At 52.9% G+C, this 56,666-nt stretch carries 55 protein-coding genes, 2 tRNA genes and 4 pseudogenes (2 of these 61 cut by a window edge); 36 read left to right on the top strand and 25 right to left on the bottom strand.

Translation table 11 applies throughout. The features are described 5' to 3' along the window. A protein-coding gene (locus ACZ1HF_RS15745; RefSeq protein WP_472658402.1) for a UvrD-helicase domain-containing protein crosses the window boundary here: on the top strand, nt 1–202 show its final stretch. It extends 1,562 nt beyond the left edge of the window; the window shows 202 of its 1,764 coding nt (coding positions 1,563–1,764); the start codon falls outside the window, past its left edge; it ends in the stop codon at nt 200–202. Between the two features lie 412 nt (nt 203–614). Here the strand turns inward: ACZ1HF_RS15745 and ACZ1HF_RS15740 are convergent. The 4 genes from ACZ1HF_RS15740 to ACZ1HF_RS15725 all read right to left on the bottom strand — a co-directional run bounded on the left by ACZ1HF_RS15740 (nt 615) and on the right by ACZ1HF_RS15725 (nt 4,341). Then, nucleotides 615–691, bottom strand: a tRNA-Arg gene (locus ACZ1HF_RS15740). 49 nt (nt 692–740) lie between these two features. Beyond that, nucleotides 741–2,147 (bottom strand): sensor histidine kinase, encoded by a 1,407-nt coding sequence (locus ACZ1HF_RS15735; protein WP_472658401.1) that lies wholly within the window; start codon nt 2,145–2,147, stop codon nt 741–743. 25 nt (nt 2,148–2,172) lie between these two features. Further along, a complete protein-coding gene (locus ACZ1HF_RS15730; RefSeq protein WP_472658400.1) occupies nt 2,173–3,591 on the bottom strand; it encodes a dihydrolipoyl dehydrogenase family protein in 1,419 nt (472 codons plus the stop codon). Nucleotides 3,592–3,594: 3 nt separating this feature from the next. After that, nucleotides 3,595–4,341 (bottom strand): TVP38/TMEM64 family protein, encoded by a 747-nt coding sequence (locus tag ACZ1HF_RS15725; RefSeq protein ID WP_472658399.1) that lies wholly within the window; start codon nt 4,339–4,341, stop codon nt 3,595–3,597. Between the two features lie 296 nt (nt 4,342–4,637). Here ACZ1HF_RS15725 and rpmH point away from each other — a divergent pair, with 296 nt between their 5' ends. From rpmH to yidD, 3 genes are read left to right on the top strand one after another with little or no spacing between them, the layout of a single operon-like run. Further along, nucleotides 4,638–4,775: a 50S ribosomal protein L34 gene (gene rpmH / locus ACZ1HF_RS15720; RefSeq protein ID WP_472658398.1), complete on the top strand. Its 138-nt coding sequence runs from the start codon at nt 4,638–4,640 to the stop codon at nt 4,773–4,775. A gap of 23 nt (nt 4,776–4,798) precedes the next feature. Beyond that, nucleotides 4,799–5,203: a ribonuclease P protein component gene (rnpA, locus tag ACZ1HF_RS15715; protein WP_472658397.1), complete on the top strand. Its 405-nt coding sequence runs from the start codon at nt 4,799–4,801 to the stop codon at nt 5,201–5,203. Beyond that, a complete protein-coding gene (gene yidD / locus ACZ1HF_RS15710) occupies nt 5,200–5,421 on the top strand; it encodes a membrane protein insertion efficiency factor YidD (protein ID WP_472658396.1) in 222 nt (73 codons plus the stop codon). Before rnpA ends, yidD begins: the two co-directional genes overlap by 4 nt. Nucleotides 5,422–5,484: 63 nt before the next feature. On the opposite strand, the gene ACZ1HF_RS15705 is transcribed toward yidD, so the two are convergent. Together ACZ1HF_RS15705 and ACZ1HF_RS15700 are read right to left on the bottom strand one after the other, a co-directional pair. Next, nucleotides 5,485–5,634 (bottom strand): hypothetical protein, encoded by a 150-nt coding sequence (locus ACZ1HF_RS15705; RefSeq protein WP_472658395.1) that lies wholly within the window; start codon nt 5,632–5,634, stop codon nt 5,485–5,487. 236 nt (nt 5,635–5,870) lie between these two features. After that, complete coding sequence (locus ACZ1HF_RS15700) at nt 5,871–7,055, bottom strand: hypothetical protein (RefSeq protein WP_472658394.1); 1,185 nt, start codon at nt 7,053–7,055, stop codon at nt 5,871–5,873. A gap of 207 nt (nt 7,056–7,262) precedes the next feature. Here ACZ1HF_RS15700 and ACZ1HF_RS15695 point away from each other — a divergent pair, with 207 nt between their 5' ends. Next, complete coding sequence (locus tag ACZ1HF_RS15695) at nt 7,263–7,475, top strand: hypothetical protein (protein WP_472658393.1); 213 nt, start codon at nt 7,263–7,265, stop codon at nt 7,473–7,475. Nucleotides 7,476–8,103: 628 nt separating this feature from the next. On the opposite strand, the gene ACZ1HF_RS15690 is transcribed toward ACZ1HF_RS15695, so the two are convergent. Both ACZ1HF_RS15690 and ACZ1HF_RS15685 read right to left on the bottom strand, forming a co-directional pair. Next, nucleotides 8,104–9,132, bottom strand: coding sequence for an IS110 family RNA-guided transposase (locus ACZ1HF_RS15690; RefSeq protein WP_472657091.1), 1,029 nt, complete (start codon nt 9,130–9,132; stop codon nt 8,104–8,106). Nucleotides 9,133–9,234: 102 nt separating this feature from the next. Further along, nucleotides 9,235–9,501: pseudogene (locus ACZ1HF_RS15685) on the bottom strand (transposase); the annotation flags it as partial. Between the two features lie 88 nt (nt 9,502–9,589). Between ACZ1HF_RS15685 and ACZ1HF_RS15680 the strand changes: the two are divergent. Next, nucleotides 9,590–10,630 (top strand): IS110 family RNA-guided transposase, encoded by a 1,041-nt coding sequence (locus ACZ1HF_RS15680; RefSeq protein ID WP_472658392.1) that lies wholly within the window; start codon nt 9,590–9,592, stop codon nt 10,628–10,630. Nucleotides 10,631–10,665: 35 nt separating this feature from the next. Here ACZ1HF_RS15680 and ACZ1HF_RS15675 read toward each other — a convergent pair. Further along, nucleotides 10,666–10,960: pseudogene (locus tag ACZ1HF_RS15675) on the bottom strand (IS5/IS1182 family transposase); the annotation flags it as partial. 504 nt (nt 10,961–11,464) lie between these two features. On the opposite strand from ACZ1HF_RS15675, the gene ACZ1HF_RS15670 reads away from it, so the two are divergent. Further along, nucleotides 11,465–17,176 (top strand): hypothetical protein, encoded by a 5,712-nt coding sequence (locus ACZ1HF_RS15670; protein WP_472658391.1) that lies wholly within the window; start codon nt 11,465–11,467, stop codon nt 17,174–17,176. A gap of 124 nt (nt 17,177–17,300) precedes the next feature. On the opposite strand, the gene ACZ1HF_RS15665 is transcribed toward ACZ1HF_RS15670, so the two are convergent. Then, on the bottom strand, nt 17,301–17,501 hold the full coding sequence (locus ACZ1HF_RS15665) for an integrase core domain-containing protein (protein ID WP_472658390.1): 201 nt from the start codon (nt 17,499–17,501) through the stop codon (nt 17,301–17,303). 7 nt (nt 17,502–17,508) lie between these two features. On the opposite strand from ACZ1HF_RS15665, the pseudogene ACZ1HF_RS15660 reads away from it, so the two are divergent. Next, nucleotides 17,509–17,610 (top strand): annotated as a pseudogene (locus tag ACZ1HF_RS15660) (IS5/IS1182 family transposase); the annotation flags it as partial. 124 nt (nt 17,611–17,734) lie between these two features. On the opposite strand, the gene clpB reads toward ACZ1HF_RS15660, so the two are convergent. Then, the gene (gene clpB / locus ACZ1HF_RS15655; protein WP_472658389.1) at nt 17,735–20,350 is read right to left on the bottom strand and encodes an ATP-dependent chaperone ClpB; all 2,616 of its coding nucleotides are present in this window, start codon (nt 20,348–20,350) and stop codon (nt 17,735–17,737) included. A gap of 222 nt (nt 20,351–20,572) precedes the next feature. Between clpB and ACZ1HF_RS15650 the strand changes: the two genes are divergently transcribed. Both ACZ1HF_RS15650 and pyrF read left to right on the top strand, forming a co-directional pair. Beyond that, nucleotides 20,573–20,863, top strand: a complete 291-nt coding sequence (locus ACZ1HF_RS15650) for a hypothetical protein (RefSeq protein WP_472658388.1) — start codon at nt 20,573–20,575, stop codon at nt 20,861–20,863. An 82-nt stretch (nt 20,864–20,945) separates the two neighbouring features. Further along, complete coding sequence (gene pyrF / locus ACZ1HF_RS15645; RefSeq protein WP_472658387.1) at nt 20,946–21,635, top strand: orotidine-5'-phosphate decarboxylase; 690 nt, start codon at nt 20,946–20,948, stop codon at nt 21,633–21,635. 478 nt (nt 21,636–22,113) lie between these two features. On the opposite strand, the gene ACZ1HF_RS15640 is transcribed toward pyrF, so the two are convergent. Together ACZ1HF_RS15640 and ACZ1HF_RS15635 are read right to left on the bottom strand one after the other, a co-directional pair. Continuing rightward, complete coding sequence (locus ACZ1HF_RS15640; RefSeq protein ID WP_472658386.1) at nt 22,114–22,398, bottom strand: NfeD family protein; 285 nt, start codon at nt 22,396–22,398, stop codon at nt 22,114–22,116. 2 nt (nt 22,399–22,400) lie between these two features. After that, complete coding sequence (locus ACZ1HF_RS15635; protein ID WP_472658385.1) at nt 22,401–23,288, bottom strand: SPFH domain-containing protein; 888 nt, start codon at nt 23,286–23,288, stop codon at nt 22,401–22,403. Between the two features lie 139 nt (nt 23,289–23,427). Between ACZ1HF_RS15635 and ACZ1HF_RS15630 the strand changes: the two genes are divergently transcribed. Continuing rightward, entirely contained in the window at nt 23,428–24,681 is a 1,254-nt protein-coding gene (locus tag ACZ1HF_RS15630) for a DNA polymerase IV (RefSeq protein ID WP_472658384.1), read from the top strand. 1 nt (nt 24,682) lies between these two features. On the opposite strand, the gene ACZ1HF_RS15625 is transcribed toward ACZ1HF_RS15630, so the two are convergent. Continuing rightward, a complete protein-coding gene (locus ACZ1HF_RS15625) occupies nt 24,683–25,543 on the bottom strand; it encodes an N-formylglutamate amidohydrolase (protein ID WP_472658383.1) in 861 nt (286 codons plus the stop codon). Nucleotides 25,544–25,690: 147 nt separating this feature from the next. On the opposite strand from ACZ1HF_RS15625, the gene ACZ1HF_RS15620 reads away from it, so the two are divergent. Both ACZ1HF_RS15620 and ykgO read left to right on the top strand, forming a co-directional pair. Then, nucleotides 25,691–25,765, top strand: a tRNA-Val gene (locus ACZ1HF_RS15620). Between the two features lie 73 nt (nt 25,766–25,838). Next, nucleotides 25,839–25,964 carry a type B 50S ribosomal protein L36 gene (gene ykgO / locus ACZ1HF_RS15615; RefSeq protein WP_008182844.1) on the top strand — a complete coding sequence of 42 codons (126 nt, stop codon included), beginning with the start codon at nt 25,839–25,841 and terminating at the stop codon, nt 25,962–25,964. Between the two features lie 61 nt (nt 25,965–26,025). Here the strand turns inward: ykgO and ACZ1HF_RS15610 are convergent, their stop codons facing one another. Next, nucleotides 26,026–27,672, bottom strand: a complete 1,647-nt coding sequence (locus ACZ1HF_RS15610; protein ID WP_472658382.1) for a peptidoglycan-binding domain-containing protein — start codon at nt 27,670–27,672, stop codon at nt 26,026–26,028. A 33-nt stretch (nt 27,673–27,705) separates the two neighbouring features. Continuing rightward, complete coding sequence (locus ACZ1HF_RS15605; protein WP_472658381.1) at nt 27,706–28,899, bottom strand: phenylacetate--CoA ligase family protein; 1,194 nt, start codon at nt 28,897–28,899, stop codon at nt 27,706–27,708. A 340-nt stretch (nt 28,900–29,239) separates the two neighbouring features. Here ACZ1HF_RS15605 and ACZ1HF_RS15600 point away from each other — a divergent pair, with 340 nt between their 5' ends. Next, a complete protein-coding gene (locus ACZ1HF_RS15600) occupies nt 29,240–29,524 on the top strand; it encodes a hypothetical protein (protein ID WP_472658380.1) in 285 nt (94 codons plus the stop codon). A gap of 69 nt (nt 29,525–29,593) precedes the next feature. Here the strand turns inward: ACZ1HF_RS15600 and ACZ1HF_RS15595 are convergent, their stop codons facing one another. Continuing rightward, the gene (locus ACZ1HF_RS15595) at nt 29,594–31,537 is read right to left on the bottom strand and encodes a lytic transglycosylase domain-containing protein (protein ID WP_472658379.1); all 1,944 of its coding nucleotides are present in this window, start codon (nt 31,535–31,537) and stop codon (nt 29,594–29,596) included. Between the two features lie 143 nt (nt 31,538–31,680). Here ACZ1HF_RS15595 and dapA point away from each other — a divergent pair, with 143 nt between their 5' ends. From dapA to ACZ1HF_RS15530, 13 genes are all read left to right on the top strand, one after another. Then, complete coding sequence (gene dapA / locus ACZ1HF_RS15590) at nt 31,681–32,553, top strand: 4-hydroxy-tetrahydrodipicolinate synthase (protein WP_472658378.1); 873 nt, start codon at nt 31,681–31,683, stop codon at nt 32,551–32,553. Between the two features lie 38 nt (nt 32,554–32,591). After that, nucleotides 32,592–33,029 (top strand): GNAT family N-acetyltransferase, encoded by a 438-nt coding sequence (locus tag ACZ1HF_RS15585; RefSeq protein WP_472658377.1) that lies wholly within the window; start codon nt 32,592–32,594, stop codon nt 33,027–33,029. After that, nucleotides 33,007–33,483 carry an SsrA-binding protein SmpB gene (gene smpB / locus ACZ1HF_RS15580; protein ID WP_472658376.1) on the top strand — a complete coding sequence of 159 codons (477 nt, stop codon included), beginning with the start codon at nt 33,007–33,009 and terminating at the stop codon, nt 33,481–33,483. The genes ACZ1HF_RS15585 and smpB overlap by 23 nt, the downstream gene beginning before the upstream one ends. 115 nt (nt 33,484–33,598) lie before the next feature. Then, complete coding sequence (locus ACZ1HF_RS15575; protein WP_472658375.1) at nt 33,599–33,877, top strand: hypothetical protein; 279 nt, start codon at nt 33,599–33,601, stop codon at nt 33,875–33,877. A gap of 64 nt (nt 33,878–33,941) precedes the next feature. Continuing rightward, on the top strand, nt 33,942–34,790 hold the full coding sequence (gene sseA, locus ACZ1HF_RS15570; protein ID WP_472658374.1) for a 3-mercaptopyruvate sulfurtransferase: 849 nt from the start codon (nt 33,942–33,944) through the stop codon (nt 34,788–34,790). Between the two features lie 4 nt (nt 34,791–34,794). After that, entirely contained in the window at nt 34,795–35,979 is a 1,185-nt protein-coding gene (locus tag ACZ1HF_RS15565) for an amino acid aminotransferase (RefSeq protein ID WP_472659065.1), read from the top strand. A gap of 93 nt (nt 35,980–36,072) precedes the next feature. Further along, a complete protein-coding gene (locus ACZ1HF_RS15560) occupies nt 36,073–36,696 on the top strand; it encodes a queuosine precursor transporter (RefSeq protein ID WP_472658373.1) in 624 nt (207 codons plus the stop codon). A 392-nt stretch (nt 36,697–37,088) separates the two neighbouring features. Beyond that, nucleotides 37,089–38,111: a LacI family DNA-binding transcriptional regulator gene (locus ACZ1HF_RS15555; RefSeq protein ID WP_472658372.1), complete on the top strand. Its 1,023-nt coding sequence runs from the start codon at nt 37,089–37,091 to the stop codon at nt 38,109–38,111. Between the two features lie 138 nt (nt 38,112–38,249). Further along, nucleotides 38,250–39,497, top strand: a complete 1,248-nt coding sequence (gene xylA / locus ACZ1HF_RS15550; RefSeq protein WP_472659064.1) for a xylose isomerase — start codon at nt 38,250–38,252, stop codon at nt 39,495–39,497. 342 nt (nt 39,498–39,839) lie between these two features. After that, a complete protein-coding gene (locus ACZ1HF_RS15545; protein ID WP_472659063.1) occupies nt 39,840–41,543 on the top strand; it encodes a methyl-accepting chemotaxis protein in 1,704 nt (567 codons plus the stop codon). Then, complete coding sequence (locus ACZ1HF_RS15540; protein WP_472658371.1) at nt 41,518–42,063, top strand: methyl-accepting chemotaxis protein; 546 nt, start codon at nt 41,518–41,520, stop codon at nt 42,061–42,063. The genes ACZ1HF_RS15545 and ACZ1HF_RS15540 overlap by 26 nt, the downstream gene beginning before the upstream one ends. Before the next feature lie 55 nt (nt 42,064–42,118). After that, entirely contained in the window at nt 42,119–43,135 is a 1,017-nt protein-coding gene (locus ACZ1HF_RS15535; RefSeq protein WP_472658370.1) for a chemotaxis protein CheB, read from the top strand. Continuing rightward, nucleotides 43,135–43,665, top strand: a complete 531-nt coding sequence (locus ACZ1HF_RS15530; RefSeq protein ID WP_472658369.1) for a chemotaxis protein CheD — start codon at nt 43,135–43,137, stop codon at nt 43,663–43,665. Before ACZ1HF_RS15535 ends, ACZ1HF_RS15530 begins: the two co-directional genes overlap by 1 nt. A gap of 232 nt (nt 43,666–43,897) precedes the next feature. Here ACZ1HF_RS15530 and ACZ1HF_RS15525 read toward each other — a convergent pair whose 3' ends face one another. From ACZ1HF_RS15525 to ACZ1HF_RS15510, 4 genes are read right to left on the bottom strand one after another with little or no spacing between them, the layout of a single operon-like run. Then, nucleotides 43,898–44,554 carry a glycosyltransferase family 2 protein gene (locus ACZ1HF_RS15525; protein ID WP_472658368.1) on the bottom strand — a complete coding sequence of 219 codons (657 nt, stop codon included), beginning with the start codon at nt 44,552–44,554 and terminating at the stop codon, nt 43,898–43,900. Next, entirely contained in the window at nt 44,544–45,140 is a 597-nt protein-coding gene (locus ACZ1HF_RS15520; RefSeq protein WP_472658367.1) for an acyltransferase, read from the bottom strand. Before ACZ1HF_RS15520 ends, ACZ1HF_RS15525 begins: the two co-directional genes overlap by 11 nt. Continuing rightward, the gene (locus ACZ1HF_RS15515) at nt 45,137–45,940 is read right to left on the bottom strand and encodes a CpsD/CapB family tyrosine-protein kinase (RefSeq protein ID WP_472658366.1); all 804 of its coding nucleotides are present in this window, start codon (nt 45,938–45,940) and stop codon (nt 45,137–45,139) included. The genes ACZ1HF_RS15520 and ACZ1HF_RS15515 overlap by 4 nt, the downstream gene beginning before the upstream one ends. A gap of 14 nt (nt 45,941–45,954) precedes the next feature. Then, the gene (locus ACZ1HF_RS15510) at nt 45,955–47,181 is read right to left on the bottom strand and encodes a GumC family protein (RefSeq protein ID WP_472658365.1); all 1,227 of its coding nucleotides are present in this window, start codon (nt 47,179–47,181) and stop codon (nt 45,955–45,957) included. Between the two features lie 365 nt (nt 47,182–47,546). On the opposite strand from ACZ1HF_RS15510, the gene ACZ1HF_RS15505 reads away from it, so the two are divergent. From ACZ1HF_RS15505 to ACZ1HF_RS15485, 5 genes are read left to right on the top strand one after another with little or no spacing between them, the layout of a single operon-like run. Next, nucleotides 47,547–48,233, top strand: a complete 687-nt coding sequence (locus ACZ1HF_RS15505) for a sugar transferase (RefSeq protein ID WP_472658364.1) — start codon at nt 47,547–47,549, stop codon at nt 48,231–48,233. Between the two features lie 15 nt (nt 48,234–48,248). Next, a complete protein-coding gene (locus tag ACZ1HF_RS15500; protein ID WP_472658363.1) occupies nt 48,249–48,869 on the top strand; it encodes a polysaccharide biosynthesis/export family protein in 621 nt (206 codons plus the stop codon). Continuing rightward, nucleotides 48,866–50,143, top strand: a complete 1,278-nt coding sequence (locus ACZ1HF_RS15495; RefSeq protein ID WP_472658362.1) for a hypothetical protein — start codon at nt 48,866–48,868, stop codon at nt 50,141–50,143. Before ACZ1HF_RS15500 ends, ACZ1HF_RS15495 begins: the two co-directional genes overlap by 4 nt. A 1-nt stretch (nt 50,144) precedes the next feature. Then, complete coding sequence (locus ACZ1HF_RS15490; protein ID WP_472658361.1) at nt 50,145–50,582, top strand: UDP-N-acetylglucosamine--LPS N-acetylglucosamine transferase; 438 nt, start codon at nt 50,145–50,147, stop codon at nt 50,580–50,582. After that, the gene (locus tag ACZ1HF_RS15485) at nt 50,579–50,935 is read left to right on the top strand and encodes a glycosyltransferase (protein WP_472658360.1); all 357 of its coding nucleotides are present in this window, start codon (nt 50,579–50,581) and stop codon (nt 50,933–50,935) included. The genes ACZ1HF_RS15490 and ACZ1HF_RS15485 overlap by 4 nt, the downstream gene beginning before the upstream one ends. Before the next feature lie 125 nt (nt 50,936–51,060). On the opposite strand, the gene radC is transcribed toward ACZ1HF_RS15485, so the two are convergent. The 3 genes from radC to sfsA are packed head-to-tail and all read right to left on the bottom strand — an operon-like array spanning nt 51,061 to nt 53,471. Then, a complete protein-coding gene (gene radC, locus ACZ1HF_RS15480) occupies nt 51,061–51,828 on the bottom strand; it encodes a RadC family protein (RefSeq protein ID WP_472658359.1) in 768 nt (255 codons plus the stop codon). Nucleotides 51,829–51,876: 48 nt separating this feature from the next. Next, entirely contained in the window at nt 51,877–52,689 is an 813-nt protein-coding gene (gene map, locus ACZ1HF_RS15475; protein WP_472658358.1) for a type I methionyl aminopeptidase, read from the bottom strand. A 59-nt stretch (nt 52,690–52,748) separates the two neighbouring features. Continuing rightward, complete coding sequence (sfsA, locus tag ACZ1HF_RS15470; RefSeq protein ID WP_472658357.1) at nt 52,749–53,471, bottom strand: DNA/RNA nuclease SfsA; 723 nt, start codon at nt 53,469–53,471, stop codon at nt 52,749–52,751. Between the two features lie 45 nt (nt 53,472–53,516). Here sfsA and ACZ1HF_RS15465 point away from each other — a divergent pair, with 45 nt between their 5' ends. The 4 genes from ACZ1HF_RS15465 to ACZ1HF_RS15450 are packed head-to-tail and all read left to right on the top strand — an operon-like array spanning nt 53,517 to nt 56,490. Continuing rightward, the gene (locus ACZ1HF_RS15465; protein ID WP_472658356.1) at nt 53,517–54,248 is read left to right on the top strand and encodes a competence/damage-inducible protein A; all 732 of its coding nucleotides are present in this window, start codon (nt 53,517–53,519) and stop codon (nt 54,246–54,248) included. Next, the gene (locus ACZ1HF_RS15460; RefSeq protein WP_472658355.1) at nt 54,245–54,961 is read left to right on the top strand and encodes a GNAT family N-acetyltransferase; all 717 of its coding nucleotides are present in this window, start codon (nt 54,245–54,247) and stop codon (nt 54,959–54,961) included. Before ACZ1HF_RS15465 ends, ACZ1HF_RS15460 begins: the two co-directional genes overlap by 4 nt. Nucleotides 54,962–54,979: 18 nt before the next feature. Continuing rightward, nucleotides 54,980–55,549, top strand: a complete 570-nt coding sequence (locus ACZ1HF_RS15455) for a peroxidase-related enzyme (protein ID WP_472658354.1) — start codon at nt 54,980–54,982, stop codon at nt 55,547–55,549. Further along, nucleotides 55,546–56,490, top strand: a complete 945-nt coding sequence (locus ACZ1HF_RS15450; RefSeq protein WP_472658353.1) for an OmpA family protein — start codon at nt 55,546–55,548, stop codon at nt 56,488–56,490. The genes ACZ1HF_RS15455 and ACZ1HF_RS15450 overlap by 4 nt, the downstream gene beginning before the upstream one ends. Nucleotides 56,491–56,499: 9 nt before the next feature. On the opposite strand, the pseudogene ACZ1HF_RS15445 reads toward ACZ1HF_RS15450, so the two are convergent. Next, nucleotides 56,500–56,666 (bottom strand): annotated as a pseudogene (locus tag ACZ1HF_RS15445) (LysR family transcriptional regulator); it runs 738 nt beyond the window's last position.

Below are 56,666 nucleotides of genomic sequence, written 5' to 3'. Positions count from 1 at the left end.
GTATGAAGCGGTCGCAATCATACACGCAAATGAAGGCAACATTCCGCATTTTGCTGCAAACACGCAGTCTGAGTTCGATGAAGCGCGCCGACTATTCTATGTCGGCATCACGCGGGCCAAGAGGCACCTCATGGTTTTTTCCGACCAAACGCATTATCGAAACGTACCGTCGCGCTTCATTAGAGAAGCTGGTCTCGCATAGCTTGTGAGTATTTGCAAAAGACGGCCACTGGAACATGTTGGGTAGATGTCCGGTTAGAGGAAACTGGCATAGCAATTTATGGTTGCAGCGAAGGTCAGCTTTCCGCCCTCTGTACAAAAGAACTAGGGGACGTCGTCCCCACGCGCCTGCAACACAATTAGACCGGGCCGTGTCCTCGGCTGCGCCTGTGGGCCGCACCAACCCGGTCGAATTGTGTTGCACTTGCTACCCCCAACCCTCGCCGGGAGCAGGTTTTAGAGACGAGCGCCCTGAAGGGCTTCGCTCAAAACCAGTATGAAAGGGAATCCATGACTAACCTCACCACAAAACGGCAATGGAAAGGCTATACGTCGAAAAAGGAAAGAGTCTGTCGCAAAAGGCAGAACTATGTGTCGTCTTACAAAATTCGAAATGGCGCGCTGGGGAGGATTCGAACCCCCGACCCCTTGATTCGTAGTCAAGTACTCTATCCAGCTGAGCTACCAGCGCGCAGGGTAGGCGGGATGTAACCTCAGCCAAAGCTGTTTGCAAGGGCAAATCATTCGGCGGCGCGATCCAATGTCACTGTCTCCTTGGGCAAGCGCAGCACGAACTCTGTGCCAGTCCCATCCGTGCGGACCAGATCAAGCTGCCCGCCATGGCCGCGCACCAGTTCTGCGGCAATCACCAGCCCCAGCCCAGTCCCGCCTTTACGCACGCTACCTTCAAACGGGGTGAACAGGTTTTGTTGCGCTTTAGGTGGCAGGCCCGGCCCGGTATCAGCAACACAAATGTTCCAGTATTTCTCTGTCTCGCCAGCTGAAATAGTGACTTGCCCAGGCTCACCTGTCACCTCGATCGCCTGACGCGCATTACGCACCAGATTGACAAGCACACGGAAGACCTGCTCGCCATCAGCGCGTAACATCATACCGGCGGGAATATCCGTTGTTATGTCTACTTTACCGCTTGATGCCAACTTCTCGCTTTCCACCACATCTTCGACAATCCGTGCCAGAGGCAGGACATTCAGCGACGGTGGTGGCTCCTCGGCCCGGCCAAAGGCCAGCGTACTTTCGCACAGGTTCACAGCACGCGAGAGGGAGTTCACCAGTTTCGGGGCCGAGCGTTTCACAGCCGGGTCCTCGCTCTGCTCCATTCGGTCGGCCAGCAGTGTCGCGGTGGTTAGAATGTTGCGCAGATCATGACTGATCTTGGCAACCGCGCCACCCAGTTGTGCCAAACGTTCTTTTTGCCGCAAAGAACCCGTTAGTTGGGTTTGTAACTGTTCCAGCGCGTCCTCGGCACTGCGCAGCTCGGTAATGCGGGCTTGTGGTGTCATGATCTGGCGGGCATCTTCCGGGGCCTCCGAGTAAGCCTGCATGTTCGCAACCACCCGCTTGATCGGGCGGACCATGAAGCGACGCACGGCCATGAACAGAAGCGCTGCCGAAATAACCGAGATAACGGCTGATAGTATCAGAATACGTTTGCCATACTCGATCATAGACGCCTTGAGCGGTGCTTGTGGCATCGTCACATCAATTAATGATCCGGCTTCACGGGTTGGGGCGCCAACAACCCGGATCACCCCTTCGGAGGGTCCAATCAGTTGCATGAGTGCCCCTTCAATCAGATAAAGCGCTGAGGGTTCACGCAGATCAACCATCGTCGTGACTTCGCCCGGCACAGGGGATGACAGGACCAGCTGGCTCATCGCATCGCGACGTAGCACAACATTATAAACGCCTGCATTGTCTAACAGCTCTTCGGCCAGCTCCGCTGAGATGATCTGTTCTTCAGACGCCAGGACCGACAGGGAAGCAATCTGTGCCTTTTCAAGCCGGTTCTGCAAGTAATCCTGCCGGAACCGCGCGACAGACGGCACGAATATCAGGACTTCTGCCAGCATCACGAAGATGACCGACAGAATGAGGAACCGTCCTGATAAAGAGTTTACGAACATCGCAACCCTTCCCTGTTACATGGTATTACGGCAAATACTTTTGTATCAGCCCAACCACTTTTTTGATCTTATCGCTTTCAAACAGTCTTGGCGAGAAATAGGCACCCGCGGCCCGTTTGTTAACCTCCCCGAGTGTTGGATAAGGCGCGACCATTGCGGCGATCTGGCTCATTTTCATCTTGTTGGCAATCGCAAGCGCCCAAAGGCTGATAAGATCACCTGCACTGGCACCGACAATGGACGCGCCAATGGGACGACCTTTGTAAACCATGACCTTGATCAACCCGGTTGTCTTGCCCTCGGCAATTGCGCGGTCATTTTCATGGAACGGAAAGCGCACGGTTTCAAGGTAGATACCGTATTCCTTACGCGCCTGCGCCTCGGTCATGCCAACCTGCGCCAGTTCAGGATCCGTGTAGGTCGCCCACGGGATATGGTTTTGTTTGGATTTCGAGGGCAGCCCGAACAGGATTGAGCGGATCACAACACCCGCATGATACCCAGCGACATGAGTGAATTGCAGTTGCCCTGCGACATCGCCAATAGCGTAAACCTTCTTGTTGGTCGTGCGTAGGGATGCATCCACTTTGATCCCGCGACGGTCATACTCAATGCCGGCAGCTTCGAGGTTCAGCTTGTCCACATTTGCAGCCCGGCCCACAGCCATCAGCAGATGCGTCCCTTTGAAGACTCGTCCATCCTTGGCCTTTACTGTAATAGCCCCTGCCTTGCCGGTGATTTCCTCGGCCATAGCATCCTCGGCAATCTCCATGCCTTCCTCACGCATACGCTCCAGAACAATGGCAGCCAGCTCGGGATCATCCTTGCCCATAGCCTTCATGCCCTCGATCACTGTGACCTTGGAGCCAAGACGCAAATGCGCCTGCGCCATCTCGATCCCGATAGGGCCACCGCCAACAACCAGCAGATGTTTCGGCAGATCGCGCAAATCCCACAAGGTTTCGTTGGTGAAATAGGGCACCTTGTCCAGCCCCGGAACGGGCGGCACAAACGGAGAAGACCCGGTTGCAATCACAACCCGCCGTGCAGTTATCTGTGTATCACCGGCCTGCACCGTGTTCGCATCAACAAACTGACCGTGTTCCCGGATCACTTGAACGCCCAAGCCTTCAAATCGTTCTTGGCTGTCTACAGGGGCAATCGTCTCTATCACATTATGCACATGGTCCTTGGCTGCCGCATAGTCGACCTTTGGCTTCACATCAGCGACGCCAAACTTTGCGCCATGCCGCAGTGTATGAGCCTGCTTGCCTGCCGCGATCAGCGCCTTAGAGGGAACGCAGCCATAGTTTAAACAATCGCCTCCCATCTTATGGGCTTCCAGCAAAACCACTTTGGCCCCCATCTGCACGGCCCCTGCCGCCACAGATAGCCCGCCAGACCCTGCACCTATGACCAGAAGGTCAGTCTTGATCTTGTTCATGGTTCAAATTCCCTCTTTGCCGCGCAAGGCCTTCAAGACAACAGGCAAAAGTGACAATGCGCACAGGCCAAGCATCGGCAACAAAATATGCGGCTCGAAGATGATCCCCAGATTTGGGGTCTCGCCACGCGCGAATACTTCGCCCAGCCCAGCCCCGACCGACGTATAAACGATAGAACCGGGAATGATCCCGAAGAATGTTGAAATCACGAAGCGGCGCACTGGCACATCAACCAAGGCTGGCACAAGGTTTGCTACAAAGAACGGCACTGCCGGAATGAAACGGATCAGAAACAACATCGACCACTGGTTTTCATCAATCCCGTCTTTGATCTTTTTCACCAGACCTTCACCGGCTTCCATACGTGCGGCCAAACGGTCACCAAACCCAAGCCGCGCGGCCATGAAAATCGCCGTCGCTCCGGTTGTGGCCGCGATGATGTTGTACAAAACACCGGGAAAGGTGGCGAAGAGGAAACCGCCGGTCAGCGTGGCAATCGCAGCACCTGGCAAGCTGAACGCCACAATCATGATATAGATCGCGATGAAGCCCAGAACGGCCAGAATATAATTGGCGTCTCGAAATTCGATGAGAGCCTCACGGTTGTTACTCAGCGTCTCGAAATTCAGATAATCCCGTAAGAAAACAAAGCCCAAAATCGCAGCAATCCCGACGACGATAATGGGAAGCCGTTTTTGCAGCATAGATTTCTCATCGCTCTTGTTGGGTGTATTTGTCATGTCGCTCATCAGAATAATCCAATAGGAATAGAAGTTGCCCTTACATGCCCTTAAGTTCGCAGCAAGAATATGGCCCTCACAGTTGGTTGATGACGGGTGATCAAATGTTTCGTCTTTTGACCGCGAAAACCTGCATATCGTAACATTTCAAAGCCAAATACGCTGCGCACAGAATGCAAATGTTGCAAAATGCACCCGGTTTGACCGTTGACGGGATGCGTTCTGCTGTCTATTGAGCGGGTCTGACATTTATCCGGGCTCCGAATCCGTCGTGATTTGCCGCCCAATCCGCAGGAGCCACGCTCATGAGCAAACGCACATTTCAACCGTCGAACCTGGTTCGCAAGCACCGTCACGGGTTTCGTGCGCGTATGGCCACTAAGGCTGGTCGCAAGATCCTAAACGCACGCCGTGCCAAAGGCCGCAAATCGCTGAGCGCATAAGCGCCCCCGATTTCGCTATCGCTTTGACACCGCCGGAGGCACCCGTGACAGGACACAATGTCCCGGTCGCGGAAACGCCGCCGGCGGTTTTCGTTTGCCTGCAGATAATCAAGAAACGCCCTGACTTCCTCAAAGCTGCCCGCGCGAAACGATCGGGGCAGCCGGGCTTTCTGCTTCAGGCGCGGGACCGTATGGACAATGATCTGACTGTGCGCATTGGCTATACATGCTCCAAGAAGGTCGGTAATGCCGTGATCCGCAACCGCGCCAAACGCCGCCTGCGAGAAGTTGCACGAATTTCATTGCCTGATCATGCGCATGCTGGCTGGGACTACGTCTTGATCGGCCGTCCCGAGGCCACTGTAACCCGCGATTTCACACTGCTGATCGAAGACCTGAAGCGCGCTATGAAGAAAATCCACGGATGAGCCCCCTTGCCCATATCCTCACTCTGCCAGTCCGGGCCTACCGGCTGGTTTTCAGCCCATGGGTAGGTTTCAACTGCCGCTATGACCCGACCTGCTCGGCCTACGCGCTGGAAGCTTTGCAAAAGCATGGCGGCTTGAAAGGCAGCTGGCTGGCAGCAAGGCGTATCGCCCGCTGTCACCCTTGGGGCGGACACGGCGTGGACGATGTGCCGGACTGAGTGTCAGTATAGCGGGCAGTTCTGCGCGGCTGATCAAGTGCCACAGAGTTGAAATCGTGGGACTCAGCATGAGTATCCGGCAAGCGCAACATAACGCAGACCCGCGAAGTCGAGTAGGCCTATGCAGGGGATTTCGCCGTCGCACCAGTTGGCACCAGCTTGGTACTCTTTGATCATCACAATGATCTGCTCATCTGAAAATCTACGTCTCATAGTCCATCCTTTGCTCGGACTGATTACTAATACCCAAGTGACATGATTCAACGGGGACAGGTCGCAGAATTTGAAACGAATTAGCCCATAAACACAGACGTCGCCGTCAGCCGGTTAATTTTTCATGTCGCCTCTATATAAAAATAAATGCAGTAGGATTTGCGCCTACTGCATTTATTGACACGAAGAACCAATTCTAAACGAACCGAACAGTATTGGGTCAAGAAAATTTTAGCTTATTTCTTTTGCAATTGTTGTTCTACAAGGCCTTGCAGAACCAAAAGCTTTTCTTTGATATCTGTTAGCTGGCTTTCAAGTGATGCGTTATCGCCTTCAACCTGATCCAGACCAGATTTTTCAACCAAGCCAGAGTCCTCACCGCCGCCGCCTTGCACAAGGTCCTCAAGCTCTTCGAGTTCGTCTTTCACTTCTTTCAGCTGGGCCTTGATTTCATCAGGGCTGGCGCCTTTTTCGATCAGATCGATCAATTCTTCGATCTCGTCTTTTACCTCGTCAATTTGCGACTTGATGTCACCGCCGCCGCCTTGCACAAGGTCCTCAAGCTCTTCGAGTTCGTCTTTCACTTCTTTCAGCTGGGCCTTGATTTCATCAGGGCTGGCGCCTTTTTCGATCAGATCGATCAATTCTTCGATCTCGTCTTTTACCTCGTCAATTTGCGACTTGATGTCACCGCCGCCGCCTTGCACAAGGTCCTCAAGCTCTTCGAGTTCGTCTTTCACTTCTTTCAGCTGGGCCTTGATTTCATCAGGGCTGGCGCCTTTTTCGATCAGATCGATCAATTCTTCGATCTCGTCTTTTACCTCGTCAATTTGCGACTTGATGTCACCGCCGCCGCCTTGCACAAGGTCCTCAAGCTCTTCGAGTTCGTCTTTCACTTCTTTCAGCTGGGCCTTGATTTCATCAGGGCTGGCGCCTTTTTCGATCAGATCGATCAATTCTTCGATCTCATCTTTTACCTCGTCAATTTGCGACTTGATGTCACCGCCGCCGCCTTGCACAAGGTCCTCAAGCTCTTCGAGTTCGTCTTTCACTTCTTTCAGCTGGGCCTTGATTTCATCAGGGCTGGCGCCTTTTTCGATCAGATCGATCAATTCTTCGATCTCGTCTTTTACCTCGTCAATTTGCGACTTGATGTCACCGCCGCCACCTTGCACAAGGTCCTCAAGCTCTTCGAGTTCGTCTTTCACTTCTTTCAGCTGGGCCTTGATTTCATCAGGGCTGGCGCCTTTTTCGATCAGATCGATCAATTCTTCGATCTCGTCTTTTACCTCGTCAACCTGAAAATCAATAGAACCAGAGTTTTTCTCAAGTGCTGCCTTGAACAGGTCTGATCGACCATCTGCAAGATCGTCGAGCTTTTCTCTCAGGTCCGAGAGTGCGTTGATACTAGAAACACCCATAATTTGGTCTCCTTCAATTTCGCTTACCGTTGAACTATTGGTTGCTAAGAACCGATGACTTGTTGCACTTATGGGGCTAGGGGCTCTACTAGCTCAATTGAAGCGATAGTGACTTTTGAAAGGTAATCTTACTTAAATTTCTACGTATTGACCTGCTCCCCTTAGAGTACGCGTCTATTAGTTAGAATGCGCCAGGAGCCTCACAGGATGGTCTTTATTGATGAGACGGCGGTCAAGACAAGCCTTACGCGGCTTAGTGGCCGGACACCTATCGATGAGCGGCCCTATTGCATTGCGCCTTTCGGAAATTGGGGCACCCAGACCTTCATCGCCGGGCTGACGCAGGATAGCCTGATCGCATCTTGGGTGATCAAAGGCGCGATGAACAGGCCTGAGTTCGGCACCTGTATCGAAACGTAGCTGGCACCCGTGCTTGATCCCGGAACCGCCGTAATCCTCTACGACCTGTCCACCACAAAAGCGCACGTGCCTCCGAGGCTCTGCAAAGGCGCGGCGGCTAGTTCTTGTTCCTGCCCACCTACTGTCCGGATCGCAATCCTATCGAGATAGCATTCTCAAAGCCCACCTGCGGCGCATCGGTGCCAGAACATTCAACGCAAGGTTTGAAGCGTTAAGCGACATCTGTGATCTGTTCGACCCGAACGAATGTTGGAACTTCCTCAAAGCTTACGGTTATGCCTCAGACTAAATACAAAACGCTTTAGGGTCAGGACTTCGGTAACGGGACCACTTCTGTCAAGAGATTTCGCGCAAACAGAGTGATCCGCCAGAGCGGTGCTTTTGGGTCGTCGTGTCCGCCCTGCTTTCTCACATAGCCTTTGGCTGAGGTCCTTTGGGTACATGCTTCGGTTCGTGGTCAGCGCGACGGCTGCCAACATGATGCTGGTTCGATGTAATTCCGATGTGCCCATCTCATAGGCGTGCTTGACGATGTCAGCGACGGTCCTGACCACGGCATTATCGGAACCACGTCCCTGCGGGACCTCGAAAGCTTGCGATTAAACAGGCAACGGTTCTGGGCTGGAGATCAGATCATTTTCGGCGCTGTATCTGGTTGGAACACAGAGCCATCGATCCAGATCCGATGGAGAATGACAGCAATGCGGCGCGCGAGGGCGACCATCGCAATTTTCCGACCACGCCGCTGCGCAAGTTGGGCTCCCCATGTTCTCAGCCATGTCGACCGGCCACGGTTCATCATGACGGTCGCAGCCTGGCACAGTGCTCGCCGCAGATTGACATCCCCAGCCTTCGTGATGCCGCCGGACACATCCCGCTCACCAGACTGATTGCGCGAAGGCGTCAGGCCGACCCAGGGACCGATCCTCTTCGAAGACCGAAAGCGCGTCGGATCATCTACGGCTGCGCGGAAGGTCAGTGCCACGACCGCACCGACCCCAGGAATCGTCATCAGACGGCGGCAAACTGGATCGTCTTGAGCAAACTGGCGCACGTGCTTCTCAAGGGTCGCAAGCTCCTGTCGCAGGGTTTCCCTGGCACGTAGCATTGGTGCTGTAGCGGTTTCCAGCATCGGATTGCCATCTGCCAATTCCCGGATCCGGATCTCGAACCGACCGCGAGAGATCGCGCCGACCTTGAGGCCGAAGTTCCGGAGCAGCCCTCTCAGAGACATTTCCAAGGCGATCATATTCTGTTGAATGGCTTTCCGAGCGCCGAGTACAGCGCGAGTTTCCTGAGCAGAGACAGATTTGCAGTGAACCGGACGGAACCAACCGAGATGAAGAAGTCGAGCGATCCCTTCGGCATCGCGTCGATCCGTCTTGATCGGCATGGCCTTCAAAGCGCCCTTCACCTGGCGCGTTTCCATCAGTACAGCATCCAAGCCCTCCTCCATCAGACCACGATGCAGCCATTGCGACAAAGGCCCAGCTTCCAGGCCAACCACTGCAATGCGCCCGTCCAGTTCGTACAGCCAACGCGACAAAACTTCCGGTTCACTCGCGGCCTCAGCCTCTCTGATTATCTCACCATGCTCGCTGATCACGCAGATCGTGGTTTTGTCCAGCGATACATCCAATCCAACAAACAATCTCATCTTGTCATCCTCCATATGGTTTCAATACGGGAATGACGGCAGCGCGGCGCTGATCTGACAAGTGGCAACGGCGGTGCGTGACGCAGGGCCCGTTACAGCATCTCATAACCAATAGATGACGGTAGCTGCGAGAGCGATTGCAGAGAAGAAGACCTTGGGGCAGCGGTCATATCGGGTTGCGACCCGTCGCCAATCTTTCAGTCTGCCGAACATGATCTCAATGCGATTGCGGCGTTTGTAGCGGCGCTTGTCGCACTTAACTGATTTCTTCCGCTGCTTCTGGCCAGAAATGCAGGCGCGTATCCCTTTGTCTTTCAGCGCGTCTCTGAACCAATCGGCATCGTATCCACGATCCCCGAGCAGCCATTCGACATGATGTGATTGCGGCGGTCGCTCTCCGGTGGCGAACGAGGTCCGGTATGTTGGCCTCATGGAAAAAGCCGTAAGGAGAACGAACATGAAGTACTTTGCAGGTTTGGATGTTTCTTTGAAAGAGATTTCGATGTGTGTTGTCGATGACGAGGGACGTGTCGTCTTTCGGAAGAGCTTGCCCTTTTGTCCGCTGGCGGTGCGGGATACTTTGAAAGAGCAAAATTTGATGCCCGAGAGGATCGTGCATGAAAGCGGCCAGATATCGATCTGGCTTCAGCGGCAACTTGAGGATTTGGGGCTACCTGCCATCTGCATTGATGCGAGGCCAGCCCACAAGGTACTCTCAGCAAAGCTCAACAAATCTGATCGTTCGGATGCAGAAGGATTGGCTCAATTGGCCCGGATCGGCTGGTTTACGGCCGTTCATGTCCGCAGCGTAGATGCGGATCGCCTTCGAACAATTATAGGCGCTCGGGATCATTTTGTGCGTCTCAGAATGGAGATTGAGGCACATATGCGGGGAATCCTGAAGACATTTGGCATTCGCCTGACCGCAATCGGCAATGGACGGCAGCGACAGCGCTTCAGAGATCAGCTGTCAGTTGCACGACAATCCGACCCGGCGCTGGCTGTCATCATCGATCATGTTCTTCCGTCACATGAGGCGATATGCTCAGCGGCGGCTGCGCTTGAAGATGAGATCGCTGCTATTGCCAAACGCCATGATCTGTCTCGTCGTTTGATGACGATCCCTGGGATCGGGCCGGTTGTTGCGTTGAACTTTCTGGCACTCATCGAGAATACCGAGCGGTTTCCAAAGACTGCAAATGTCGGAGCGTTCCTGGGCTTGACGCCAAGACGATATCAGTCCGGCGAGGTCGACTATTCTGGACGTATATCCAAACGAGGCGATGCCGCCATGCGTCGCCTGCTGTACGAGGCGGCCAGCACATTGATCAGTCGTGTGAAGCGATATTCCCCGCTGAAGTCCTGGGCTGTCCGCCTCGCGGCAAGGCGAGGCTTCAAAAAGGCCGCAGTGGCGACCGCTCGTAAGCCCGCTGTACTGATGTTGACACTTTGGAAAACTGGCGAAGAATTCCATTGGACAAAGGAGGCCGCTACCTGACCTAAGTTTCCGCCGGAGACGGAAGGAAGCAAGGTCCCTGTGAGAACGAACAGGTTGAGTGGTCGGCCTTGACTGTCGCAGACAGCGTACAGCTTGGTGTTCATGCCGCCTTTGGTGCGCCCGATCAGGCGTCCACCCCCTTTTTTGACGCCCATGCTGGTCGCTGTTCGATAGGCTTTTAGATAAGTTGCATCGATCATCACGGTTTTCTCTTCGCCATGCTCGGCGGCCAAACCCACCATCATCTGCGCGCAGCTTGCCGTGAAACTTCGGGAAAGAGAGCTCAAGACACGCTATCTGCACGTCGGTCAGCCAGAAAAGATCAGACATGTCACCACTCAGTTTTCCGGCGCTGAATCACCACAAGCAACTGAAATCAATCGGTCCTGACCTTAGGGCGCTGTGTCCCTCGCCAGTCGGTTCATCCCCGCTTCAAGGAAGTCCTTGTGAGCAAGGGTAGTAGGGGCTCTCAGAGATCCCTTCGCGCCGCAGACCGGCCAAGACAGTCCTGATCTTCTCTTCAGCTGAGTAATTGCGGGCTTTACGCTTGATGCAGCTGACGGGCTTGTCAGGGGCGTCCTTCGATGGTCCGGGTTTCTTGCCCATCTTCACTCCTTGGTGGTTACGATGTGCCAGAAGCTCTCTCTTATCAAATCGACCTAAATTGTCCCATTGGCACTGACGTCAGACACTTCCCGTACTACGTATCAGATCTGCGTATCTGGGACTGTCTTGTGTTTCAGGGATCGGTTTGATGTTTGAGTAGCTGGCGCAATTTTTCTGCTATTTTTTTGTAGTTAAGCTGACGGTCAGGTCTCATATTGGAGTTTTCAAATGTCAAATACACAGCTGGTTGGTCGTAATGGTGTTGGCTTTGGCAATAAGGTAGAAGCTGATGGGGTGGGTGTCCGGCGAGGTGGTGTAAAGGGGTCCGACACGGGGTCTGATGGCGGCTCTGCAGGTGGTGTGCGGTCTGGCGGGGGTCGTGACGGTTCGGTGTCCCAGCCGCGCGTTCAATTGAAGGGGCAGGTTTCGACTGCTGAGGGTCGTGCGGAGCTTGCGACAGCAATTGACGGAATGACGGCACAAGAGCGCACGTTACGCGAACAGATTTTCATGGATTTTTTAATTGATGAGTTTTTGGGTGGCAGTGGCGACGAAGTTTCTCTGGATGGTTTTAAGACACCCAAGGTTGTTGTTGCGGTTCCTGGTGATCGCAAGACGCAGCTTCCGGATGGTGCGAACGGTGCGTTTGTGGCAGGGCGGAATGGTGGGCGGGGGACGATTATCCTGCGGGCTGGCCTGACACCATCTGAGCGTCAAAAGACATTGAACGAGGAGTATGGGGAGGCTGTCGGTGCTTATATGGCCTCCAAAGGTGTGGACGTCGCGCCGGGTGATGTCGGGGCTCGGATTGCGCGGGTTGTGACTGGCAAGCCTGTATCGCGTGAAGCCACGCCCGGTTTATACAGATCGCAATCTTCCGACACGGCCCAGGTTCGGTTGGATGGGCAAACGGTGCAGGCGCAGGCGCGGATTACGACGGATGCGCCTGTCCAGCAGGTCACGGCGTCGTTTGAATCGTCCAATGAGCTGATGGTGCTCTACACTCCCAAAGGGTCGAAGAAACCTATCGTCGTGGCGCGCAAGAAAAAGCAGACACCGAATGCCCAAGATAAAGTTCCTTTTGTTGTCACGGATCTGACGGCTAAACTGCCTGACAAGCTTGATGGTGAGTTCAGCGTTTTCAATGTTGATAAAAGCCACCCTAAAGGTGGCTACGTGGTGGCGACAACTGCGGCGAAGGTTGATGGCAATCCTGCAGGAAGTACGTCACGCAGCACGCGCAATGCAGATGGCTCCATTACAATTTCTTTTGATGAGTTTGGCGACGGCCGAGTAGATGGCTTGGAGCCCGATGGTTCTGTTGGCTTCAAAGGCGATGGTGATTTTAATGATGCCATTATAACCATCAAACCTCAGAAGAAGCCAAGTGCAACACCGGATGGCAAGCCAGCACCATCTAAGCCAGGCGATGGGTCAGAAGGTGATACGGTCACCACTGGTCCAGTCGAACCTGCGGGTCCTTCCTTTGGCTCGCCGGTTGACGCGACCGACGCCCCGCCTTCTGTGCCGAAGGGCACCATCAAGAAGTCGCGCACGAAGGTTGAGTTCAATACTGAAGATGAGTTGGTGGTTGAGGTTTTTGATCCCAAGACGAAGAAATGGACGGTGATTGCCAGGAAGGGCTTTGGATACCAAGAGACAGAGCAATATGTCGATATCAACCAGGTTGGCAAAACGCCGCCTGCGGTGCGGGTGCGCAATATCACCCAAGACGGCGCGATCATCTCGGGCAGTGATCCGCAACGTGCGCGGCTATTGGTCAATCCTGAGGAAGGGACACAAGCGATCGGGTTTGAGGACCGCCTGCGCTCCAAAGGTGATGGTGAGTTTGTAGGCGATGATTTCCGCGACGCGGTTGTGTCGTTCAACGTCAAGCCCGGTGCCAAGAGCGCGGTTGGCAAGCCTGTGGATACGACGACGGGCAAGCCAGCCGAGACGAAGCCGTCTGCGGGTGCCAGACCCACCGATCCGACGGAGTTCACACCGGAGCCGCAATATCAGGAGATCGGCGACAAGATCATTGCGGCCAATGACGGCAAGCCTGTGACGATGAAAGATCTGCCCAAGCTGATGGAGAAGAAGGGCGTCGTGACCAAGGACGGTCTTGAGTATGGGGGTGATGCGAAGGGCAAGACGGCTGCGATGTTCGCCCTGCAAGCGGCCAATCGTGGCAAGCCTCTGAGCGCCAAAGACATTGCCAAGTTCATTGATCGCGGTGTGATTGTGATCAAGGATGGTAAATGGAGCGTCGATCTGACGAAGTTGGAACCAACAGAGCTCAAGCGCATTACCTTTGCATTGAACAAGAACAGCAAGCTTTTGACCTTTGCGTCAGATACCGAAAAGGGGCGCAACAAGATCACGGGCCAGTTGGGCTTTGACGACAAGAAACTGCGCACACGGATTGATGACAGCTATGGCAATGGCGACGGAACTTTGCACCCCGTCGAGATCAACCGCGCGATTGATGACGGCTACCTGATTATGGGCCCCGATAACACGTTCGTCACGCGCAGCAGCGTCAAAGAGACAGACCCAAACAGCAAAACCGATGATGGAAGCACTGCGGCTGAAGAGACGGATGGCTTTAGCGTCTCGGCGGACGATTCCAGCGGCCTGAAGCAAAAAAGCGGCGGTATCCGCCCAAGTGTGCAACGGATTCTTGATGGAACGCCTGCTGGTGGGTTTAATTCTCTGCTTGGCGTTTTTCTGGAAGAAAACAAGCAGACCGAAAAGGATCTAAAAAACTGGGACGTCAAGCTTGATAGCAAGGACAACACCAAATTTGTCATCACATATAAAGGTAAGAGCGTCGTAAAAGGGCGCCTGTATCAACGCTCGACCGACGGGAGAGAGGTCGAACCGTATAAACCCAGTGGCAATGATGCCTTTCTTGATATGATGAGTGATGTTGTTGATATTTTTATCTTCAATACCAAAGATAGTAAGGGCCGGGTAGGAAAACGCAACAAAGCCATGGGCGCAGGCATTGCGGGTATTGTGCGTTCTCTCAATATCATTGGCGGTGAGAAGCTTTTGGACGAGGTCAAGGATAACGGCATTAAATCTCTTAGCGTCATAGATGGGACGACTGAGGAAGACGCCTACGGTTCACCTGACTTCAAATTCGAAAGCAAAAGCGATGTTGACTCGCTCGCGATCACGGCCCATGCGCGCGACATTGAAAAATATGTCGATGAGGATGGGACCGGCCTGCGGGCGGATATGGTACAGAATTTTTTCTATCGTATTTTGCAGGACGGAACAGGCAAAGCCGGCAACGTAAAAAATCCCACAGCGTGGAAAGAAGCTCTCGAAAAGGACGATGTTGGTGATCTCGATGCAAGTAGCAGCGGTGGCGAACATAGTGAGATCGCAAGCCTATGGTGGATGGTCGCCAATGGTAATGCCACTCCAGCAGAGGCCAGAGCGCTTGGCGCCAAGTTCTCTGCAACGTTTGACTACTTCAACAAAAACTACGCCAAAAAGCTAGGCGTCGATCCCGTCCCAACTGGATCGGTTGCCACCACCGGGACGGACATTGCGGGATCAGGCAGCGTGAACGCTGAAAAGTTTGTTCAGAACATGAGCAAAGCCGGCTTCGACTTCGATGATGACGGGACAAGCCTCGAAGCAGGTGAGGGGGCCAATGTGCTCATGGCACTGAATGGTGGCAAGCCCATGAGCGCCAAGGACATCGACCTGTTCATCAAAAAAGGCATCATCAAGATCGACGAAAAATCCGGCACATGGTCGATCAACAAAGATGCCATGACAGGTGACAGACCAAACCGCATCGTCGCAAACATCCTGCGCTCACCCTCCCTCAAAAAAGGGGAAAAAGACGACCTCCTCGACGCAATAGGGGTCGACATAGAAGACCGGAAGTTGCTGGCTAAAAAATTCCCCGACGGAAAAGGCAGCATAAACCCGAATGCGCTCGAAACCGCAGACAAATACGACATCTTTAAACCAGGCAAAAAAACACTCATAAGCCTGGACGAAAAAAAGCTCGAGAATGTCCCTGATCAAAACGTGTATGATTCATCAATAAGTAGATACAAGAAAATATACTCTAACTTGAAGTTTAAAGGTTATAAACTCAATGAAAAATCCAGTGCAGATAGTATAGCAGCAATTGCTTACATGGAATCACTTTCCCCAGGGAAAATTACTGAAGAAAATGTAATTTCAAAATTGAGAGAAAAAAAGGATATTGAAGTTAAAGATGGAAATATTTCCATAAAAGAAGGATCAATATCACAAAGTAGAGGAGAGAATCTATTTGAATTTATCGTTGAAAATCCCTTTATGGATGATGACGAGAAAGTATCTATACTCAACGCGCTAGGAGTTAATTCTAAAGAGCTATCTGACTTATCTTTAAAGTTAGGTAATGGGGATGGTATAATTAGCACTGTTGATATGGATGAGATACGAAGTAATGATGCGTTACGATTTTTAGTCGTACCTAACAAGAATGGAAAGTCTATTTCTATAAACAAAACATTTCTTGACCAACTCCCTGAAAAAGACTTCGTGATTCCAAAGAGCAAAAAGGAGCTCGTTGAACGAATTGATCAAATCAAAGCGCAGGGAAACTTAATGAACGCGATATTGAATGGCAATATCGACACATCGAAAATTGCAAAACAGATTGAAAAAGCTAAGAGGGATCAACGACCTGAGATGATTGCTGCCGCTCGTGTAGCCGGCTACGATGGAAAAGAAAGTCTGGAAGTTTGGTTAGCTAAAAATCCAGATTTCCGTTTTGATCTTGCACTTGATATCCCAGTTCTATCAATCGTAAAAAAAGGTAAAATTTCCAATCATTTTTCTTATAACTATATACGCATATCTGTAACATGGCCAAAAGCTGTTTTAGATAAAGATGGTAAGCCAACTGGGCAAGACGATGTGGAACTGCGTTTCAGGTTGTTTGAAACCAATATAGCAGCATTTAAGGCCAGAGGTTTTAAGGGCGGTTCTCATGGTCCTGGTGGAGGAGCATTACGACAGATAGTCGTTCCATTTCGTTCTTCTGCAGGAAAAGGCGGCTTCTCTGGTCAGTACAAGAGAAGCGGCGATGTGCTGTACGATGTGAGTTTTGGTCTTATAGAAGAGTTAGAATTTAGTGTACCACAGTCAATAGCAGCTGTCACGGGATGGACGATAGATAAAGCTCGACAATTTATTGGATTCATAAATGGCGACTCTCCGTCCCCATTTAGTCTGCCGGATCGGCGTGTTCCAGGCCAATCATGGCTGGATCTCAATCCTGAACCAGGTTCTCCTCCACCAGAAGGGTGGCGCGACCGATTAGCTAGTATACCACTGCCGGAAGGAAAATTACGCCAACTTCGACGGATACTCAACACAGTATATAATACAGCGGAACTTGGTGGTGGATTAGCATATAACAACACTTATAATCTTACAAAACTTTCTAAAGATGGCCTAGCTTATGCACCAATCTTGGCTGATTTTTTTGGTTTTGGTTTGGGAGCGATGGCAGGGTTTGGCGGAGCTAGATTACTTCAAAAGGTTATGATTGAACAGTTTGGATTCAGCTCAGCAGATGCGAAGATGTGGGTTGACACCCATTTAACTACTAAATTCTCTGGTAGCTTGGGGACTGTAGGAGGAATGGCTATTTCGAATAGAATACTGACAAAAATTGATAAGGAGTATGTACCATTCTCTGCAATACTAGCTGTTGCATATACATCTGGTGTGTCGGACGGTCCCAGCTTCGACATTCGTAGTGCAGATGATTGGGAGAGATACGCAATGGCCAAGTTGAAGTTGATTCGAGCTCGAACCCAGTTCAACTATGGTACTGTAATTTACGATATTAATAATTCAGAAAATAATCCGAATTCGTCTGGTGGTCGAGGCCGTCGGCCTAAGGCTCCGTAGGAATTAAATTACTGGTATGAATTGCGTTCCCGCCTAGATAAATGTGGGTTATGATCCGGCCCCCTGATCTGTGCCGTTCAGCTGTAGACTCCGTTACTGTTTCTTTCTGTCGATTTGGGTGCGGTCAAGGCTTGCTGAGCGGAGCCTTTGCGGAGATCAAATGAAGTAGGTCGTGTGGCACGGTTGAGGCTGGCGTAGACACCAGAGCCAGCCCGCTAAGTGATGTATGTGGTCGTTGTGTGTTATAATTGATCCTCCAGTTTTCAATGATCTTCCGAGCCTCGAGCCCCGCATCCCATCGCGTAAGGGGCTCAAGGTTTCCCATCTCACACGATGAGATCCGCTATTGTCAACGTCACAAAATCGAGATCATGTTTGCCCGCCTCAAGGATTGGCGGCGGGTCGCAACCCGCTATGACAGATGCTGGGACTGAACACCTAGGGGCTGTATTTGCGCTCAGCGCAAAATACACTGAAGCCAAATTGAATTAATTTATCTAATTCTTCCCGCCGAGATTGATACGGTTGCGCCCCACCTACTTGGCGGGGCGTCCCTAGTTAATGCACGACGGCATCGTCCGGTTTGGGTCTGTTCGAAGCTGACAGCCGGTCGCCGACGATCAGGCCATCTGGTCCCGCGCTGATGGGCACGACAGACCCATCAAGTACGTCACCCGCCAAGATCATCTCGGCTAACTGGTCTTGTAGGGCACGTTGCATGACTCGCTTCAGGGGGCGCGCGCCGAAGACAGGGTCGTAGCCCTCATCGGCCAGCCATTTACGTGCGCCATCGTCCAGATCAAGGGTGATCTTGCGATCAGCCAGACGCTTGTCCAGAAGCCCGTGCTGGATGTCGACAATCGCCCCCATGTCGCCCCGGCTGAGACGATCGAAGATGATCGTCTCATCTAATCGGTTCAGGAATTCCGGCCGGAAATGTGCCCGAACTGCATCCATCACATCGCGCTTCGCCTCAGTCGGGTCGCCACCATCGGGCAACTGGCTCAGCGCTTGTGCTCCAAGGTTTGAAGTCAGGATGATCAGCGTCTGCTTGAAATCGACAGTGCGGCCCTGACCATCGGTCAGCTGCCCGTCATCAAGAACCTGCAACAGCACGTTGAACACATCCGGGTGCGCCTTCTCGACCTCGTCAAACAGCACGACCTGATAGGGTCTGCGTCGAACGGCTTCGGTCAAAACGCCGCCTTCATCATAGCCGACATAACCCGGGGGGGCACCGATCAGACGGGCGACGGCGTGTTTCTCCATGAATTCGCTCATATCAATCCGCACCATCGCGCTGTCATCATCAAACAGATATTCGGCCAGAGCCTTGGTCAGCTCGGTCTTACCCACGCCCGTTGGCCCAAGAAACAGGAACGAGCCCAAGGGGCGGCGTTCGTCGTTCAGGCCAGCCCGCGCACGGCGCACGGCATTGGCAACAGCCGTGACGGCTTGTCGCTGCCCGATCACCCGGCGTCCGATCTCTTCTTCCATGCGTAGAAGCTTGTCGCGCTCACCTTCCAACATCTTGGAGGTCGGAATACCCGTCCAACGCTCTACCACCTGTGCGATCTGCTCTGGCCTGACGGCTTCTTCAACGACGACATCACCTTCACGCGCCTCGGCCTCGCCCAGCGCTTTTTCAAGCTCGGGGATCACACCGTAAGACAACTCACCGGCTTTGGCCAGATTGCCTTCGCGCTTGGCAATGTCCAACTCGGCCCGTGCTTTATCCAGCTTTTCTTTCAGATCACGTGCCCCTTCCAACTTGGCACGATCCGCCTGCCATTGCGCGGTCATCTCGTCCGAGCGTTCCTGCAGGTCTGACAGATCTTTCTGCAAAGTTTCCAGCCGATCCTTGGAGGCAGCGTCGTCCTCTTTCTCCAAAGCGGCGGCCTCGATCTGTAACTGCAAAATCTGGCGATCCAGCGCGTCCAGTTCTTCGGGTTTTGAATCCACTTCCATCCGCAAGCGCGAGGCTGCTTCATCCATCAGGTCAATCGCCTTATCGGGCAAGAACCTGTCTGTGATATAGCGATGTGACAGCTGCGCCGCAGCGACCAAAGCACTGTCGGAAATCCGCACGCCGTGGTGCAGTTCGTATTTTTCCTTGATGCCACGCAGGATAGAAACCGTGTCTTCAACCGTAGGTTCTTCCACCACCAAAGGCTGGAACCGCCGCGCCAAAGCTGCGTCTTTTTCGACATGTTTACGATATTCGTCCAAGGTCGTGGCCCCGACACAGTGCAATTCGCCTCGCGCCAATGCAGGCTTCAGCAGGTTTGAAGCGTCCATTGCGCCCTCACCTTTGCCAGCGCCAACAAGCGTGTGCATTTCATCGATGAAAAGAATGATCTCGCCCGCAGCAGATGTCACTTCGGACAGAACCGCTTTCAGGCGCTCCTCAAACTCACCGCGATATTTTGCACCCGCGATGAGCGCGCCCATATCCAGCGCCATCAGTCGTTTGTTGCGCAAGGATTCCGGCACATCGCCATTGACGATCCGTAAGGCAAGCCCTTCGGCAATCGCGGTTTTCCCGACGCCGGGCTCCCCAATCAGAACCGGGTTGTTCTTGGTCCTGCGGCTCAGCACCTGCATTGTGCGCCGAATTTCCTCGTCACGCCCGATGATAGGGTCAATTTTACCTTCTTCGGCTGCTTCCGTCAGATCGCGCGCATATTTCTTCAGTGCGTCATAGCCTTCCTCGGCTGATGCGCTGTCCGCTGTGCGGCCCTTGCGAATGTCATTGATTGCCGCGTTCAGGTTTTGGGCCGAAACGCCCCCGGCTTCCAGCGCGTCCCGGGCTTTCGATTTGACCATACACAGGGCAGTCAGAACACGCTCAACCGTAACAAAGCTATCGCCTGCCTTTTTGGCCAGCTTTTCGGCCTCATCCAGCACCTTGGCGGTCTGCGTATCCATATAAATAGACCCGGCATCGCCTGTCACCTTGGCAATCTTGCTGATCGTAAGATCAATGGCCTCGCGCACAGCCTTGGATTGCCCGCCCGCCCGGTCGATTAAATTGGATGCCAATCCCTGATCATCATCCATCAGGGCTTTCAATAGATGTTCTGGACCAAGCCGTTGGTGATCCTCACGCATAGCTATTGTTTGTGCGGCCTGAACAAATCCGCGCGCACGTTCGGTGAATTTCTCCAAATTCATATCATTTTCCTCTCATTAAGCGTCAAACCCGTAAAACGCCCGCCCGGCGGCACGTCTTTATGGCTGACCTTGCAATTTTATGTGGGGGGCGCCTTGAGCTATCTCAAGGGCATCATTCACGAAATTTCCCTCACGCGTCACGCTTTTGAGAGTTCACTGCAACGTGGGTTGGAACCGGTGCAGCAGTTCCTAAGTTATCCACAGGTAAACAGGAGCGTAGCCATGAGCAGTTATCGCACAGAAGTCAAAAACCCGACCTATAACCCTGCCAAGCAGTGTTTTGAGGCGCTTGTCATCTTTCACGAGGGCGAAGATCGGCTAAGCTTTCCCACCAGCGTCGCATTACCAATTTCCAGTGAGTTCGACACCGTTACAAACGCCCTTCTGCATAAGGCGAAAGAGAACCGCAAACGTGGCTTATCCGAGCTGATGTCACGAAGTTTACCCAAGACAGATCGCTTGTTGCAGCAGATTACTTTGGCAATCAGGCGGAGTTCACAACAGGCAGCCTGAACCCTTCGATACGCGGTTTGGGGTCTTGAGTAGCCCGCCACTCAGGACTACACCCCCAGCCAGCGCATTGAAAGGAAACACCATGTCTGATGACCGCCTGATCGTAGCACTGGATGTGCCAAACGCTCTGGATGGCTTGAACCTTGCTGCAAAGATCGGTGACGCCGTGTCTTTCTACAAGATAGGGCTTGGTATGCTGACCGGCGGCGGTCTTGCCCTTGCCAATGAGCTGAAGCAGGATCATGGCAAACGCATTTTCCTTGATATGAAGCTGTTCGATATTGGCGCGACGGTCGAGGCTGCGGTTCGGGGGCTTGCGCAGTTTGATCTGGACTTCCTGACAGTTCATGGCGACCCGCATGTTGTGCGTGCTGCGAAAGAGGGTGCTGTGGGCTCTGACCTGAAAATCCTTGCTGTAACGGTGCTGACCTCCCTTGACCGCGCTGACCTTGACGCCTGCTTGATCAAAGGCGGTGGCATACCCGATCTTGTGTCTGAGCGTGCAGATCGGGCCTTTGAGGCCGGGGCCGATGGCGTGATTGCCTCCCCACAAGAGGCTGCGCTGGTTCGCCGACTTCCGTCTGCCAACGACAAACTGATCGTGACCCCCGGCGTGCGCCCGGACGGAGCCGCGCTTGGCGATCAGAAACGTGTCGCTACCCCTGCAAAGGCCCTACAGGACGGTGCCGATCATATCGTGGTGGGACGGCCCATTTGGCAGGCCGAAAACCCACGTGCCTCTGCCGAGGCAATTTTAGCCGAGCTTCCCTAAGGTCAGATTGTAGCGCAGCATTTTTTCAACCTGATTGATGCGACGTATCACTACTGTGTGCATCCCTATATGAACAGATGGCATCAACAAAAATGTAGTAGTTTGTCGCTGAAATTTTCCTTTCGCATGTCCAACCTTGCGAAAGTGGTTTCAGTATCGGTGTCGCTCTGTGGTTTAGTCGTGGATACAGAGATAGCTGCTATATTCACACTTTTAGTTTCGCCTTCATTCAAAAGATCGACTAAGGAATTTACGAATAACTTCATTCTATAGGCATTTTTCGTTGAGCGAATAACCCAATGCTCATCAATCCAAAAATCTGTATTCTGAGCGATCTCGGACAATTCCCAATTATTTTGATGCAGGCAAAGCTTCAGTTGCGCGCGGTAGCTTATGCCTTTTGATTTTGTAACAATTGCAATCGTCCAAATAAAAGCCCCCGTGGGACGGGGGCTTTGTGAGGCTGGTGGTTAAGGTGTCAGCCTTCGTTGATATCCGTATCCCAGATTTTCACCTGACCTTTCCGGATGCCAAAGATTTTGCGCAGTGTTAGCCAGCTTACGAGGGCCAGCACAGCGAACACAACCAGACTCAAAGGCAAGGACCCGGCAAGGTAGGCAGACAATCCGGTGTCTATATAAAACACTATGCCCATGACGCCCGCTGCGATGGCGAACCCAAGCAGGATATAGCCAGGTAAGAGAACCTCAAGGATGCCAAGTATAAGCGCACCAGAGAACCAAACCCAATATTCCGACAACATGATTAAGACCTCCCTTTTAACAATCCGAATGCATCCGAGAACGCGTCAAGGGCTGCGGATGGCAGAAGAATTGTCTGCTTGCCCTCGCCTTGACCAACGGTTGTTAAGGCTTCGACCTGTTTCAAGGCCACTTGGTACTGAGCTGCCTCAACACCGTTTTCCTTGATGGCCTGCGCAACTACGCTGGTAGCATAAGCTTCAGCATCCGCTTGTACGCGACGCGCTTTAGCGGTTTGCTCGGCCTCATAGAGTTCCGCATCGGCATTCAATTCAACCGCGCGTTTGCTACCTTCGGCTTCCATCACCTGCGCCCGACGGGCTCGTTCTGCATTCAGCTGTTGTAGCATAGCAGCCCGCGTGGCTTCGTCCAAATTGACGTCCAGAATCTCGGCACGAGTTACCTCGATCCCCCAATCATCAACAACTTTCTCTAACGCCTGTTGGATACGCGATATCAGCGCAGCACGGTTTGTTTGAACTTCGTCAAGTTCCAGCGCACCGATTTCGGACCGGATCATACCTGCAACGGTTGTCGAAATCGCGGCATCCACATCGCGGATCCGGTAAACTGTCTTTTCAGGCTCTGTAATGCGATAGAACACGCTTGATTCCACCTGCACAAGTACGTTGTCAGATGTAATTGCGTCTTGTCGGTTTGTGGGTAACTGGCGCTCAAGAACAGAAATCTTATGCGCAACACGATCCAAAAACGGCACAATAAAGTTGATGCCTGGTCCAAGCACCGCGCGCAGGCGGCCAAACCGCTCCACAACAAATTTTTCCGACTGTGGGACAATTCTGACACCGGCCAGAATGACAACAATCAAAAATACGAACAACAAAATGTAGACAATATTGTTGCTCAAAAAATCAACGATAAGTTCTTCCATAGTATGTATACTCCCTCTGCCCCCAAACATCATATGGGGATTAATCATGGTTTTTTGAAGCTTTAGATGTATTTTTTCCAAAAATACAGTGTTTTAAACGCTGGATTGTAAGGTTTTAAAACCTGCTTTAGTTTACCGCATGCCTTCTATCTGCCGCGATTGCCTGACCCAGTTTGAGACCGGTGCGCGTTGCCCCATGTGCCGCAGCCCGAGGGTCGTTTCGCATCCCGAACTTTTCAGCTTGTCCATAGGTCATATGGACTGCGATGCGTTCTATGCCTCGGTTGAAAAGCGCGACAATCCGGAGCTGCGCGATAAACCTGTCATCATTGGGGGTGGACGGCGGGGGGTCGTCTCAACCGCCTGCTATATTGCCCGCATCAAAGGCGTGCGCTCGGCCATGCCGATGTTCAAAGCGTTGAAGCTGTGCCCTGAAGCGGTGGTCGTGCGTGGGCGCATGCAGACCTATGTGGATGTCTCGCGCCAAATCCGTGCAATGATGGAAGAGCTGACCCCTGCCATTGAGCCTCTGTCGCTGGATGAGGCCTTTATCGATCTGACCGGAACAGAAAAGCTGCATGGGGTGCCGCCTGCAATAGTTCTGGCAAAATTGTTGAACCGGATGGAGTCCGAGCTGGGCATTACAGGCTCTGTCGGATTGAGCCATAACAAGTTTCTGGCAAAAATTGCCTCTGATCTGGACAAACCACGCGGATTCTCCGTTATCGGCGAGGCAGATACCGATGATTTTCTGCGCGACAAGCCTGTCAGCTTGATTTGGGGCGTGGGCGCGGTCAGCCGCGAAAGCTTGGACAGGGCAGGTATTCGCACTTTCGTCGATCTGTTGCGATGGGATATCAAAGACCTGCACGCCCGGTTTGGGTCCATGGGGGACAGGTTATGGCATCTGGCGCGCGGACAGGATCACCGCAGCGTATCTGCCCGCAGACCTATAAAGAGCATTTCGAACGAGACAACCTTTCATGAGGATACGTCAGACCCGGATCTTTTGGACGGGCATCTGTGGCGGATGGCCGAAAAAGTTGCAGATCGTGCCAAAGCCAAACAGCTTGCAGGGCAGGTGATCACGTTGAAGCTAAAACGCGCCAACTTTCAACTGATCACACGCCGGATTTCCTTGCGGGATGCAACGCAATTGGCTGATCGCATCTACCGGACAGCCCGTGATCTGTTTGATCAGATCGGGGATCGCGGTCCCTATCGCCTTCTGGGTGTGGGCCTCAGTGATCTGATGCCGGAACAGGATGCGGACCGGGCGCCCGATCTTCTGGACCCCAATGCCATCAAAAGGTCCGAGGCGGAACGCGCCACGGATAAAATCCGTGAGCGCTTTGGGCGGGATGCCATTGTGAAAGGCCGATCATTACGGTGATTTACTCCGCTGCCAAAGGCATGTCCTTGCGGCCAATATCGGCGATTTCTGCAATCACACGCGCCATTAGATTCTGGAATGCGCGGAAATTTCCATTCGGGCGGATATATTGTTCATTCATATAAAGGGCGCGGTCAATCTCGATCTGGACGGCGTGCTGTCCGCGGGATGGTCGGCCATATTGCTGCACGATATAGGCTCCGGCAAAAGGCGCGTTGCGACTGGTCCGCAGACCTGCGCTGGTGAAAATCGCCTCGATCCGCTCAACGATGCTGCTATTGGCGGATGCACCAAACCTGTCGCCCAACACTATTTCGGGGGTTGGGAAACCAGATTGGCTGACCGACTGAACTGCTTCATGGGGCATTGAGTGGCAATCGATCAGGATCGCTTCGTCAAATCGCAGCCATGTTTTGTTCAGTAGGGTTTGAAGCTGGTCATGATAGGGGTGCCAGCATTCAACGATACGCTTATGAGCCTCGCTTTTGGACACTTTACCATTATAGATCGCGCGCCCATTCGAGACGACACGTGGCACAACCCCAAGGCCTGAATTCACACGTGGATTATGCACAGTCGCTTTGGCGCCTTCGACCACGGCTGGATCCAGCTCATCCGCGGCGCGGTTCAGGTCCAGATAGGCCCGCGGCATACGCGCGGTCAGTGTCGCCGCCCCGCACGCAACGGCAGGTTTGATCAACTGATCCATAAAAGCGTCTTCCGAGGACCGGATCGACAGCTCATCCAAAGCCGAGCGACGCAGGAAAGCTGCCGGATAATCCCGCCCGCTATGGGGGCTGGCAAAGACCACGCAAGAGGTCTGAACCTCTGGCATAGACAGAATATAGGGTTCTTTGACCATCGCGGCCTCCTTGCCATGCCTTATAAGCTGATTCACTCTTGCATCAAAAGCCCTTGAACCGTTTCCCGACTCCTTCTATAGAGCGCAGACCAACGTGCTCTGGCTGCGTTCATATCCATGTGAACAGGGCGGAAATCGGCGGTCGATGGGCGCTTAGCTCAGCGGTAGAGCACTTCGTTGACATCGAAGGGGTCACTGGTTCGATCCCAGTAGTGCCCACCATCGGAACTTCAGACGTGTCTGGAGCAGGAGTTTAACTAAGGCGCACGCGCGCTTTGAGACAGGAGAAAGACCCATGAAGGTCAGAAATTCGCTTCGCTCCCTGAAAGCGCGCCACCGCGATTGCCGTGTTGTGCGCCGTAAGGGCCGTGTCTATGTGATCAACAAGACACAGCGCCGGTTTAAAGCCCGTCAGGGTTAAGCCAGAATCATTCTGTGGAAAAGCCGCACGGGACACCCCGATGCGGCTTTTTGCGTTTGTGTTACCGCAGAATCGAATCCGCCAGTAACCGTACCACGGTGGGTTGGTTGAGATACCCCGTCTTGGTCAGTTTGCGTGCTTCCTGATAGCGGCGGATGGCGCGGCGGGTTCGGTCATCAAATTTGCCGTCCACTTCACCCGGTTTCAGACCCAGTTTGCTCAGCCGACTTTCAACCAGACGGCGCGTGTTTTGGTTCAACCCCAGATTGGCCTCAGCCCGTTGCGCCGCTTCAAGGGCTGCGCTGTTACGTTGTTCCTCGGTCAAGGCTGCAATCTGCGCCTTTGCTTGATCTGCGAACGCCCCATTCGGATTGGATTGCAGATAGCCCTGATACGCGGCCAAACTGCCCACGGATTGCGCAGCATCCCAATCCGCGCGGTCCTGAGTTTCTGCCGCAGAGCGCCGGGCCGCCTCAAACGGTTCCAACCGGGCCGTGGCGATTTCGGCGAAAACGCCATCCGGGTAGCGTTCCAGATAGGCGCGCAAGCCTGCTTCGTCGCCCTCTGCCCCGGTTGCCGCCCAGTAGGCACGGTCTTTCTCTTCCAGCTCGGCCTGCCGCAAGCGTGCTTCTTCTTCCAGCTCGGCAGCGCGGCGTTCTGCCTGTACTTCAAGCTTGGCGATCTGGTCGCGGGTCATGAAGCCTGTCGCATCCTCGCCATTCTCTTTCTGCCAGTCGCCAATTGCCGCGCGTGAGCCGCGCCCGAAAATCCCGTCGATCCCTTTTGGGTCAAAGCCCAGCAGAGACAGGCCACGCTGGATTTCCCGCCGTGCATCGCGGCTGAGCTTCAGGGCTTTCTCACCTGCTTCGGCCTGCAGGCCGGGTTCTGCCTCGATCCGAGTGATTTCAGCCTGCGCTTCATCTGCGAATAGCCCGTTGGCATAGCGATCAAGATAGCTTTGATAGGCATCGATTGTGCCAATCCCTTGCGTTGCCTGCCAGAACACACGTTCGGTTGCATCCGGGTCCACCGGTGGCGGGGCCACGACGGCCGTTTCACCATCACTCAGGAATGGCACCAAAGGCGCCATGAACCCTGACCCGCTTAGCGTCGGCCAGTCCTGCAAAGCCGTGGCAAGGCTGATGCCTTTCGTTGGCAGGACATCCTTGGCGAAATCTGCAACATCCCCCGCGGGGCCACTGATCAGCGTTACCCCTTGCGGGACATCGGGCAGCAACAGGCCCCGTTCAAGGCCAGAGCCAAGGTCGATATTCCGATCCTCCGTTCCGATCAGCACTACGGCCTGCCCCGGCGCACGCCCGGCGATTTCCACAAGCACATCCAGTGGAACGCCATTTGTCCCAACATTGGCCAGCCCCGGTTCATCCGCGTCCGAGGCCAGAAGCCAGCCAAGCCTGTCTGACCTGACTACATGCCCGGACACCGCAATCACAATGCGCCCCGACCCATCGGCGCTTTCTTCAAACAGTCGCAAGACCTCGTTCAAGGCACCAGCGCCGGCATTTTCAATAGACGCAACGGAAAATCCTGCCTCTTCCAGGGCAGGTCCGGCATCAAGCATTTCATCGGCATCGGTAATGTCGCGCCCGTTGGCGTAGTCTTCGTTGCCGATGATCAATGCAACATCAGCTGCCCAGACCGGGGTAATGCTTAGCCCGATGGCAAGCGCGAAACTGTGAAACCGCATGGTCGTCCTCCAACCCAATAACGGACCGGTCAATCAGTCGTAGGATCGCTGGTCCTCAATTACCATACCATCATTCGGCAAGCTGCCAACGGCCACCGGCACGATCCTGCCACGCAGTTTCAGTACATCCTGCACCGAAGCCTCATAGCCAGCGCTGTCTTGCTGAGGCGTTTCGATCTGAACCTCCATTGCGTCCATTTCACCATCGCGAGTCACAACGACGCGGGCCCGCCTCACCTCGGGATGGCGTGATACCAGTTCGGCCACTTGCTCGGGACGCACGAACATACCCTTAATCTTGGCGGTCTGATCAGCGCGGCCCATCCAGCCTTTTATCCGCATATTCGTCCGCCCGCAGGGGCTTTGCCCCGGCATTACGGCGGACATATCGCCAGTGCCAAAACGGATCAAAGGATAGTCCGCATTCAGGGACGTTACCACGATTTCCCCGACTTGGCCTTCTGCAACCGGAGTTCCGGTGCCCGGTGTTACAATTTCAACAATGACACCCTCATCTATAACCATTCCTTCCATCGCTGAGGTTTCATAGGCGATATGACCCAGATCAGCGGTGGCATAGCATTGCAGGCAGGTTATCCCGCGGTCGATGTATTCCTGACGGAGTGACGGGAAAAGCGCACCGCCAGAAACCGCTGCCTTGGTTATGGCCAGCTTCACACCCATCTCATCGGCTTTATCGAGGATCACTTTCAGGTAGTCCGGCGTGCCCGCATAGGCCGTCACACCTACGTCCTTCGCGGCCCGCACTTGCAATTCCGTCTGTCCTGTTCCGGCCGGCAGCACCTTCGCGCCCACCGCCCGTGCGCCGTTTTCAAACATATGGCCAGCCGGGGTCAGGTGGTAGCCAAAGCAGTTTTGCACAATATCCTCAGCGCCAATACCACAAGCCGTCAGAAAGCGTCCGAAGCGCCACCAATCATGGGATACACCGCCCGGTTCATATATCGGGCCGGGTGACTGAAATACGTGCGCATAATTGCCCATGATGACCCCACCAAAAGGCGGGTTGGCCTTCTGCCATTCGGCAAGCGTCGATTTCCGGAGCACCGGAAACTGCACCAGATCCGCGACCGAGCTTACCGCCCCTTGCGGAAAACATGACCCCATCCCGTCTTGCACGCGCTTTACCTGTGCCTGCAAGAGAGCAAGCTGTTCCGCCTCGCGCTGGTCAGCGCTGCGGGTCTCTTGGGTGTCGAAATGCGTCATGCCGGATGTCCTCTCACCATTTGCGTCTTGCGATTGAGCCTAGCCGCTGTCCGGCAAGGCCCGCAATGGATAATGACTTTGGCAATCGTGCGAAAAGCGAAGGGATTTTCAGATAAGCTTTTTGGCCGCATATTCCACCATTTTCACAGGATATGACCCGTATTTCACAGGACAGTGATGGCATTCGCGTTCATGAACCAAGTATGTGCATTTATGAACCAGTCATGCGTTATTTTCACGCGCCTGTGCTTTGTGGTGAGCGTAAATCTTTACCATATTCATTTCATCAAACGGGCAACAACAGCCCAACACCTAGACACACAAAACCGGAGTACACAAAATGAAAACCCTTATCGCAACAACCGTCCTCGCCCTGTCCCTCTCAGCCCCTGCTTTTGCAGATCAGGCTTTCTTCGCCCTGACAAACGACTCTGCCGCTGAGCGTATCGTACAAGAAACCAGCGTTGGCGACACAGCCGCTGCCAAAGCAAAACTGGCCTTGAGCAACGATTCAGCCGCTGAGCGCATCGTTCAGGATAGCGTAGCAACACGGGGCGACACATCCGCCGCCAAAGCGTTCTTCGCTATGAGCAACGATTCTGCTGCGGAACAGATCGTTCGCTAAACAAATACCACTCCCGCGAACCTCGAAGCCGGGTCATCCAGAAATGGGTGGCCCGGTTTTGGTTTTGGCTTAGCGCTTTAGATCCTTGCTCAACTGGATCGGCTCTGTCTTGCCACTGAGACGGGCACGATATGGCGCAAAGCTTTCGGTCACACGCATCACATAGTTACGGGTTTCGCGGAAAGGAATATGTTCGATCCAATCGATCACATCCACATTCGAGGACCGGGGATCGCCATAAAGCTTTGACCATCTTACCGCCCGGCTTGGTCCCGCATTATATGCCACAGACATCAAAACGGGATTACCCTGAAACTTGGCATTCAGTTCGGCCAGATAAGCCGACCCTAACCGGGCGTTATATTCCGGGTCGGACAACAGGCGTGCGCTGGAATAATCTTCACCCAGACCAGACGCCACTGATTGTGCAGTACGCGGCATCAGTTGCATCAGACCACGCGCACCCGCCGGGCTGATTACAACCGGATCGAATTCGCTTTCCCGTCTGGCAATGGACAGGGCAAACTCTTGCGCGACTGGAAGCGTTAGTCCGGCAGGCGTAGATACAGGAAAATAGCTTTTGAACAGCTCATGACCCTGCCGTGCGGCCTGTTTCGAGATCATCAGCGCAACATGGGGGTCGCGCAGATAAAGGGCCAGATCGCCCATCTGACCAAGGCTTTGTTCATTCTGGGTTTCTGCCAGATGCACGAGAAATCGTTCGGTCAGGTCACGGCTGCCAGCCTGGTGCAACTCAAGCGCTGCTTTGTAAACGGATGACTGTGTAAAAGGGGCTTGTTTCCAATTAGGGAAGCTCTCGGCCCCCGTCATGCGTGGATCTGCGCCGACTTCGGCCCGTTCCGCAGCAAGCTGGCCATAGAAGCTGGATTGATATTGTGACCCAAGGGCATACATCGTCGCGGCCTCAGCCGGGTTGCCCGCAGCTTCATAGGCGCGACCAAGCCAATATCCGGCGCGACCCAGGCTAATTGGAGTTGCTACGGCTTTCTCAAACCGTTTGAAATGGGTGATTGCTGTTTGCGGGTCATTAAGTTTGCGCAGAGCGATATAGCCTGACAACCATTCAAGATCGGCATAATCTGAACCACTCTCAAGATGATGGGATGAGGCAATACGATAGGCGATTTTTGCTTTGCCTTCGCGCATACGTTGACGGGCAAGGGAACGTCGGCGATTAGCCCATTCATCGGGTCGGCCCAGAAGTTCAGCGGATTTGGAGCGTTCGAGCAGCATATCAACCGCGGTACTGTCCAAACCTTTGCGCGCGCGCCAAAGGAAGCGATCAAAGGCAAGACCGGGATCGCCTGATAGTTTATCTGGAATTGCTTTAATCAGCGCATCGACACCGGACTTGTTTTCGCGCAGAGCCATGCGTGCATTGGCAAGCTTCTTGTAATCATCATTCAGCACGGGCAGCATACGTTTGACTGCAGTATTGGAGCCGCGCCAGAGCAACATATCTGCCCGTTGTGTATGCAAATCCTTAATGTCAGCCCCATGACGTTCCAAGAATGCGTCATGTTCGGCTTGGCTCATGTTGAAGGTCAGCCAACCGCGTCGTGCCTCTTCGCGGGCTTTGTCAGGTTGGCCTGATTTTCTGAATGCCTCGGCCAGACGAAGTGAGCCGACACCTGTTTGCGGCAGGGTCTTGCCGAAGAAGTTCAAGACGCTGTCAGGGGTGCCGCCGCGTGGGATCGTGACTTCGCATCGCTGGCGTAGCAATTTCAAACCGGGCCAGTCTGCGTTGCGTTTCACAAAGTCCCGGCATTCGCCAAAGCTGCCCTGGCTTCCGCGCAGGCGGAACCAGTCAACCACATCCCGTGATGGGCCAGACGGAACCCGCGCGCGCAAGGCGCTTACTGAGCTCCAATCGCCCTTTGTGGCGGCAGTGATCGCTTCGCCCAATGCTATGCTGCTTTGCGACCATGATTGCTGAACTCCGCAGACAGCGAAGAATAATGCTACGGATGTGCGTAGTATGTAGGGTTTCAACTGACCGACCTTTGATTTTTTCGTAGAATCTAATCGTGCCTGATCGTCTTGCAAGACACAAACTTGGCATTATTCGCTCTTGCACCTAACTTTGCCCGAGTTTATCCGGCCTAGCTATAAGTTTTTTGCAAAGGAGATGTGTCATGTTCAAGGGATCAATGCCCGCACTGATCACGCCAATGAAAAACGGCGCAGTGGATTTTGATGCACTCAAACAACTGGTCGAGTGGCATATCGCGGAGGGCTCGCACGGGTTGGTCCCGATGGGAACAACTGGTGAGAGCCCGACGCTAAGCCATGACGAGCATGATGCCGTCGTCGAAATGGTTGTGAAGCAGGCCGCTGGTCGTGTGCCGGTAATTGCAGGGGCTGGCTCAAACAACACGGTTGAGACGGTTCGGCTTGTCCAGCATGCCAAGAAGGTCGGTGCGGATGCGGCATTGGTGGTGACGCCTTACTATAACAAACCGACGCAGCGCGGATTGATTGCGCATTTCACTGCTGCTGCCGATTGTGGCTTGCCGATCTTCATTTACAACATACCGCCGCGTTCGGTCATCGATATGTCGCCCGAGACAATGGGTAAATTGGCCAAGCATCCGCATATCATTGGTGTCAAAGATGCGACTGCTGATATTGCCCGTGTGTCTCTTCAAAGAGAAACCTGCGGTTTGGATTTCATCCAGATGTCAGCAGAAGATCCTTCTGCCTTGGGTTTCCACGCCCATGGTGGCGTTGGCTGTATTTCCGTCACGGCCAATGTTGCGCCGAAATTATGTGCTGAGTTTCAGAATGCAATGGCAGAGGGTGACTACGCCAAGGCACTGACTTTCCAGGACCGCCTGATGCCATTGCACAATGCGATCTTCACGGAGCCGGGCCTTGTCGGCGCGAAATATGGCGCGTCACTTCTGGGCAAATGCAGCGAGGAGGTCCGCTCGCCGCTTACCCCGCTGGAAGACAGTACCAAAGCGGCGATCAAGGATGCGATGCGTCATGCAGGGCTGATCAACTGACACTCATCCGACCCTATTGCGATGCGGATCAGGCAGAGTTGCTTCAGCTCTGGGAAGCTGCAACGCGGCGTGCACATCCGTTCCTGTCCGAAGACTTCATAAGGCAGGAACGGCATAATATTCCAAAGCTGTACCTGCCCCGTATCAAGACATGGGTTGCCATGTTGGGGCAGCGTATGGGCGGGTTTATCGCGCTCATGGGGTCTGAAATTCCGGCTTTGTTTGTTGCACCTGAATTTCAGAGACGTGGTATTGGCGCATCACTGTTGGATCATGTGCGGCGGCAGCATATGCCTCTGACACTAGAAGTGTTCGAGGCCAACCTGAGTGCCCGCGCCTTCTACCATGCTTATGGTTTTCGGCAGGTCGGGACGCGCATACATGAACAGGCAGGTGAAAGATTGCTTTGTCTGGCACTGGACGAAGGTCACACCAAGCCCCTATATGCGCGTCATGGCCAAGAAACCGGAAAATAAGAACTACAAGATCGTCGCCGAGAACCGGCGCGCACGATATGACTACGCCATAGAAGATGATCTGGAATGCGGCATTATGCTGGAAGGGTCAGAGGTCAAGTCGCTGCGCACTGGAAAAGCACAGATTGCCGAAAGCTATGCTGCTGTTGATGACGGTGAACTGTGGTTGGTCAATAGCTATATTCCGCCCTATGAGCAGGCCAAGACGTTTCAGCATGATGAACGCCGCCGTCGTAAACTTCTGGTCAAAGCACGCGAGCTGTCGAAGCTTTGGAGCGCAACACAGCGCGAGGGAATGACGCTGGTCCCTATGGTTTTGTATTTTAACCATAAGGGGCGTGCAAAAATCAAAATCGGCATCGCCAAAGGTAAAAAGCAGGCAGATAAGCGTGCGACCGAGGCGAAACGTGACTGGCAGCGCCAGAAGGCCAGGTTGCTGCGCGACCACAGTTAATTGCCGATCATGGCTTTCCGATTTGCGGGCGGCTCACATCCTTTGTAAATAGCTAACCTAGTAACGGTATAGGTAGTTCTCAGGGTTATGATCGCTCTGAGGAAAGGGAGTAATAGTGGAACAGCTCTTGATCAGCGTATTTTCCGGCATATTCGGCGGCAATATGGCTGCTGGCCTGTTAAAAAGCATCAATATGGGCATTTTTGGGAATTCTGTTGCTGGTATGATCGGGGGCGTCGCAGGCGGCAGGTTTATGACAATGCTTGGTACAAGCAGTGCTGCGGATGGAAGTATGGATATCACCACCCTGATCGGACATGTGGTTTCCAGTGCCATTATAGGCGGTCTGGTTCTGGCTGTTGTCGGGATGGCGCGGAACCTGACGATCAAATAAGCATCTTGCCAGCTTACAATCTGATCGATACCAGTTTGCGAAACTCAACCACAGAGGTGGGGGCATGGGAGACGATCCGAAAACTTTAGTAAGCACGCAATGGCTTGCTGATCATCTGAAAAACCCTGACCTGCGTGTTTTGGATGCATCGTGGTATCTGCCTGATATGAACCGCAACGCCCGTGCGGAATACGATGCAAGCCATATCCCCGGTGCGCGGTTCTTTGACATTAACGAAATCAGCGATGCGCGATCTGCCCTGCCGCACATGGCGCCACCGGTCGAAAAATTCATGAGCCGCATGCGCGCCATGGGCGTTGGCGATGGTCATCAAGTGGTGGTTTATGACGGTTCCGGTCTGTTTTCCGCTGCGCGGGTCTGGTGGCTGTTTCGGCTGATGGGCAAGACTGATGTGGCGGTTCTGGACGGCGGCTATCCTAAATGGGTTGCGGAGGGGCGCTCGGTAGAAGACCTCCCGCCAGTTTTGAAAGAACGTCACATTACTGTGCAACGACAAGCCCAATTGGTGCGTGACGTGACACAAGTTGCTGCGGCCTCCAAACTGGGGGATCACACGATGCTTGATGCACGTGGGCCAGCCCGGTTCAAAGGGTCCGCACCGGAACCGCGCGAAGGCCTTCGCGCAGGGCATATTCCGGGATCAAAGAACATTTATTACCGGGATGTGTTGACTATGGATCATACGATGAAATCCGAACAACAGTTGCGGGATTTATTCCACGACGCAGGTATTGATCTAACCAAGCCGGTAATAACCACTTGCGGGTCTGGCGTTACTGCTGCCATCCTTAACCTTGCGTTGGAACGCATCGGGAACCGCAATCATGCGCTATATGACGGGTCATGGGCGGAATGGGGTCAGTTCGACCAGCTGGCTGTTGAAAAAGGATAGGAACGTGCTTGAAAATCTGACTGCGCAGCCTGCCGACAAAATATTGCAATTGATGCAGATGTTTCGCGAAGATCCGCGTTCTGACAAAATTGATCTGGGTGTTGGTGTCTACAAAAATGCCGAAGGACAGACCCCGGTGATGCGTGCAGTGAAAGCTGCGGAACGGCAGTTGTGGGAGGTCGAGACCACAAAAAGCTATACCGGGCTGGCAGGTGATCCGGGGTTTCACGCCGCGATGGCTGATCTGGTCCTTGGCAAGACGGCTGACGCGGGCCAGATTGCCGCTGCAGCTACTCCGGGTGGCACTGGTGCGATCCGTCAGGGGTTGGAACTGATCCGGATGGCTGCACCTGATGCAACTATCTGGTTAAGTGCGCCGACATGGCCAAATCATCCGTCGATCATCAAATACCTTGGCATGAATATGGTCGAGTACCGCTACTTTGATGCTGAGACCCGCGCGGTGGATTTCAACGGTATGCTGACCGATCTGTCGAATGTGAAGCCCGGTGATGTCGTCCTGCTGCATGGCTGTTGTCATAATCCAACTGGTGCCAATATGAACGCAGCACAATGGCAAGAGATTGCCGCGCTCTTGTTGGCAAAACAGGCAGTGCCTTTTGTTGATATTGCCTATCAGGGCTTCGGCGATGGGCTGGAGGCCGATGCCTACGGGGTACGCCGTCTTGCCAAGACGCTGCCCGAAATGCTGATTGCGGCCAGTTGCTCAAAGAATTTCGGTGTGTATCGCGAACGCACCGGTCTTCTCATGACAGTCACACAAGACGTCGGAAAAACGGCTTTAAATCAGGGAACATTGGCTTTTCTGAACAGGCAAAATTACTCCTTCCCGCCTGATCATGGCGCGCGACTGGTCACGATGGTGCTGACCGACGATGCTTTGCGCGCTGACTGGCTGTCAGAGCTGGAAGACGTGCGGCTTGGCATGCTGAAACTGCGCCAGCAACTTTCCGATGCATTGCGCAAACGCACGGGATCAGATCGGTTTGGCTTTCTTGCGGATCACCGCGGCATGTTTTCACGCCTGGGGGCAAGCGAGGCTCAGGTGCAGGCGATGCGCGAAAGCCATGGGATTTACATGGTCAGCGACAGCCGTATGAACATTGCCGGATTGAATGAAGCGTCTATCCCGATTCTGGCTGATGCGATCGTAAGCGCCGGGGTTTAGGCCCTTGTGCCTTGCGCTCAATTGATTTAAACGCCAGCTTCCCTAGATAATCCAGGGCCAAGTCTCCGCTACCTTGTCAAAACGGAAAAAATTATGACACGTATTCTTCCCGGCATCATCGCCATGGCTATCGTCGTGGTCGCATCCAATATTCTTGTGCAGCATATCATCGCGGATGGTTGGCTGACTTGGGGTGCATTTACCTACCCGTTCGCCTTCCTCGTCACAGACGTGATGAACCGCGTCTATGGAACAGCGGCGGCGCGCAAGGTCATTTTTGCAGGCTTCGTGGTTGGTGTGATCTGTTCACTCATCGGAACACAGATCATGGGTGAGTTCGGACCATTGGTCACATGGCGTATCGCACTGGGCTCTGGCATAGCCTTCCTGTCGGCGCAACTGATCGATGTTTTGATTTTCAGCATGCTGCGGCAGTCTACCTGGTGGAAAGCGCCACTTACCTCGACCCTGATCGGGTCAGCCATCGATACGGCGCTTTTCTTCACAATCGCTTTTTCTGTAGCCTATACTTGGATCGAGCCCGGCAATGATGTGAGTTGGGCTAATGATCCTCGCCCGCTCTTCGATATAGGGCCCGTTTTGCCCTATTGGGTCGGCCTGGCAATTGCAGATTATGGTGTGAAGCTTTGTATTGCGCTATTGGCTTTGATCCCGTTTCGTCTGCTTGTCACAAAACTTTCAAGCGATACTGCATAGAAAAAGCTTGAGTTATCCACAAGATGTGCCACCATCTTTCCTAACAGTAACCAGAGAAAGGAGGTGTCCATGTCTAGAGTGATATTGGAGCGAGGTGTCAGGCAAGGTGCGGAGGTGCGCTTTTAGGGGCAGTCCCCTACATTCACACTGAGGTGCCGGGTCAGCCCACCTGACCCACCTCCATAAGATCTCGGAAGGGTCGTCATTGCTGTGGCGACCCTTTCTTTATTTGCTCTGGATTATGCTAAAGTGGCATCCATGATGTTCGGAACCTATCATGCGGTTCCATTTTAACTGCGATTTCATCATAAAACCGTTTCTACTTTTCAGATTGCACTTCGAGCGACTTACATGCTTCAATTTCGAGCCGAAATAGTCGCAGAAATTATATTATGACCAGACCGACCGTAAAAGACATTGCCGAAGCAGCTGGCGTTAGCCTTGCGACAGTAGACCGCGTCCTGAATGCGCGGGCTGGTGTGCGGGAAGAAACGATCCAGAAGGTGCAAACAGCCATTAATGATCTGGGGTTTGTCCGTGACACTGCGGCCGCCAATCTTGCCAAGCGACACCGCTATAAACTGGTTTTTATTCTGCCGGATATTCAAACGGGCTTTATGACCTCAATGCGCACCGAAGTTGCTGACGCCAAACCCCATGCTTATCTGGAAAGAACGGATCTGGAGCTTGTGCAGATCCCCAGCTTCGATACCGATGCTCTTGTCGCGCAGTTATCCATGCTAGACGAAAATATAACTGGCGTCGCTCTTGTCGCAACGGATGCGCCGCAGGTTCGCGCAGCTATTAGCAAGCTGAAATCAAAAGGAATCAAGGTTGTGACGCTTGTATCGGACTTACCGGGCTCAGAGCGGGACTATTTTGTTGGCATTGACAATATTGCAGCTGGGCGCACTGCTGCGGCGCTTATGGGGCGCTTTCTGAAACAAAAGACCGGCAAGATCATGGTAATCCTTGGATCACAGATCGCCCGTGACCATATTGAGCGGCAAATGGGATTCAGTGAGATAATGAAAAGGGATTTTCCCGTTTTCGAAGTCATGACATCGCTGGAAGGGAAAGATGATTTTGAAATCGTTGAAGGCCTGGTTAGCGAAACACTGAATACACATCCTGATATCGTCGGAATCTACAGTGTCGGCGCTGGGAATCGTGGTTTGGTTTCTGCCTTACAAGCTGTTGGCAAACGTCCGATAGTTATTGCCCATGAGCTAACAGAGTCCACACGGCTTGGTTTGACCGATGGCGCAATTGATGCTGTGATTAATCAAAGTGCTGGCCATGAAATCCGCAGTGCTATTCGTGTATTGCGCACGCTGAGTGAACAGCAAGTCCTGAACCATGCGCAGGAAAATATTTTCATCGACATTTTTGTTAAGGAAAATATGCCGAAATGACTTGTTTCTTCTTCGCTTGCGATCATTCTTGAGGTACGTTTTGCATATCAATTAAAAAGAAAGACGAACTCACGTGAAGACAGACTATTTTGACGGCATCTCCCCCTTACGTACCAAGGCAAAGACAGCACCGACGCGCTGAGTTTCCGACATTACAATCCAAACGAAGTGATCATGGGTAAAACTATGGCCGAGCATCTGCGTTTTGCGGTGTGCTACTGGCACAACTTCGTCTGGGGTGGAAATGACCCGTTCGGTGGGGACACGTTTGAACGTCCCTGGTTTCCGGCTGACACGACTGAGCTGGCCAAGAAAAAGGCTGATGCTGCGTTTGAGATGTTCCGCCTGCTCGGCGTCCCGTATTACTGTTTTCACGACCATGATGTGCGTCCCGAAGGCGCATCACTGGCCGAAAGCCATTCCCGTATGGATGAGATGGCCGATTACCTGCAAAGCAAGATGTCGGAAACTGGTGTCAAATTGCTGTGGGGCACGGCAAATATGTTCTCCAACAGGCGTTACATGGCAGGGGCCTCTACCAATCCTGATCCAGAAGTCTTTGCTTATTGTGCCTCGGTCGTGAAGAAATGCATGGATGTAACTCACCTTTTGAAAGGTGAAAACTATGTGCTATGGGGTGGCCGCGAAGGATACGAAACCCTCCTGAACACAGATCTTTCCCGTGAACTGGATCAGATGGGCCGCTTCCTGAATATGGTGGTCGACTATAAGCACAAATTGGGTTTCAAAGGTGCGATCCTGATTGAGCCGAAACCACAAGAACCCACCAAGCACCAATATGATTACGATGTTGCGACGGTCTATGGCTTCCTAAAGCGCTACGGTTTGGAAGGTGAGGTAAAGGTGAATATTGAGCAAGGTCACGCCATCCTTGCCGGACATTCGTTCGAACATGAGATTGCATTGGCCAATGCGCTGGGCATCTTCGGGTCCGTGGATATGAACAGGAACGACTACCAGTCGGGCTGGGATACGGACCAATTCCCCAATAACGTGCCTGAAATGGCGCTGGCTTATTACCATATCCTGCAAGGCGGTGGGTTCACGACGGGCGGTACGAATTTTGACGCCAAATTGCGCCGACAATCCCTTGATCCGGAGGATCTGCTTATTGCGCATGTAGGTGCTATGGATTGCTGCGCACTAGGATTGAAAGCCGCAGCCCGTATGATTGAAGATGGCAAGCTATCGGGTTTTGTTGAAGACCGTTATGCCGGATGGAATACGCGCAATGCGACCAAGATGCTATCTGGTGACATGACGCTGGAGGAAATTGCGGCCAAGGCGGAAGCAAGCGCACTTGACCCACAACCTCGGTCTGGAAAGCAGGAATATCTGGAAAACCTTGTCAACCGCTACACCTGAAATCTGTTTTTACTTATTACGAATGGCCGGGGAATTCCCCGGCCTTTTTGCTTTGCAAACAGTGCATTACCGGAAATTTCGCCCGTATTAGGCGCTCATTTACATTTTACACGAATACTACGCCTCAGAGTCGCATCGGCAGAACCAGCCTGTGCGTAGTGAAACGAGGACCCAGCGCATGTTGTTCTGTGTAAAACATAGCACCGCATTGATGGCGCATCGCCGGTAAGGACCCTTCCATGAAATTTTCGAGCCTTTCTTTCAAACTGCCCGCCGCGATTGCGCTGCTTTCCTTCTCGATTGCCAGTACCATGGCAATCTATTCATACGTGACCGCACGCGATTCTCTCGATTTACGAAGCAAGCAACACGCTTGATCTGGCATTACATAGCCATTCGACCCAGCTTGAATCGTGGTTGCAATCAATCGAAACTGATATTGTGCTGGGGGCAAAAAACCCAACCGTTCACGAGGCTATCCGTGATTTCAACAATGGCTGGAAAGGGATAAAATCCGGCGCAACAGAGTTTCTGCAAGACGCTTATATAACGCGCAATCCGTTCCCGACCGGAGAAAAACATAAATACCTGACGGCAGATGATGGCTCGGTTTACAGCCATTCGCATCGCGCCTATCATCCGTTTTTTACAGCTTTCCTGACAGAAGGGGGCTATTACGATCTGTTCTTGTTCAACGCGAATGGCGATTTGGTCTATAGCGTGTTCAAAGAAAACGATTACGCCACAAATTTTGTGACTGGCCAATGGGCCGATAGCGGACTGGGGCAAGCCTATCGCGGTGCAATGACCTCTGATGGCAAAAAACCTGTTTTTGTAGATTTCAAACCATATGGTCCAAGCGCTGACGCACCCGCCGCATTTGTCGCGATAAAAGTTATGGATGATGAGAATAAGCCCAAAGGCGTAATGGCCTTGCAGATGCCAATTGACAAGTTGAACAGGATTCTAAGCGGGGCAACCGGCTTGGGTGAAACTGGCAGCATCATGCTTGTTGGTGAAGACGGGCTTTTACGAAACGATCCACGCAATCACCCGGAAGAAGCAATGCTGATGCGTGCCCCTGATTCCGAACAGGTAAGGTCTGCTTTGAAAGGAGACCCGGGAATTATTCTCGACACGGTGGACAACCATGCTGTTGGCGTGATTGCGGCCTTTGAATCAATTCATTTCTTCGATCATACTTGGGCGATGATTGCCGAACAAGATCATGATGAACTTTTGGCACCAGCGAAACATTTACTTCATGCAAGCATAGTGGAAATTGTAATTGCAGCCATTGCGTCTATCGGGTTTGGATATCTTCTGGCCAATTACATTACTAAGCCCTTAACCCGACTTGGTGCTGTGATGCAGCAGATTTCAGATCATGAGTTTGATTTTGAAGTCAAAGATGCCTCTCGAAAGGACGAGATTGGTACTATTGCGCGTGTTCTGAATGATTTCAGTGACAAGATCGAAGCTGGCGAAAAGCTCAAGATAGAGCAGGAGCGGATGCAGCAGGATCAGGTTCATATGATCAACAATCTGCGCCAAGGGCTCAGCAATCTTGCTGAAGGTGATCTGACATCAACCCTTAAGGACCCATTCGCGCCTGAATACGAAGAGCTTCGCGCAAATTTCAATACGGCTATAGAGCAGGTCAACGAAACGATCTCGAAACTGATCGGTGCAGCCAGCGGTGTTGGTAGTGGGGCTTATGAAATAAGTCAGGCGTCAGATGACCTGTCACGTCGTACTGAAAACCAGGCTGCTACGCTTGAAGAAACTGCAGCCGCGCTGGATGAGCTTACGGCAAGTGTCCAGTCTTCGGCAAAAGGCGCGTTGGAAGCAGACAATATTGTTCAGGGGGCCCGGGCCAATGCCGAAGCCAGCGGGAAGGTGGTTGTTCAAGCTGTGACGGCCATGACGGAAATCGAAAGCTCTTCCGATCAGATCTCGCAAATTATTGGGGTGATTGATGACATCGCCTTCCAAACCAATTTGCTTGCGCTGAACGCTGGTGCTGAGCGCTGCGCGCGCTGGTGAAGCTGGCCGGGGCTTCGCGGTAGTAGCCTCTGAGGTCCGGGCTTTGGCCCAGCGATCATCAGAGGCTGCGCGCGAGATCAAAACGCTGATTTCCACCAGTTCGCAGCAGGTACAGAAAGGTGTCGATCTTGTCGGTAAAGCAGGTCAGGCATTGCAGGAAATCGTGGAGAGCATTGGCAACATTTCCACCCTTGTTTCTGACATTTCGTCATCATCCAAAGAGCAGTCTACAGGCTTGTCAGAAATCAATACGGGTGTGATGCAGCTTGACCAGGTTACGCAGCAAAATGCTGCGATGGTGGAAGAAGCAACCGCTGCCAGCCATTCGTTGAAATCTGAAGCAGAGAGCCTGACACAACTTGTATCCGTATTCAAAATTGATCAGGCCAGCGGGTCAAGTAATGTCGTGCCAATGCCTACTGTTGAAGCTGCGCCATCTGATGATCCAAAAGTGGGTTTTCAATCTGCGCGTACAGTGAACGGCGCGGATCAACAAACGACCGGGTGGGAAGATTTCTGATCGTTTCACCTGACATTTCAATCCAAGCCCTTCATTCAATAAACGTGGCAGCTCCATGACAAAAGTCCGTATTGTGATTGCTGATGGCCGCCCTGTACGGCGAACGAAACTGATCGCCAAACTTCAACGGCATGGCGATATGGACATCGTGGCTACTGTCACTGACGCAAAATCAGCATTGGCAGCCATTGCGGATCACTTACCAGACGCTGTTATTCTGGGCAGCGAGTTTGTATCCCTGTTCAAAATTCCTGATCTAAACGCAAAACTACACGATCAAATATCCAAAGCTTCACCAGTCTGGATCTGCGTTTTCACACAAGATAATATGCTTGCCCTGTTGAAAGATGGGGTTCCCCCAAGAGATATAAATCTCGTTGAAGACGAAGATACAGAGAAACTTTTACAAATATTGCGGGCAAGCCCAGTAAACCACAGGCATCAACCAAGAAGAACTGTACAAAGACAAATACCACAAAGCCGGGTTTCGACCATTGTGGCGATTGGTGCCTCTACCGGCGGGGTAGAGGCTATTCAAACTATTCTGACGTCTATGCCAGAAAACTGCCCGCCAATTATGATTGTTCAACATATGCGCGGACAATTCCTGTCAGCTTTTGCAAAACGGCTGGATAGCTTATGTGCCCTCGAGGTGCTTGAAGCCTGGGATGGGGCACCACTTCAACAGGGTCGGGTTTACATTGCACCGGGCGCTGAAGCGCATCTTGAGCTTGCGCAAGGCGAAGGGCGATATTGCAAACTCAGGCCAGCGCCCGAAATCTCTGGTCACAGGCCATCTGTCGATGCGTTGTTTTCATCTGTCGCACAATGCGGAGTGTCTAAGATAGGTGTCTTGCTCACCGGCATGGGTAAAGATGGGGCCGCCGGGCTGCTGAAAATCCGACAAAACGGTGGCCACACAATTGTGCAGGACCAAGACACATCCGTTGTCTATGGTATGCCAAGGGCGGCGGTAGAACTTGGCGGTGCCTGTGAACAGATCGCCTTGCCTAATATCTGTTCTACCATTCTAAAAGCCGTAAATATGCCTGCCAGACAGAAGGTGTTTTAATGACTGTCCAAACAGCTGACCCCATTCATATCGGACAAGGGGAATTTCGGGTCTCGGATCGCTCAGAGGATATGTTTGTAACGATCCTTGGGTCTTGTGTCGCTGTGGCGCTTTATGATCCTGATCGTAAGGTCGGTGGGCTAAACCATTTTCTTCTTCCAGGAGGAGAAGGTTTTGACCCAACGAATATGCGATATGGCATCCACTCTATGGAGCTTTTGATCAACGGGTTGCTTAAACTGGGCGCGCGCCGCGATGCCCTGTGTGCTAAAGTTTTTGGCGGTGCCCGCATGATGGAAGGTTTTTCCGACATAGGGTCAAAGAACGCGCGATTTGCAACAGAATTTCTTGAGACAGAGTGTATTACTTGTGTCAGTCAAAGCCTTGGTGGCACGCAAGCCCGCAAGTTAAGGTTTTGGCCCACAACGGGAAATGTGAAACAGATGCTGGTTGCTAACGAAATAATTGCCACACCATCTGTCCAGCCCGTCCAGAAACCTGCCCCTAATGATAGTGTTGAATTTTTTTGAATGCTCTATCCGTCATATTAACCGGGTCCGGGCAAAGCGCTTGTTATCGCGAGTTTTAGCATATGGCTCATACGCCAAAGCCTTAACTTGCACAGCACATAGATCGCGCGACGTTTTTCCGTGCGGTTAAGCCGCCGTGATAACAGGACATATGGGACATGGGCAAAAATGCTAAACGGCATAAGGCAGGCGCGCAGATTCCAAATTAGATGGTCGGCTGGTGTCTTAACGCTTACATAGCTTTCATGGACAAGGCGGCGCCATTTTTTCTGAGCGCAGCCCAAGTTTTCCGAGTTGGATGATGGACGATGACATTCGGTGCGTAGATAAGCTCGGTACCACTGGTTACGGCGCGGTGACACCAGTCTTTATCTTCAGATACATCAGGTCTGAAACCACCAACCTTGTCAAAGACTTCACGGGTTGTGATCAGGTTCGCAGAAACAGAGAACCGATGCCGTTCGATATAGATTTTTTGACGAAACCCAAAGACAGTTTCAAACGCTTGCGCCCCAGTACGGGGTCGGGCGGTTTCGTCAAAAAGCTGAACAGATCCGCCAATGACGCAGTTCGGGCGAATTGTGTTGAACGCCGATGCAATCCAATTCTCAGACGGGATGCAGTCACAGTCCAAAAAGAACAAAAGCGGTGCGTTTGATTGCGTGACACCACAATTGCGCGCAGGACCAGCGCCAGGATGCGGCTCAACCATAAAGCACACATTTGGGAAGGCCTGACGAAAGGAAGAAGATGTGTGAGGCCCGCCGCTATCCACGACGATGACTTCGGTACGAGAAACCTCAGGTTGCTGCATTAAGGCGGTCAGACACCGTGATAACCTTTCTATATCCCGATAATGAGGAATTATTATCGCAGCCTCAGCCGTCATTGCGCATGCCAATCTGTTTTGCTGGCACGCCAGCCATAATTTCGCGCGGGGCGACATGGCCTTTCACAACGGCCCCTGCTGCAATTATCGCCCCATCCCCAATATGAGTGCCGGGCAGAATGATGGCGCGCGCACCAATCCAGACATCATTGCCGATGAAAATGTCGGCCTCATCCATACTCTGGTCCGAGACGGGGCCGCCATCGTTGAACCTGTACGTGGCTGCAGTCATCATCACGTCTGGGCCCAAAAGTACGTGCTGGCCGAGAACGATATTGCCCCGTCCCGGTCCAGCCCAAAGACTGCAGCGCGCGCCTATATGGGTGCCATCGCCTATCATGATCCGCTCAGCGTGGGCCAAAGAGGCATTAGGACTGATGGCAACATCAGCCCCAAGGGTCAGCTTTCGACGCGGAACAATGTGAGTGTAATTGTAATAATTGAGAAGCCGCAAAGCGTGCAGATAGATGCGCGGATCAAATGCCGAAACTATAAGTCGTATAGCACGTTGAAACCTTGTGAAGGACGGTTTGTAAACCAGTTCCGGCTTTGCGAGGCTGCCTCGGGGATCGGGAATGCTTGTCATGCAACCGCTCTGTGTGAGAAGCGGCATTTGTTCAGGACCGTGCCAAGGCAATTTGTGTGATCTGTTAGTGTCCGCTCGGCCCAGTCGATTTGATCGGTTTTGGTATGATCGCCTCGCGCGACAAGAAGTGCACAATCGACTATTTCAAGCGCCGCCAAGGTATCGTCTACCGCCAACGAGGGGAGATCAAAGATCATCAGGTCAGGTGTATAATCTGTCTCAATCTGTTTGAGCAAAGCAGCTGTGCTTTTCGATGCCAGTAACTCTGCAGGTGTTTCGCAAGGCGTTGCATTCAGGCTGAGTCCCAGCCCGTCACCCACGCGTAGGCAGTTCGTATCGAAAGATTTACTGTTATCTTGCAAGGCAGAATAGCGTGGTCCACGGTCGGTCAGACCAAACAAGTGGATAAGCTTCGGGGTCCGTAGATTGAAATCGAAGACAATTGTCCGCAAATCAGCTTGCCGCGCAAGGCTGAGGGCAAGATTGGCGACAACCGTTGATGTGCCGCATCCCTCAGATGGCGATGTGACAGCCAAACGACGCCAGGATTGTTTGCGCATATGCTGCAAAGTCCGCGTCCTAAGCATATCGAACGGAGCAGCAAGAGCGCTGTTTTCCAGCGTGACAACATTGTGCTGTTGCAATGTTAAAGCATCAAGGTGAATCTGCGATAGGTGATGCCAGTTTCCCATCGGATCAACCAGTTGAGGTTCACCTAAAGGCTGGCGATGTATCGGTGTTATGGCATCCTGTTGCTGTGTAGATCGAACAAGTGCGGCGGGATTCTTCAATTGTTCCAATACGGTAATTCCTTTCAGATAGGCGCTCTGGCGCGACCAAGATCAGGCAGAACAGCAAAGGGTGTGAGACCCAGCCCGTTGCTTAGATCAATGGGGCGGCGGATGGTGCGATCAGACTTTTCAAGCCAAAAAATCAGAGACGCGGCGATGATCAGCGCCCCCAAAAGTCCACCGGCGATCAGAATTATCCGCTTGGGACCGGTAGGGATATTAGGAAGTACCGCAGCCTCAACCAGTGTCAGGCGATCACCTTTGGACAGCATTTCGATACGCTCACTTGTCGCAGCTTGCGACAGGCGGGTCGCTGTTGTCTGATATTGTTTTGCGGCAAGATCGTGATCCCTTTCCAGTGCTGACAATGTAATCGCATTGGCCGGTATGCGTTTGATCAGCATGCTCAACTGCACCAACTCGTCCTCCAGGGTTTTTCGTTCAGACAGATCCGGGCTTATTACAACTGGCTGGTTTGCAATCGCTGTGTCGATCTGGGCCTGAAGAAGATGCACTTTGGGGTGCTTTAGCGTGTAGAGCGCAAGGGCATCCGAAAGGTCCTGCTGCAACTGCGCGAGCTTATGTTGGGCCGCACTGGCGGTTGCTGTTTCCTCTGTTGGCAATGCCAGAAGACGGTCCTGTATTTTGCTACGCCGCTCCATATAATGGGGCAGGTTTTCAGGCAACGCGTCTGCATGGTCGGTTTTGAACTTCGCAAGCGCCTGCGTCCGTTCGCCAAGCTCGGCTTTCAATGCGGCGACTTCAGCACGGAAAAACCCAAGAGTTTCCTCGGCGCGTTCTGTTCTGATACGGGTGTTTTCAGATAGGACCAGATCGGTAAGAGCATTTGTCACGGCCATCGCAATAGTCGGGTCTTCGTGACGGTACGAAATTGTCAGGATCGTTGCGCTGTCACGACCCGTGCTGGTCTTGAAAGTGATTGCTTCACGAAGTCCGATGAAATCAGGCTTCAGCCCGTATTCATCCGCAAGCTCCATCAAGGTCGTGCGAGTCATGAGGCGATGCTCAATAACCTCAAGTTGCTCTGACCGGCCTGTTGTCCCTTCGGGTGCAGACAGGTCTTTTGGTATGCCATATGATTCGACGAGTATGCGTGATTGAGCAGAATAGGCCGTAGGCAAGGTGGTCACGCCCCATAAAATACATGCAGCTAATAGGCCGAACGCAATCACGAAGACCGGGACACGTTGCAGGACTTTCCAACGCAAATAGGGGATGTCTATGCGCATTTAGGTAACTTTCCTGTTCCGTTAACCAAGCAAGGAAAAGGCAAGGATTTCAGAGCCCTAAAACCATGTGGCCTGACCTGTCGGGTACAGTTGTTCTGGATTCGTTCTGATCGGCAAAAACTGCTGTAATTTGCTATTTCTTTTCGTGTCAAAGCGACTGAGAGCTTCATTTTGAATCATCTGTGCGTAGTTTTTCTAGTTACAAATCAAACCCTTGAAAGCTTAAGACATAATTAATCGATCTCCGTTCATTCTTAGGGCAAGCGAAACGGTCTTGATTTGGGGTTTTCCCATAACACGGCCACAGCTTGGACCAATAAGGGCGCATTCCGGCACATGCGTCGAAGAATACGGAGACGATTGTAATGAATGCACCAGTAAGGATTCTTAATACCGATACCGCCATGCTGGTGAATTCCCGCACGCCTGCGCATGTGAAACGACATGGGGTCTATCAGGTTGCCGGCAAACGCGCGCTTGATCTGTGCCTTGTACTTTTGATTTTGCCGCTGGCGTTGCCACTGATCGCTGTTCTGATGGCCATTGTCGCGCTTAGCGGGCAAAGCCCTATCTTTCTACAAGAGCGGGTTGGTCAGAACGGTCGTGTGTTCAAAATGGCGAAGCTGCGCACGATGTATCCGAACGCAGAGCGCTTGTTGCAGACCCATCTGGCCAGAAACACCGATGCGGCCACAGAATGGTACGCGACGCAAAAACTGAAAGATGATCCGCGGATCACTCGGGTTGGGCGGTTTCTACGCAAGACATCTTTGGATGAACTTCCACAGCTTTGGAACGTGTTTAAGGGTGAGATGTCATTGGTTGGCCCGCGCCCGATGATGGCAAGCCAGACAGGGCTTTATACGGGCATGGCCTACTACCGGCTTGCCCCGGGCATCACCGGACCTTGGCAAGTCAGCGCGCGCAATGAAAGCACATTTGCTACGCGTGCTATTTTCGATGCGCAGTATGAACAAGACCTCAGCCTGTTTCATGACGTTAAATTGTTGTGGTGCACATTACATGTCGTGCTGCGTGGCACCGGTTATTAAGCGAGGCGCAGGCACATGCTACGAACGCTTTTATTTTTCTCTATATTGATCGTGCTTTGGCCACTGAAAACGCTGGCGTCAGACTACCGGGTTAATGCAGGGGACACGTTGCGCATCGAGGTCTTGGAAGATTCAGGGTTGAACCGCAATGTGTTGGTTCTGCCGGACGGATCATTCACTTTTCCAATGATAGGCACGCTTACAGCGAAAGGCCGCACGATACCCGAAATCCGCGCGGCGCTAATTTCGGGTTTGGCCCCTAACTATGCCGCTGAGCCAAGCGTTTACGTCTCCGTAGCGACCCTTGCCAAGAAACCCCGTGTGGTTCAGTCCCGCGCTGCCCGGCCAGTGGCGCCCCCTACGATCGAAGTGTTCGCTATGGGCGAGGTGGCGAAGCCGGGCAAAATTGCTGTGACACCGGGAACGACATTTCTGCAATTTCTTGCACAAGCTGGCGGATTTACCCGATTTGCAGCGACCAAGCGTGTGCAATTGCGGCGCGTTGACGCCAAAACCGGGCTCGAGACAGTCTACACCGTCAATTACCGGAAGCTGATGTCCGGCTCTGGCAATCGGATATCCGTTTTGCAAGCAGGTGATGTGATCATTGTGCCAGAACGGCGGCTGTTCGAATGAAATCGCTGTGGCTGGTTTGCATTGCGATTCTGCTGAACCTGCCTGCACACGCACAGGATAGTGCTGGTGGTATCGGGCTTTCGCTTGATCTGGGCGCTTCGATCATTGTCGATGATACGGAAACTGCAGTTTTACCCGCTTTGCGTTTTGGATTGACGAGCAAAACACGCAGCCAGACATTCATTTTCGATATCGCGGCCCAAGAAAATGCCCTTGAAAACATTAGATCGGACATTCGCTACACCCGCGAGGTTGCAAACAGCCAGCTAAGCCTTTCGGCATATGCGCATAAGACAGATGCCGTACCGTTTCATTTTGACGAAACAGGGCTGCCGGATATTTTAAATTTATCCACCGATAGCAATCGTCTGGAAAGCTTTGGTGGAACGGGGAAATTATACCTCGGCCTCGATGGTCCCGTTGGGTTGGAGTTAATGGCTGATCATTTGGCACGTCGACAAGGCGGTCAGAACAACACGGACCGGTTGAAAGTTGAAGTAAACGGCATTCTGCGACATCCCAGACTGGGTGAGGCGAGACTTAGCTTCGATGTGCAAAAATTCAGTAGTATAGGCGATTTACAACGTGACCGTATGCAGCGTGGTCTTACGATCCAGCTTCGCCATCCAGTCAATTCCAGAACAGATGTTACGGTTTCGATTGGGCAGCGCAGGATAGAAACGCGCGATTTTGGAAGCGACACCCATAGCAGCGGGTTGGAAGGCACGTTCAATATCACGTCAGATCTGGCGATTGGGCAGATCTATGCAGATGCGCGCATTCAGCATTTCGCGGAAGGGCAGCGGACAGATTTCAAGTTTGGAATAACGCGTGAGCAGGAAAACCGCGGGCTCTCGGTTTGGGTCGGTGCAACACATTTGCAGAATGGGTCGACGGATTTAATTGCCGGGCTTTCATTGGCGCGTCGCTGGGATGTGTCAGAGCTGAGCGCAGATGTGCAGCGTCTGGCGACCACATCGGTAGACACGAATGACACCCGTATCACAACACAACTCTCATTGAATTATCACCGTGCGCTTCGCGGTCATGACCAGATCGATCTGAATATAGGTTATACCCAGACAGAGGCGACGCTGACACGCGCTGGGCAAAGCTCTGCACAGGTTCAGGCAGTTTATACACTTGGTTTGAAACGTGATTGGGCCATGAAAGCAGGCCTGCGCAGTCGCAGGTTAAACAGCGATCGTTCTGCAAGAAATCATTCGAACATGGTGTTTTTGACATTTCAGCGCAGTTTCCAAGGAAGGTATTAGAATGAAGGGTAAGAGAGTTCTGGCCGTGGCATCGGGCGGTGGGCATTGGCAACAATTGCAGCTTCTGGGCCCGGCATTTGCAGAACATCAGGTTGTTTTCGCAACGACCTTGGCCGGTGTGAAGGGCGATACGGTATCCTTGCCGGATTGTAGCCGTGATAATTTGCGGTCAGTCCTGATATCTTTCTGGTCAATCCTGCGCTTGGTGACACGGATACGCCCGGATGTCGTTGTGTCAACTGGCGCTTTGCCCGGTCTGCTTGCGCTTTGCGTTGGCAGAGTGTTGGGGGCGCAGACAATCTGGATCGACTCGGTTGCTAATGCGGAAGAAATGTCCTTGTCCGGAAGGCTGGCCAGACGTGTCGCGGCCCTATGGCTTACCCAGTGGCCCGAAATAGCCCGCCAAACCGGCGCAAAATATGCAGGTGCGGTACTATGATTTTCGTGACAGTTGGCACACAATTGCCATTTCCTAGACTGATTGACGAGATGAATGCAATAGCACCGGATTTGCCGATGCAAGTGGTCGCACAAACAGGTTTCACGGGAAATTGGCCCAACCTTGATGCGGTTCCTACGATGGATCCCGAGGCTTTTGAAACGGCCTTCCGGCGGGCTGATATCGTCGTTGCCCATGCAGGCATCGGGACCATATTGTCTGCCCGAAAATACTCCAAACCTTTGATTATCTTGCCGCGCCGTACCAGTTTGGGGAACATCGCAATGATCATCAGATGGCAACAGCCCGGCAAATGGAAAATCGTGAAGGTATTTATGTGGTTTGGGACATAGCGGAAATCCGACCGCTTCTGCGCGAAAATAGCTTGCTGCCAGCGCAAGATATACCGGGACCAAGTTATTTTGACCTTGTCTCGACTGTGCGAGAATTCATCAACTGAACTTGCGCTGTGTGATGCTTAAATCAGACCATGATTTTTGAATGAGAAATGCCCTGACGCACCGACCACCAGATGGTCATGCACGGTCAACCCCAAAGGCTGTGCGCCTGCAATGATCATGTGTGTCATCTCTATATCAGAATCCGAGGGCGTTGGGTCGCCAGACGGATGGTTGTGCACAAGAATCATTGCAGAGGCATTCAATTCCAAAGCGCGTTTAATGACCTCGCGCGGGTAGACAGGCACATGATCAACCGTGCCGCACTGCTGCGCCTCGTCCGCAATCAGGATATTCTTGCGATCCAGGAACAGAATCCGGAATTGTTCCGTTTCGCGGTGCGCCATGGCCGTTTGGCAATAGGTCAGCAAGGCATCCCATGACGATAAAACTTCTGCACCCAATACTTTGGTTTGCGCCATGCGATGGGCGGTTGCTTCGATAATTTTCAGCTCTTGCACAACCGCATCACCCACGCCCTGCACAGATGCGAGCCGTGCAGCAGGTGCAGAGACCACCCTATTAAAATCACCAAAGGCAGTCAGTAAGCGCTTGGCAAGCGGCTTAACCTCGCGCCGAGGAATAGCGCGAAACAGGATCAACTCCAGCAATTCGTAATCGGGCATGGCATCGGCACCGCCCGCCATAAATCGCTGACGCAAGCGCTGGCGATGACCCGGCTGATCATCTTTTGCGGGGCTGATCGGTTCCAGCCTTGACCATAAATCTGGCAGAGCCTCAAACCCTGAGAAACTGGTTTCAGCGAAATGCGTAATTGGCTTCGACATGACCGAACCGTCCTACGATTCGGTTTAATTCCGCGTTAAAATAAAGGTTTAGCTATATGTCGGGTGGAATTTTCCAGCAGGTGACAGGGTGAAAATCTCAAAGCCGTCAGACGTCACACCGATTGAGTGTTCGAACTGCGCTGACAAAGTCCTGTCGCGGGTAACAGCCGTCCAATCATCGTCAAGAACCTTCGTCTCAGGGCGACCCAGATTTACCATCGGCTCAATGGTAAAAAACATGCCTTCCTCAAGCACTGCCTGTGTGCCGGGGCGGCCATAATGCAGCACATTTGGCGGAGCGTGAAAGACACGTCCCAAGCCATGACCGCAAAAATCGCGAACCACAGACATCCGTTGGCCCTCGACATACTTTTGAATAGCATGACCGATATCGCCAAACGTATTCCCCGGTTTGACTTGTTCGATCCCTTTGAACAACGCATCATGGGTGACTTGGATCAACCGCTCTGACTTGCGGCTGAGCTTGCCCGCCACATACATGCGACTGGTATCGCCAAACCAGCCATCCAAAATGACGGTCACGTCGATGTTAAGTATATCCCCATCTTTCAGAACTTTTGGGCCCGGGATGCCGTGGCAGACAACATGGTTTACACTGATGCACGATGCGTGCCGATACCCTTTGTATCCAATCGTTGCAGACTTGGCGCCAGCAGCTTCAACTTTATCTGTGATCGCCTTGTCAATCGCTTCTGTGGTCGTACCGGGCACAACCAGATCGACCATATCGTCCAGAATGCGTGCCGCCAATTCTCCGGCTTTATGCATACCCGCGAAATCCGTAGCCTCGTGGATACGAATGCCTTCTCGCGTTAATCTGCCGTGATGAATGTCGTCCACCAGAACCTCTTCTGCGCTTGAAATTAGCAATATAGGCGGATTTTTGCGATCCGCTAGTGTCAAGAACCTGACTGAACGCGTGAATCTACCGGCAAAGCACGAGACAGGGTCACACCGTTTGGCGAAACATCCGTTCCATAGCAAAGCATCTCAACACCAGCAGCGCGAGCTGCATCAAAAGCTTTAGCATAAACCGGGTCCAGATCGGAAGCCAGTTTTAGACATGTGCAATCCGTGCGTTGCACCAGATACACCATGACTGCCCGCGCACCTTGGGCGACCATATCCGATAGCTCATTCAGGTGCTTGGTGCCACGGGTTGTCATGCTATCGGGAAATTCTGCCCAATCATCTTGGCGACGCAGGTGAACATTCTTCACCTCGACATAAGTATCAATCAAACCCGGTTGTGTCAGAAGGAAATCAACGCGACTGTTTTTGCCGTATTTTACCTCTGGCCTGATGGTCTTATAAACCGCGAGTTCAGATATCTGACCTGCGATCAATGCTTCTTTCACAACACGGTTAGGCACACTTGTATCAATGCCTGCAAAATGGCCGTCCGGCAGTTCAGCCACGCGCCAACCGAATTTCAGTTTTTTCTTCGGATCATCATTCGGCTCTACCCAGATGCGCAGCCCCGGGTCTTTGAGACCAAGCATGGCGCCGGGGTTTGGGCAATGGGCTGTAACTTCACGCCCATCTTCAAGCCTTATATCAGCAAGAAAGCGATTATAGCGTTTGATCAGCGTGGCTGGGACAAGTGGGGTTTGAAAGCGCATGAGACGGGCCTATACGGTGGGAAGCCACCAATCAAGGAGAGCCCGATGGCCAACCCAACTGCTGCTATGGTCGTGATCGGAGACGAGATCCTGTCTGGCCGGACCCGAGACGCTAACATGCATCACTTGGCGGGCGAGTTGACGAAGATCGGAATTTCTCTGGAAGAGGTACGGGTTATCCCGGATGATCATACCCGCATTTCAGAAACTGTGAAGACCCTGAGCGCTGCCTTTGATACTGTCTTTACTTCGGGCGGGATCGGCCCGACCCATGACGATATCACAGCCGATGCAGTTGGTGCCGCGTTTGGTGCATCCGTTGATATACGTGAGGACGCGCGCGCGCTGCTGGCCGCCCATTATGCCAGAACAGGGTTGGAACTGAACGAGGCGCGCTTGCGCATGGCGCGCATACCGGACGGGGCAACCCTGATCGATAACCCGGTTTCTGTCGCGCCGGGGTTCAAGATCGGGAATGTTCATGTGATGGCAGGCGTTCCATCAGTGTTCAACGCTATGGTCGCTTCAGTTTTGCCAACCCTGACAGGTGGGGCGCCACTTTTGTCTAAAACCCTGCGCGTGATGCGCGGCGAAGGGGATATCGCGGGCCCTTTGTCTGAAATGGTAGAGGCCTATCCTGACCTGTCTTTCGGATCCTATCCATTTCAGAAGGATGGTGTTTATGGATCAAATATCGTTGCACGCGGTAGTGATGTGGCTCAACTTGACATGGCGATTGCTGCGTTGGCCGAAAAGCTGGGCGTCGACCCCACATGACACCATCCGACATCTTTGAAACTATCGAGGCAACCTGGCCTCCTGCCAGAAAGACACGTCTTGGCCCATGGGAAATCCGTCAAGGCGATGGCGGCGGCAAACGAGTCTCGGCGGCGACCCCGGTTGTGTTGCGCGATGCCATTGAGCAGGTTGCTATGGCTGAGACCAAGATGGAGGCCTTGGGACAACCCAAGCTGTTTTCCCTCAGACCCGAAGACACGCAACTGGACGTGGTTCTGGCTGAGCGCGGGTATCAGGTGATTGATCCGTCTGTTCTGTTTCATTGTCCGATCGACGTTCTGACAGCCGCCACCGTCCCACCGGTGACAGCGTTTACGATCTGGCCGCCTTTGCAAATCATGGTCGACATCTGGGCCGCCGGTGGAATTGGCGCGGGCCGTCTTGCGGTGATGGAGCGTGTTAAGGGGCCGAAAGCCAGTATTCTGGGTAGGATCAACGACCGCCCAGCTGGTACAGGGTTTGTAGCAGTGCATAAACACACCGCGATGGTTCACGCATTGGAAGTCGCAACAGACCATCGCCGTCAGGGGCTTGCCCGCCATATGATGCACGCAGCGGCGCATTGGGCGGCCGATCAGGGCGCAACGGATTTTACACTCGTTACCACTGAAGCCAACATTGCAGCCCGTGACCTTTATACCTCGCTAGGCATGGCCGAAGTTGGATACTATCATTACCGCATGAAACTCTGACCAAAGGCTGATCCCGTCGTGACTGACTCCTTGCCAACTGCCCTGAACCTGCCTCCGCTCGATCCGTTACCGGAACCTATGCAGCGTTACTTCGACATCTGCGTGGATAAATTGGGGATGGTGCCCAATGTCCTGCGCGCTTACGCGTTTGATGAAGCGAAACTGAATGCCTTCACCGGCATGTATAATGATCTGATGTTAGGTGAAGGCGGTCTGAGCAAGCTGGAACGCGAGATGATTGCAGTGGCCGTATCCTCTGTAAACCGCTGTTTCTATTGCCTTGTTGCCCATGGTGCTGCTGTGCGACAATTATCAGGCGATCCGGAATTAGGCGAAGCGCTTGTGATGAATTACCGGGTGGCGAAACTTGATGCGCGCCAGCGGGCGATGCTGGATTTTGCTGTGCAAATGACAGAAGCCAGCTACGGGATCGAAGAGAAAGACCGTGAACAGCTTCGCATGGTTGGGTTTGGCGACCGTGACATCTGGGATATCGCCGCTGTGGCCAGCTTTTTCAATATGACGAACCGGATGGCTTCAGCCATCGATATGCGTCCAAACTCTGACTATCACGCAGCTCATAGATGAAGCGATTCTTGCCTCTTTTGCTGTTTTGGATACCGGATGCTGGGATAGCTGAACTTGCGTTGGAATTTCCCGGAAGAGCGGCCGAGACCTTTTCCGAAGCCACACCATTTATCAGTTACAAGATGCCAATTGGCCCGTTTACCTACGGCCCCTTGCCGTCAGTCGTAGCAGAAGGGCCGCTTTTACAGAAGGCCTGGCGCATCACGACCTCGGGTGCGACGACTTTGGGCGTCATGGATAATCTGCGTCAACAGGTGGAAAAATCCGGGTTTGAGTTGCTGTATGAATGTGAGACCCGCGAATGTGGTGGTTTTGATTTCCGCTTTGGCACGGAGGTGCTGCCTGAACCGGGGATGCATATTGATCTTGGTGACTTCCGTTACCTTTCGGCTCAACGGCTTGGGCAAGCTGTCCCGGAATATCTTAGCCTGTTTGTCAGCCGCAGCGGCAATATTGCCTATGTGCAGATGATACTTGTGGGCGGTAGCGCGACCGAAGAACTTGAAGTGCAAGATAACCCCGATGCTTTGGCTCCGTCTCAGCCACCGCCCGCGCAAAATTTTGGTGTATTAATTGAAACGCTGGAACAGAACGGCGTGGCGGTTCTGGAGGGTTTGCGATTTGGCACCGGATCATCCTCGTTGGACGAAGATATTTATCCCGTCCTTGAAACCCTTGCTGCTTATCTGAAGGCCAATCCTGACCGTTCCATCGCCTTGGTCGGTCATACAGATGCACAAGGCGCGTTGGCTGCAAACGTGACATTGTCACGTGCCCGCGCCCAATCAGTTGCAGATCGTATAGTGGAAAAGTTTGGTGTCCCGAGGGCGCAAGTCAGTGCAGATGGTGTTGGCTATCTTGCACCGCGCAGCAGCAATCTGACCGAGGAAGGGCGCACCCTGAACAGGCGTGTCGAGGTGATCCTCACCTCGACAGAATAAGACTGCATCTTACCAGGTATCAGGGCCTTTTTCCTTGAAGGCTTCTGCCAGGAAGTCAATGAAAGTTCGGACTTTTGGTTGCGTATAACGACCCGGGGGTAGACGGCGAAAATGCCTTGGGTTTCTTTTGGAAGATCGGGAATTGCTTCCTCAACCAAGCCCTTCGATAACGCTTC

It is taken from the genome of Litoreibacter sp. GN1-5, assembly GCF_055693805.1.
Note: the sequence above shows the minus strand (reverse complement) of the source record. Positions and strands in the feature narration are given on the sequence as shown.

Excerpts from the sequence above, each read along its gene's own strand:
- ACZ1HF_RS15735 (WP_472658401.1), bottom strand. The coding sequence starts at position 2,147 with ATGTTCGTAAACTCTTTATCAGGACGGTTCCTCATTCTGTCGGTCATC.
- ACZ1HF_RS15730 (WP_472658400.1), bottom strand. The coding sequence starts at position 3,591 with ATGAACAAGATCAAGACTGACCTTCTGGTCATAGGTGCAGGGTCTGGC.
- ACZ1HF_RS15725 (WP_472658399.1), bottom strand. The coding sequence starts at position 4,341 with ATGAGCGACATGACAAATACACCCAACAAGAGCGATGAGAAATCTATG.
- rpmH (WP_472658398.1), top strand. The coding sequence starts at position 4,638 with ATGAGCAAACGCACATTTCAACCGTCGAACCTGGTTCGCAAGCACCGT.
- yidD (WP_472658396.1), top strand. The coding sequence starts at position 5,200 with ATGAGCCCCCTTGCCCATATCCTCACTCTGCCAGTCCGGGCCTACCGG.
- ACZ1HF_RS15705 (WP_472658395.1), bottom strand. The coding sequence starts at position 5,634 with ATGAGACGTAGATTTTCAGATGAGCAGATCATTGTGATGATCAAAGAG.
- ACZ1HF_RS15700 (WP_472658394.1), bottom strand. The coding sequence starts at position 7,055 with ATGGGTGTTTCTAGTATCAACGCACTCTCGGACCTGAGAGAAAAGCTC.
- ACZ1HF_RS15695 (WP_472658393.1), top strand. The coding sequence starts at position 7,263 with ATGGTCTTTATTGATGAGACGGCGGTCAAGACAAGCCTTACGCGGCTT.
- ACZ1HF_RS15690 (WP_472657091.1), bottom strand. The coding sequence starts at position 9,132 with ATGAGATTGTTTGTTGGATTGGATGTATCGCTGGACAAAACCACGATC.
- ACZ1HF_RS15680 (WP_472658392.1), top strand. The coding sequence starts at position 9,590 with ATGAAGTACTTTGCAGGTTTGGATGTTTCTTTGAAAGAGATTTCGATG.
- ACZ1HF_RS15670 (WP_472658391.1), top strand. The coding sequence starts at position 11,465 with ATGTCAAATACACAGCTGGTTGGTCGTAATGGTGTTGGCTTTGGCAAT.
- ACZ1HF_RS15665 (WP_472658390.1), bottom strand. The coding sequence starts at position 17,501 with ATGGGAAACCTTGAGCCCCTTACGCGATGGGATGCGGGGCTCGAGGCT.
- clpB (WP_472658389.1), bottom strand. The coding sequence starts at position 20,350 with ATGAATTTGGAGAAATTCACCGAACGTGCGCGCGGATTTGTTCAGGCC.
- ACZ1HF_RS15650 (WP_472658388.1), top strand. The coding sequence starts at position 20,573 with ATGAGCAGTTATCGCACAGAAGTCAAAAACCCGACCTATAACCCTGCC.
- pyrF (WP_472658387.1), top strand. The coding sequence starts at position 20,946 with ATGTCTGATGACCGCCTGATCGTAGCACTGGATGTGCCAAACGCTCTG.
- ACZ1HF_RS15640 (WP_472658386.1), bottom strand. The coding sequence starts at position 22,398 with ATGTTGTCGGAATATTGGGTTTGGTTCTCTGGTGCGCTTATACTTGGC.
- ACZ1HF_RS15635 (WP_472658385.1), bottom strand. The coding sequence starts at position 23,288 with ATGGAAGAACTTATCGTTGATTTTTTGAGCAACAATATTGTCTACATT.
- ACZ1HF_RS15630 (WP_472658384.1), top strand. The coding sequence starts at position 23,428 with ATGCCTTCTATCTGCCGCGATTGCCTGACCCAGTTTGAGACCGGTGCG.
- ACZ1HF_RS15625 (WP_472658383.1), bottom strand. The coding sequence starts at position 25,543 with ATGGTCAAAGAACCCTATATTCTGTCTATGCCAGAGGTTCAGACCTCT.
- ykgO (WP_008182844.1), top strand. The coding sequence starts at position 25,839 with ATGAAGGTCAGAAATTCGCTTCGCTCCCTGAAAGCGCGCCACCGCGAT.
- ACZ1HF_RS15610 (WP_472658382.1), bottom strand. The coding sequence starts at position 27,672 with ATGCGGTTTCACAGTTTCGCGCTTGCCATCGGGCTAAGCATTACCCCG.
- ACZ1HF_RS15605 (WP_472658381.1), bottom strand. The coding sequence starts at position 28,899 with ATGACGCATTTCGACACCCAAGAGACCCGCAGCGCTGACCAGCGCGAG.
- ACZ1HF_RS15600 (WP_472658380.1), top strand. The coding sequence starts at position 29,240 with ATGAAAACCCTTATCGCAACAACCGTCCTCGCCCTGTCCCTCTCAGCC.
- dapA (WP_472658378.1), top strand. The coding sequence starts at position 31,681 with ATGTTCAAGGGATCAATGCCCGCACTGATCACGCCAATGAAAAACGGC.
- smpB (WP_472658376.1), top strand. The coding sequence starts at position 33,007 with ATGGCCAAGAAACCGGAAAATAAGAACTACAAGATCGTCGCCGAGAAC.
- sseA (WP_472658374.1), top strand. The coding sequence starts at position 33,942 with ATGGGAGACGATCCGAAAACTTTAGTAAGCACGCAATGGCTTGCTGAT.
- ACZ1HF_RS15560 (WP_472658373.1), top strand. The coding sequence starts at position 36,073 with ATGACACGTATTCTTCCCGGCATCATCGCCATGGCTATCGTCGTGGTC.
- ACZ1HF_RS15555 (WP_472658372.1), top strand. The coding sequence starts at position 37,089 with ATGACCAGACCGACCGTAAAAGACATTGCCGAAGCAGCTGGCGTTAGC.
- ACZ1HF_RS15535 (WP_472658370.1), top strand. The coding sequence starts at position 42,119 with ATGACAAAAGTCCGTATTGTGATTGCTGATGGCCGCCCTGTACGGCGA.
- ACZ1HF_RS15530 (WP_472658369.1), top strand. The coding sequence starts at position 43,135 with ATGACTGTCCAAACAGCTGACCCCATTCATATCGGACAAGGGGAATTT.
- ACZ1HF_RS15525 (WP_472658368.1), bottom strand. The coding sequence starts at position 44,554 with ATGACGGCTGAGGCTGCGATAATAATTCCTCATTATCGGGATATAGAA.
- ACZ1HF_RS15520 (WP_472658367.1), bottom strand. The coding sequence starts at position 45,140 with ATGACAAGCATTCCCGATCCCCGAGGCAGCCTCGCAAAGCCGGAACTG.
- ACZ1HF_RS15510 (WP_472658365.1), bottom strand. The coding sequence starts at position 47,181 with ATGCGCATAGACATCCCCTATTTGCGTTGGAAAGTCCTGCAACGTGTC.
- ACZ1HF_RS15505 (WP_472658364.1), top strand. The coding sequence starts at position 47,547 with ATGAATGCACCAGTAAGGATTCTTAATACCGATACCGCCATGCTGGTG.
- ACZ1HF_RS15500 (WP_472658363.1), top strand. The coding sequence starts at position 48,249 with ATGCTACGAACGCTTTTATTTTTCTCTATATTGATCGTGCTTTGGCCA.
- ACZ1HF_RS15495 (WP_472658362.1), top strand. The coding sequence starts at position 48,866 with ATGAAATCGCTGTGGCTGGTTTGCATTGCGATTCTGCTGAACCTGCCT.
- ACZ1HF_RS15490 (WP_472658361.1), top strand. The coding sequence starts at position 50,145 with ATGAAGGGTAAGAGAGTTCTGGCCGTGGCATCGGGCGGTGGGCATTGG.
- ACZ1HF_RS15485 (WP_472658360.1), top strand. The coding sequence starts at position 50,579 with ATGATTTTCGTGACAGTTGGCACACAATTGCCATTTCCTAGACTGATT.
- radC (WP_472658359.1), bottom strand. The coding sequence starts at position 51,828 with ATGTCGAAGCCAATTACGCATTTCGCTGAAACCAGTTTCTCAGGGTTT.
- sfsA (WP_472658357.1), bottom strand. The coding sequence starts at position 53,471 with ATGCGCTTTCAAACCCCACTTGTCCCAGCCACGCTGATCAAACGCTAT.
- ACZ1HF_RS15465 (WP_472658356.1), top strand. The coding sequence starts at position 53,517 with ATGGCCAACCCAACTGCTGCTATGGTCGTGATCGGAGACGAGATCCTG.
- ACZ1HF_RS15460 (WP_472658355.1), top strand. The coding sequence starts at position 54,245 with ATGACACCATCCGACATCTTTGAAACTATCGAGGCAACCTGGCCTCCT.
- ACZ1HF_RS15450 (WP_472658353.1), top strand. The coding sequence starts at position 55,546 with ATGAAGCGATTCTTGCCTCTTTTGCTGTTTTGGATACCGGATGCTGGG.